Origin of the sequence: Enterobacter sp. K16B (assembly GCF_020216105.1) — a bacterium.
GTDB lineage: Bacteria > Pseudomonadota > Gammaproteobacteria > Enterobacterales > Enterobacteriaceae > Enterobacter > Enterobacter sichuanensis.
Genome location: NZ_JAIWJZ010000026.1, coordinates 1 through 51,150, shown reverse-complemented (window position 1 = coordinate 51,150; position 51,150 = coordinate 1). Strand labels below are relative to the sequence as shown.

Below are 51,150 nucleotides of genomic sequence, written 5' to 3'. Positions count from 1 at the left end.
TTAAAAAAAAAGGCGGCGCCTGGGCGCCGCTCGCGATCAGAAGACGCTTCAGGAAGCATCCGCCGTGGTGCCAGGCAATGATTCCGGCGGCTGCGGCGCAAAACCGCGCAGCCCGACAACGTGTACGTGCTCACTGTTCTGGAACACCTTACGCACCAGTTTATAGGTGGTCCCTTTTTCCGGGCTGATGTTTTCCGGTGCCGCAATGATGAGCTGCATATCGAGACGTTCGCAAAGCTCAAACAGCGTGGCGATGGATCGGGCATCGAGACGCGCTGCTTCATCCAGGAACAGCAGTCGGCATGGGGAGATGTCTTTCCCGCGCAGACGACGCGCTTCATCTTCCCAGCTCTGTACAACCATCACCAGAATCGACATCCCGGTACCGATCGCTTCACCGGTCGAGAGCGCCCCGGATTCCGCACGCAGCCAGCCGTCGGAGCCACGGTTTACCTCAACTTCCATCTCCAGGTAGTTACGGTAATCCAGTAGCTCTTCACCGATGGTTTGTGGCGTACGCTGCCCCATATCAATCTGCGGGTTCAGGCGCTGATACAGCTTCGCCAGCGCTTCAGAGAAGGTCAGACGGTTGCTGTTGAACAGGTCCTGATGCTGCTCATGCTGCTCAGACAGCACTTCCAGCAGCGTCGCGTGGGCTTCACGCACGTTGACGTTGAGGCGCACGCTGTTCACCTGACCAAACGACACGCTCTGCAGTCCCTGGTTCAACTGGCGAATACGGTTCTGCTCGCGCTGAATGGTTTTGCGGATGATATTTGCCACGCTGCGGGAGCTGATCGCCAGCTTCTGCTCACGGGAGGTCAGCTCTTCCGTCAGGCGTCCCAGTTCGATCTCCATCTGCTCGATGGCTTCAACCGGATCGTCGGTACGGATAATGTCCTGACGAATACGCTCGCGCAGGTGCTGGTAAACCGCCACGAAGAACTGAATTTTACGTTCCGGACGCTTCGGATCCTCTGACATCCGCAGAACATCGCGCAGATGCTCGTTATCCGCCACCGCCAGACGCAGCGCACCCAGCGCCTTATCCGACATGGAACGCAACTCATCGGCAGAGAGGTAAGCCAGTTCACGGCGGTGCAGACGACGCTCAACGTTATTGTCTTTCACCATCCTCATGACCGCGCACCAGCCCGCCTTCGCGCTCACGACCTGCTCACGCATTTCATGGTAGTCACGCTCAAGCTTGCGCAGGCGACGGGTCAGGTTATCCATTTCCGCTTCACAGAAGGTCAGCGCTTTTTCCAGCTGATTGCGACGCGCGCGGTTATTACTGAGCTGGGCATGCAATTCGTCACGACGAATGCGCGCCCGCTCTTCTGCCCCGCTGTCAGCACGCACGCCGATGTCCTGAAGCTCTTTGTGCAGATCGTTGAGCAGCTCTTTCTTGGTATCGAAGGAGCTTTTCAGTGAAGCCAGCACCTGGTTGTACTGGTTCAGCTGAGCGGAGTGGCTGCGCATCGCTTCACGGGCGCGGGTACGTTCCGCTTCAGCCTGCTCAAGGCGCTGACGCAATTTTTCGTTCAGATCGCTGTTACCGCTCAGCATTTCGGCCGAGTCGGAGTAGCCGAAGTGGGCACGACGCTGCACCACTTCCGTCAGGGCAAACGCCTGCTGGCGCGCTTCTCGCTGCACCTGCTGCGACCAGGCATAATCTTCTTTTAACTGCTCGAACTGTTCCGGGTCGCTCTGCAGCACAGACACGACGGGCTCCAGCTTCGCCAGCTGGTTACCGTGCTGCTGCACAAAGCGGGCGGCTTCCTGCGCTTCATCCAGACGTTCCTGGATCTCATCCACACGGTCAGCCAGCGTGTCATCGGCCAGCAGATTCAGGCGCGGCAGGATCCGGTTAAGGGCCGCAACGCCCTCTTTCGCCTGCTCGAACTGGACGCGGCTCTGCTGGTTATCACTTTCGTGCGCGGCAATCGCACGCTCCAGCTCACCACGGCGGGTGTTGAGCTTGCGAATTTCCGCTTCCGGGTCAGCTTCAAAGGCCACGGCCAGATGACTACCAATAAAGCGGCTGAACGCCTGGTGCAGGCGCTGGGTTTTCTGGACGTCAAACGACAGGGTCGCAAAACGTTCAGACAGCGTTTCACGTTCGGCGTGCAGGCTTTCAATGCGGCTTTCACGCGCGGCGCGGCCAAATAGCGGCAGTTCCGGGAAGCGGGAATAACGCCACTGGCGATCGGCGATTTTCACCACCACCGCTTTTTCCAGCTCATCAACGCTGAATACGCTGTCATCAAACGACTGCGGATCCCCTTCAATCAGGTAGAGATCTTCCGGGCAATCCTCCAGACCGGCAAGCTGTTCAGAAATCAGCGACAGATCCGGGACCACAATCGCGTTACGCGACGGGCCATACAGCGCCGAGAAGTACGGCGCATCATCCAGACCGACATCGTCATAAATTTCAGACAGCAGCACGCCGCCAAAACGCTCCGCCAGGGCATTGAGACGCGGGTCTTCCGCACCGCCCGGCTGGCTTAAGCGCTCAATTTCTTCGTCGACGTCACGCTTGCGCGCGCCCACTTCATCACGCTCAACAATCGCCTCGCGCTCGCGCTCCAGCAACTGCTGCAGGTATTCAGTGACTTCCTGGCTGGATTCGAACTGCTCGCCACACTGCTCACTCAGCTGGTTAAGGCTGCTCTGGGCCGCCAGCCAGACCGGCGCACGCTGCAGCAGCGCTTGCGAGCGGGACTGAAGCTGCTCCAGCTCCTGGCGCAGGGTCATGCGCTGTTCGCTGGCGCTGGATACAGAATCGGAGAGCGCGGCAATACGGGCTTCCAGCTCCTGATGCAGGGCCTCAAGCTCGTCGAAATCGTAATTTTTTCCCTGGCGCTTGCAGAACTCCGCCAGCAGACGCTCGGCTTCCTGCTGCTCGCGCAGGCGCTGCTCCAGCTCGTTCAGACGCATACGCAGCGGCTGAACCTGCTCGGCCAGATGGCGCTGGTTCACACCATCGCGCAGCAGCTCGCGGGCAACGTCCCACGCTTCGTTACGGGCCAGTGGGCCGTTAATCGCCACCACCAGCTGATAAGCCTGCTCAAACTGGCTGTGCGCCGTTTGCGCGACGCTCATTTTCTGTTCGAGGGAGAGCAGCTTTTCCGTTGCTTCCTGCTCCTTTGCCTGGAAGGTTTCCAGCCATTCGTCGGCGCTGTCCGGCGTTAAGTCGGGCAGATGGCACAGCTCTTTTGCGCGCTGTAACGCCTGCAGGGCCTGGGTGTACTGAATCGCACGCGTCTGCTGCACGTCCAGCGCCTGCTGGTAATCGGCAAGCTGGCTTTTCAGCTCATCCACCTCCAGCTCGGCGGCTTCGGCGCGGGCTTCGTTCTCTTCCTGCATCTCGGCGGCTTCGGCCACCACTTCATTTTGCTCTTCGAGACGAATTTGCAGTTCATCGAGATCCGCTTCATAGCGCTCGATTTTTTCCTGCTGACGCAGTGCGGTTTGCACCAGGTTCAGGTGATCGCTGGCAGCCTGATAATCGGCTTCCAGATCGCCCTCAGCACCGTTGTGTTCGCCCAGTTCACGCGCCATTTCAACGTGCTTATACTGCTCGGCCACCAGCTGTTTACGGGAGGTAAAGAGCTCACGACGATACTCTAATGCCTGATCGAGATGCACGCGGCGCTCGTTGGCGTGACGCATGTAGTCCGCCGCCACGTAGTTGGTGGCCTCGCTGATCAGGTGTTTAAACAGATCGCGGTCAGACTGGGTAACGCGAATGGCTTCCAGTGTCATGCGGTTTTCACGCAGCGCCGCTTCCATATCCTGGAACGCCTTCCGTACCCCACTGTTTTCCGGCAACAGGTAGTCGCGCAGGGAGCGGGTAATGGCGCTGGAGATCCCGCCGTACAGGGATGCTTCGATCAGACGGTAGTATTTGCTACGGTCAGATGCCGTGCGCAGACGACGCGCCACCACGCCCAGATCGAACATCAGGGAGTGGTAGTCGGTAATCGAGTTGAACTGCTTGAACTGCACGCCTTCGATAGTCTCAAGCTTATCTTTCAGCTCCTGCAGCGTCAGTACGCGCGCCTGGCGTTCGTTCAGGGTTTCCGTCAGCAGCGCCGTCGGCTGCATTGAGGTTGGCAGTCCCTGAATGGCGAACGGTTTAATATCGACTTTACGGTCGCGCCCAGCCACCTGTTGCAGTCGCACGCCCACCACCACACGCTGATGACGGGAGTTAATGACGTCCAGCACCGAATAACAGACACCGGCCTTCAGCTTACCGTGGAGGCCTTTATCGCGGGAGCCGCTTGTCGCCCCCGCTTCGGTGGTGTTACGGAAGTGGAGCAGCGTCAGGTCAGGGATCAACGCCGTGACAAACGCCGCCATGGTGGTGGATTTCCCTGCGCCGTTACCGCCGGAGAGGGTGGTCACCAGCTCGTCCAGATCGAACGTTCGGGCAAAGAAGCCGTTCCAGTTAATCAGCGTCAGTGAGCGAAATTTACCGCGTTCAATCATTACTCTTCCTCCCCGCTATCCGGCAGATTCTCTTCATGCTCATCATTGAGCTGCAAATGGTTTTCCACCGGCATCGCTTCACCGTCGCGGATCATGCGAAGCTGCGCTTCACGCGCGTCGTCACCCGCACGCACGTCGGCGCCGAAGCGGAAGACAGATTCCGTAATGCGGAATTTGCTGCTGTCGTGGCCCATAAACCAGACCATCCCCAGACGGCGCAGACGGTTCAGGGAAGAGCGGACTTTTTCCTGTAATTTCTGACGATCGAGATCCGACCCCGTTGAACGGTTATTGACCAGCTTAAGCAGCTTGCTCTCATCTGCCAGCGTTAACAGCTCATCGTAAAGCTCCTGCTGGGTGAAGATACCTTCATTGGCCAGACGTTCAGGGCTGAGATACAGGTAGCACAGAATTTTGCCGACCATCATATCCAGCTCGGAGAGTACGGAACGCGGAATCAGCGTCGTGGAGCGTGGGCGCAGGTAGAAAAACCCTTCCGGCGCGCGGATGAGCTCCACGTTGTAGCGTGCGTAAAACTCTTCCAGGTACTCCTGGAAGTCCATCAAAAAGGCGTGATTATCCAGCTCGTCGAGGCCAATGTGACGACCGGCACGCAGCTGGCTGTCCAGCGCCGGAAATAACGGATTCGCCAGCGCCTGTGCCAGCTTAACTGGCATCACTTGTTCAATATTTGTCAATGACATGCGCCTGTACCTTGGCTCCGTAATCGTTAATTGGCTGCCACTTCGGCGGCAGTCCGGTGAAATCTGCCTGCGCGATGCCCAGGCGTACCGCCTGGTCTACCACAATGCGGGCAATGTCGAAGTGGCGCGCGCGAGGATATTGCGCCAGATAGTCGCGCACCACGAGGCCAAGATCCAGCGGCACTTGTCTGGTTTTGTAGACAGCGAGCTGTTCTTCGATCATGGCCGCAAGTTGCTCGCGAATTTCGTTAAATTCTTCATATTCCAGATCCGGTGGCAGTTCACCGGTCACCTCTTCATCGCGCAGCGCCATCTCTTCGTCGCGCATATCCAGCAGACGATCGGCGTTGGCGTAGGTCAGCGCCCATGGCGCATCGAAATAGGTCTGTACCGACTGGCGCAGACGCTGAGCAAAGACGCGGTTTTTATCCATATCGATCGCGGTACGGATAAATTTATGCACGTGGCGATCGTAGCCGATCCACAGGTCGATCGACTGCTGGCCCCAGCTGATAATGCGATCGAGCTTGCTCTGCAAATCAAAGACCAGACGGTCGATAAAATGCAGATCGTCATGCGCCAGAGTCGCATCCTGAATGCGCAGCAGGTTCGCCTGCAGCTTGTCCCCCGCCGCCTCCAGCGTATCCTGCAGTTCGCGCAGCGTGCCGGAGGTTTCTGAGAGCAGCAGTTCACAGCTGGAGATGGCCGCACGCCAGTCTTTATTCAGCAGTTGCGCGATATCATCTTTCACCTGCTGCTGCTGTTCGTCCATCAGACGCTGGGTCAGATCGATACTGTCGAAAATTTCCGCCACCGAGTATTTCAGCGGGGCGTAGACGTTACGGTGCCAGTGGAACTCGTCACCGTTTTCATCCGCAGCATCGGCGGCACGCTTAAGCTCACCCGCCACAATCGAGAGCTGCATCGAGAGACGCAGCGTGGAAAATTCGCGCTGGCGGATGTAGTAATCGGTAATGCCGATGCCCAGTGGCGTCAGGCGATAGATGGCGTTTCCTTCCGCCTGCTCGCTGGTAAAGCGGTTCAGCAGACGTTGACGCACCATATCGTTGATTGCGTTGTTGGCACGCACGCTAATGGTTTCGCTGGTTTGCTCAAACGCATCACTGACATGGCGGAACGCGTCCACCAGTTCACCCTCGCTCATTTCCCCGTCCAGCCGTTCGCCGTTCAGCGTGGCCACCGCCAGCAGGAAAGAGAGTCTGTCTACCGGCAGCGAGATGGAGAAATCGTTTTTCCTGGCCCAGGCAACCAGTTCGGGGACTGTCTGGGAAAATTCACTCATAGGTTATCCTTGCATCTGCGGCTTGTGCGCGGTGACGTGAATATAGCGGCCAAGGCTGACAAAAGGCTCCTGACGGCAATACCGCGTTTCTAATTCTGTTAAGGTGTCAAAACAGTCACGCTGTTTGTGTTTTTCACGCAGATAATCATGAAACACCCTGACGCCCGTCTTCCCGGTTATCTTCCAGCCGATCGCTTCCAGCCAGCCATAAACCTGCTGCGGATCGCGCGGATAGTCCGGGGAAAGCGTGCGCTTTTTCTTTTTAGGCATCCCGACCTGAACATAGTCGAAGTTACCCGCAACCATGTTGTGCATCAGGAAGCCGTTAGCATTGTAGAACATCAGCGACAGCGTGCCGCCCGGGCGCAACATCGACCACAGGGTTTGTAACACGCTTTGCGGATCGGCTACCCACTCCAGCACCGCATGAAACAATATCAGATCAACCTGGGTTTCCAAATGCTGTGCAATGTCCTGAGCGGCGCATTGTATAAAATGCATGTTGTCGCTCACACCTTTCTCTTCCGCTGCACGCGTCGCACGGGCGACCATTTCAGCAGAAAGATCGCAAAGCGTGACGTGATGACCGCGTTCCGCCATTTTTATGGCCGTCTGTCCTTCACCACCTCCGGCGTCCAGCACACGCAACGTTTGCCCCCCGAAGGTGGCCAGAATGGTGTCCAGATCCTGCCAGAGGATCGTCTGCCGAAGCTGCCCTTTAGTAGTGCCATAAATGTTGCGCGAAAACTTTTCCGCGATGTCATCAAAATTGCGATCCCGCATTGGGAGAGTTCCACTCGCTAACTGCAAAACCGCTATTTTGTCACACCCGCGCGGAGAATGAACCTCTCTGGTGTAATATCACGGGTATTCACCTGCTATATGGTTAAAAAAGGAACCAAAAAGGATGCTTTTTACCCTGAAGAAATATGTGGGAGGGATGATGCTTCCCCTTCCGCTCCTGCTGCTCATCATCGCGCTGGGGTTGGCGCTGGTGTGGTTCAGTCGCTTTCAGAAAAGTGGCAAAACGCTTATTACGTTCGGCTGGCTGGTCTTGCTGCTGCTGAGCCTGCAACCGGTCGCGGATGGCCTGTTACGTCCCATCGAAAACAGGTACCCAACATGGCAGGGTAATCAGAAAGTAGCCTATATCGTGGTGCTGGGCGGCGGCTATACCTGGGACCCGGACTGGGCCCCCAGCTCAAACCTGATCAACAACAGCCTGCCACGGCTCAACGAAGGCATTCGCCTGTGGCTGGCGAATCCGGGGTCAAAAATGATCTTCACCGGTGCAGCGGCCAAAACCAACCCGGTGAGTACGGCTGAAGCGGGGGCCAGGGTGGCGGAGTCGCTCGGCGTGCCGCGGTCATCGATCATTACCCTGGATCGCCCAAAAGATACCGAAGAAGAGGCCGCTGCGGTGAAGCAGGCGATTGGTGATGTCCCGTTCTTACTGGTGACCTCCGCCTCGCACCTGCCAAGAGCGATGATTTTCTTTGAAAAGCAGGGCCTGCACCCGCTTCCGGCACCGGCAAACCAGATGGCCATCGACGCGCCGCTCAACCCCTGGGAACGGGCGATCCCGTCCCCGGCCTGGCTGATGCACAGCGATCGCGTGGGTTATGAGACGCTTGGACGCCTCTGGCAGTGGCTGAAGGGGTCCTCAGGCAAGCCAGGGCAGGAGTGATTTTGTCGCCAGATCGAAGTTGGCGCGATTGAAACGACCGGTATTCACCAGTTGCGCCACCTCATCCCACAGCAGATAGAGCCAGCGCCGCCAGAGAAACGCTTCGGCAACGGGCGCACGTTGAAGGTAGTGCCAAAGCAGACCTTCCGCCGCCCCGCTGTCGCTGAGCCTGAATAACTCATATTCGCGCGGTGCCCAGAGCATGACTCCCGGCCCCAGCATGGCCAGAAGCTGATCGCTGCGGGAGTCCTTGAGCATGCTGCGCAGGGTGAAATTACCGTGGATCAGCACGCAGTTGTCGTTAAAACCTTCAAACAGCGCCGGTAAGCACTCGCGGGTGCGGAACAGAATACGTTTGTCCTGCATGGTTAAACCGGTGTTATTGAACTGGTTAAGCGTCCCCCACAGCACTTCGACCCGCTGGCGATACCACAGCGGCCACAGGTTTTCCTGGGTACTGTCGACCGGGCCAACGAGTCCACGGCTATCCTGACGATGCCAGGCCAGCAGCGCCTCGACAATCTGGTCCTTGAGCTGTTCCCAGCGCTCCGGCGTACGTGCCGGGGCTTCAACAGACACCCCGCGCAGCCGCTCAATCAGCAGCACATCCGGGCCAGGGTGCTCCTCATGCGTCATCACGCCGTAAACCGTCGGCATACGGACGGTTCCCTGCCGTGCGAGCATTGAAATTTTCCAGGCGAGCTGTCGGGCAACCCCCGGCGAGGTAAAGCTCCTGGCCATCAACGGCATTGGGTTTCCCTGACTGTCGTACAACGACCAGAGCGCGGTATCAGCCTTTTCACTCACACATTCAACCCGGCTTAATTTCTCGCCAAGCAGGTGACTCAGTTCGGCACGCAGCTGTTCCATATGAGATTACCCCCATTAAGACTACTGCTTTTATAATGAGCGCGTAGAAAGCAGATGTCACCCTGCAGAGATCAATTATGGAAAAGATAGGAAAAAATAAACCGGAGAGTGCATCCCTCCATGAGGGATGCAGGCAGGATTAACGCAGTTCGGCGCGAACGCGCTCAAGATCTTTAGGGGTGTCAACGCCCGTGCCAGGGACCTCCTCGGCAACAGCAACGTGGATTTTCTCGCCATACCAGAGCACACGCAGCTGCTCCAGCATTTCGATATGTTCCAGCGGGCTCGGCGCCCAGCTCACATAGCGACGAATAAAGCCAGCACGATAGCCGTAGATGCCAATGTGACGCAGGAAGGTATCACCAATAGTCTCTTTTGAAACCGCAAAGCGATCGCGATCCCACGGAATGGTGGCGCGGGAGAAATAGAGCGCATAGCCCTCCGCATCCATCACCACCTTCACCGCATTCGGATTGAACGCTTCTTCTGCATGATGAATGGGCACCGCCAGCGTGGCCATTCCGACCTGACGCTGCGCCAGGTTTTCAGCCACCTGACGAATAATGACCGCCGGGATCATCGGCTCGTCACCCTGCACGTTCACGATGACCGTATCATCGCTGAAACCGCATTTCTCAACCACTTCCGCCAGACGCTCGGTGCCAGACTGGTGATCGGCGCGGGTCATACACACTTCCCCACCCGCGGCCTCAACCGCACGCGCCACATCGGGATGGTCGGTCGCCACGATAATGCGCTCAGCACCCGACTCACGAGCACGTTCAAGAACGTGCACGATCATCGGTTTGCCATTGATATCCACCAGCGGTTTACCCGGCAGACGGGTTGAGGCGTAACGCGCAGGAATAATGACAACAAAACTCATGGTTTGCTCTCTTCTGCCACCAGGGAACGGGCTTCGTTTTCCAGCAATACCGGAATACCGTCACGCAGCGGGAAAGCCAGACTGTCCAGCTTGCAAATCAGCTCTTGTTTGTCCTGGCTGTAGTAGAGTTTGCCGTTGCATACCGGGCAGGCAATAATTTCAAGTAAACGGTGATCCATAGTTCCTCCGTATGGGTAATCGCTAAAGCTTAACACATTCCTTTTTCAGGGAGTGCCTGTTTCCCAGCCACTTCGACAGGATGTAAACAATCCATCAGGTACCCGACCCAGCGTCACGTCGTGAGCCCCCTGCCAGCGCGCGAATTCGCTTATGGCGAGCGTTAACCCTTTTTCCAGAGCCGCCGTCACCCTGACGCCCTCTTCCAGATAAAGCGCTATGATTTCAAGCGTACCGGTCTTGCGGTGCATTTTGGCATCCATACGCCCGACCAGTTGCCCCTTATGCAGCAGAGGTAAGACGAAGTAGCCATACTGGCGCTTGGGTGCCGGGGTGTAACACTCCAGCCGGTAGCTGAAACCGAACAGCTGCTCGGCGCGTTTTCTGTCCCAGACCACCGGATCGAAAGGCGACAGCACCGTGCTGTGGGTTGCCTGAAGTTTCCCTTCCAGCGCCTGAGGCAATAGCGGGACAAGCTCCTCATGCAGCCACATTTCGCCCAGTGTTTCTACCATGACGGGGATTATGCGCTGTTCTTGCTGCCACATTTCCAGCAGCGGTTTTAGCGCAGGCTGGCGCAGACGGTAATAATCTGCCAGCCACTGTGAACGGAAAATACCCAGACTGCGGGCGCTGTTTTCCAGCATGATGGCCTCAGCGGCCTCACGGGAAAGCTGGTCGCGCTCGTCGTCCCAGTGCGGCATCACGCGATGCGTGAGGTCGTAAACGCGCTGAAAATTACGCCGTTCAATCACCATGACTTTGCCTGAGGTAAACAGGCCTTCCAGATGACGTTTGTGTGGCTTCCACTCCCACCAGCCGCTCGTGCCTTTCCGGGGATGTTCAAAATCGGCGGAACGTACCGGACCGTTCTCCTGAATATGCGCGATAAGCTGCTCGATTTCAGCCGCATGTTCCAGCATCCACGCCTGGCGGTATTTCCAGCCCATCTTCTCCGGCGCAAGCATACGGTGACGAACCAGGGCAAAGTCGCTACGGGGCAGAAAGCAGGCTTCGTGCGCCCAATACTCCATCAACTCCCCCTTGCTGAGCGACTCATCCAGCCACTGCGAAGGATAACTTCCCAGCCGGCTAAACAGCACCAGGTAAGGGCTACGCGCCACGATGTTAATGGTGTCAATTTGAAGTAGCGACATGCGCTGGACGGTAGAGAGAATATCGGCAGGCTGCGCACGGCGACGGGGCTTTTTAAGCAGCCCCTGTGCGGCAAGGTGTAAATGACGTGCGGCTGAAAGCGAGAGTTGCGGTAAAGACATGCGTTTTCCTGTCAGTCAAAGCGCCACCAGAACCGCATAAGCGTTTATTTCACCAACGCCAGCAGTTCCTGGAGCAAGTGTTCCGGCTGCTCGCCGCTGAGTTCAGCGTCAACCGGCAGATACCACCAGTTATCTTTCGCAAAGAGACGGCATTTCACCGCATCTTTTTCAGTCATGATCAATGTCTGACCGGGCGTCGTCAGTGCGTCAACCTGTTCCACCGACAGCGCCTGATGATCGGCCAGCGGAACGCGTTTTTCAAGCCGGGCACCGCCCTGCTCCAGCGTCGAGAAGAAGCGGGGAGGATGACCAATACCCGCCATGGCGACGAGCGCAGGTAAATGAGAAACCGGACGACGTTCGCCCGTCACAAGATTGACGGCCATGCCAGGCTGGAGTTGCATAGGGATTTCGCCCGTTTTTGCCTCACCACCGTTCACGATCACCGCATCCACGGACTTCAGGCGTGAAGCCCGTTCTCGCATGGGGCCGGCGGGCAGCCACCAGCCGTTACCAAAAGGACGAACGCCATCAATGACCACAATCTCTTTATCACGCGCCAGCGCGTAGTGTTGCAGGCCATCATCCGTGATGATTATCTGTACTGCATGTTCGGCAAGCAGGGCCCGGACGGCATCGCTGCGCACTGGCGAGACCGCGACAGGGGCGCCAGTACGCTGGTAAATCAATACTGGTTCATCACCCGCCTCGGCGGTCGTGGTTTCCGCCGTCAGCAACAAAGGGTATTTCGCCGCTTTACCGCCATACCCTCGCGACACCACGCCGGGACGGATACCGCGCTGTTGCAGTTGCTCAACCAGCCAGATGACCACCGGGGTTTTACCGTTGCCACCTGCCGTAAGATTACCCACCACCACAACCGGTACCGGCGCGCGCCATGCCTGCTTCAGCCCCAGACGGTAAAGCAGACGAATAGCACCACTCACCAGGCCGTACAGCCAGGAGAGCGGCAGAAGCAGCAACCACAGCGGAGATTCACCGGACCAGATGCGTGCAATCATTCGCCGAACTGCATCTTATGAAGCTGAGCATAAACGCCGCGGTGTTCCAGCAGATCGGCATGGCTTCCGCGCTCAACAATGACCCCATCCTCAACCACGACGATTTCATCAGCCTGCTCGATAGTCGAAAGACGGTGCGCAATCACCAGCGAGGTACGGTTCTTTTGCAGCTCATCCAGCGCCGACTGAATCGCACGTTCTGATTCCGTATCCAGCGCAGAGGTCGCTTCGTCCAGGATCAGGATCGGGCTGTCACGCAGCAGCGCACGGGCAATGGCGATACGCTGACGCTGACCACCGGAGAGCAGTACGCCGTTCTCGCCAATGATGGTATCGAGACCGTTATCCATCTTGTTGATAAAGTCCATTGCATAGGCCATACGCGCGGCATTCTCAATCTGCTCACGGCTGTACTCTTCAGTGCGCGCATAAGCGATGTTGTTTGCCACCGTATCGTTGAACAGGTGCACGTTCTGGGAGACCAGCGCCACCTGGTTACGCAGCGACTGCAGGGTATACTCGCGCAGATCGTGGCCGTCTAACAGAATTTCACCTTCGTCAATGTCGTAGAAACGGGTGATCAGGCTGGCAATGGTCGATTTACCGGAGCCGGAACGGCCTACCAGCGCAACGGTTTTTCCTGCCGGAATGGTCAGGTTGATATTGCGCAGAGCCGGTGTTTCGCGGCCAGGATAGGTGAAGGTCACATTGCGGAACTCAACGTCACCGTTCGCGCGCTCAATGATGCGCTTACCTTCATCTTTTTCCTGTTCGGAATCGAGAATGCTGAACAGGGTCTGACAGGCCGCCATCCCGCGCTGGAACTGGGCGTTGACGTTTGTCAGGGACTTCAGCGGACGCATCAGGGCGATCATGGAGGAGAAGACCACGGTGATGGTACCTGCCGTCAGCGTCTCCATCACGCTTGGGAAGCTTGCCGCATACAGAACGAACGCCAGCGCCAGTGAGGCAATCAGCTGAATAATCGGGTCAGAGATGGAAGAGGCTGACACCATTTTCATTCCCTGCAGACGCATTTTGTTGCTGACTTTATCAAAGCGTTTTGTTTCGACGTCCTGACCACCAAAAATCAGAACTTCTTTATGCCCTTTCAGCATCTGCTCTGCGCTGGTGGTCACCTGTCCCATCGTATTCTGCATATTCTTGCTGATATTACGGAAGCGCTTCGACACGACGCGAATAGCCACGGACACGACCGGAGCCAGTACGATAAGGATCAGCGACAGCTGCCAGCTGTAGTAGAACATCATCACGAACAGGCCGATAATCGACGCACCCTCGCGCACAACGGTAATCAGCGCGCTGGAAGAGGAAGAGGCAACCTGCTCGGAGTCGTAGGTAATACGCGACAGCAACGTTCCGGTCGACTGTTTATCGAAGAACGCAACCGGCATGCCCATCATATGACTGAACAGTCGACGGCGCATGGTCATCACCACTTTTCCTGAAACCCAGGAAATACAGTAGCTGGAGATATAGCTGGTGATACCGCGTAAGATCATCAGTCCGATCACCACCAGAGGCATCCATAGCAGCACTGAGCGATCCGTTTTACCAAAACCGTCGTCCAGTAACGGTTTAAGAAGCGATAGCATAAAAGTATCGCTGGCTGCGTTGAGGATTAACGCTACACCCGCCACGATCAAGCCTGCTTTAAAAGGAGCAATCATCGGCCAGAGTCGGCGGAACGTTTGCCACGTGGAGAGATCTTTGTCGTTATGCATTCAAAAAACCAGCATTGTTGAAATAGCCGCATATTCTACCCGTTATCTCCGGGCGCGCCAAACCACTGATGATACCAGCGGGGTAAAATTTGTTCTCGCAAGCGTCGGATTTGCCAGTGATGTTGCGAGAATGTCACCGATATTTGTCCAGAATGAGGCGTATCATGCCAGAGATACCCCTCTTTTCGATAACGCCGCACGACTTTAGCCGACGGGAAATGCCACGCGTTGTAGCGGGCCGCCGAATCCAGTGCAATCTGCCCTTCCGCCCGCTGTACCAGTGGCAACGATGAAGACGTATTGCTGCCATGATGGGGAACTTGTATGAGCGTGGTCCTCAGATGACGCCAGTAATGGCTAAGCATAGCCTGTTCCGCAGGCGCTTCAATGTCCCCCGTCAGCAGAACACTCTGCTCACCGTCATCAACTTTTACCACACAGGAAGCGTTATTCCCCTGGGAGGGATAATTCTCTGGTGGCCAGTGAACGGTGATGGTAAGTCCCTGCCATTGCCAGCGTTGTCCCCGTAAACAAGGGCGATGACCTGCCTGACGTAAGGGGCTTCTTATCCACATTTCAGGCCAGGCTTTTTTCAGCGATACCAGGCCCCCTGCATGGTCGAGATGCTCATGACTGAGAATGACGCCTTCCGGCCGCAGGTGATGCCAGCGAAGCCACGGAATAATTAACCGCTGCGCGCTGTCTCCGCCCGGCCAGGCGAGCCCGGTATCATACAGAAGGGCTTTTCCCTGCCGTTCAATGACCATAGCCAGCCCCTGCCCTACATCCAGCATATGTAGCGTCCAGCTATCGCTTTTTGTTGTTCGCCACAGGGGATATGTCAACAGGACGCTGCCTGCCAGACAAACGGCAGGAACGATTTTCCAGGCACGAAAACGCCAGCCCGCGATGGCAAGCCAGGGCAGCAATGACAGGTACTGCCAGCGTTGATCCACATTTTGCCAGCCATCAGGCAGGCGCATCAGTAGCCAGAAGAGTCCCGCAAGCGACTTATCGGCCGCAAACCAGACGGCACTTTCTACCGCCGCCAGCGGCAGCAGATGGAGCAGCATACCGAGCAGGATCAGCGGCACGGAAACAAACGTCACCAGGGGAACGGCAAAGAGATTGGCAATAAGGGACGAGAGGCTGAAACCATGGAAAATCAGCACCTGCAACGGCATAAGCAGCAGCAACATTCCGACCTGTAGATATACGAGGTTCAGGAGTGGTCGTATCCGACGAACCCGGTGCCAGTGGGGAAGCGGTAACCACTGAAACCAAAAAATCAACGCAGCGACGGCAAATGCTGACAGGGCCAGACTTTGCGACAGTACGGCTAACGGATCGCTTAGCAGGATCGCCGCGATACAGCAAAACCATACCTGCCAGGGAGACCATTGACGAGCCGTAATACGCAACGTCGCGAGTACAGCAAGGGCGATAACCGTTCGCATTGCCGGTGGTTGTAAACCGGTAAGCCAGGCGTAAAAAGCGGCAAACGCCAACCCGGCCAGGAGAGGCATTTGCCAGCGGATCTGATGGGCGGGTAATAACAACTGGAAACCGCGAGCCAGTAACCAGACGATGGATGCTGCCAGTGCGATATGCAAACCTGAAATCGCCATGAGATGCAGCGTGCCGGTTTCTCGCATCAGATCTTTTATTTCCCGCGGGACATCCAGACGCTCCCCCATCCCCAACCCGAGGATAACCGCTCCCCATTGATAAGCAGAAAGCCGGTTTTGCAGTGACATCAGGTATTGCGCGCGCAGGCTGCAGCGTCCATCGACGCGTTCCGCATGGGTGAACCGCCCGCTCAGCGTTTGATGTTGAGCAAGAGCGCTTCGCTGGGCATCATAGCCTCCGTCGTTCAGTTCGCCGTGAACTGGCCTGAGTCTGAGCGTCATGGCCCAGCGCTGACCGGCACATACGTTCTGTGGCAGATCGTTGCCATACAGGGTTACGCCTGTGGACGCCCACCAGCGTTGACCATCCACGCTGAGAATGTTTCCCTGAAGCAGGGTTTTGCCATCGGTCGCGGTGATCTCGACCTCAGCCCGCACCGCGCCCGCGGTTAAATGCGCCATAGGCCAGACGCTCTCCTGCGCGGCAAGGATCCCCCATACACAAAATAACACCCCCATCCCCACATACTTCAGTTGCACGTTTCGCCGTGCAGCCAGCACGACACCACCCACAATCATTATCCAGACGAGATAACGTGATGGCAGCTCAGGTAACCAGAGCAAAGGGGTTATTGCCAGAATGGCGCAGATGCTCAGCGCGGGTATGCCCATTGCTACCTCCCTGTTTCAGGATGGCAGTATGTAAGCAGGCAGAGCGTGTTGTCAGGTGGGAAGACCAGGTTTTACAGCACGTGCCGTACTGTTTTTATCCGTTTGCAGAAACGGAAATGAAAAATGCGGGAGCTATTCAGAATGAAAACGTTAAGCACAAAAAAAGCACCCGCAGGTGCTTTCTTTCGAACCCAGTTTACCCCAAGGGATAAACTCAGTTGCCATAAATATTGGCGCGATCGCGCAGTTCTTTACCTGGCTTAAAGTGCGGAACGTACTTACCTTCCAGTTCGACTTTATCGCCCGTTTTCGGGTTACGCCCGGTACGTGGAGCACGATAGTGCAGAGAAAAACTACCGAAACCGCGGATTTCAATGCGCTCGCCCTGGGCAAGAGTGGAGGCCATATGCTCCAGCATCTCTTTTACGGCATCTTCCACTGCCTTGGCAGGGATATGCGGTTGCTGACTGGCAAGTCTTTCAATCAATTCTGACTTGGTCATGATTCCTCCGGTTCCTTTCAAACCAATTAGCTGAACAGCTCATTAAACAAGGGCGGCCGTAGCCGCCCTTTGTTATTGATTACAGGACGGATCCTGCAATCTGTCAAGTTTGCTCCTCATCCTTCGCGCTGTAAATGCGTTACAGCTCAAATGATGCTGAGAACCTGATATTACTCGCCTTTAGCTGCTTTGAAAGCTTCAGCCATTGCGTTGTTAGAGAAGTTTGCATCTTCCTGTTTGTTAACAGTTGCGATTGCATCTTTCTCATCAGCTTCGTCTTTAGCACGAACAGACAGGCTGATTGCACGGTTCTTACGGTCAACACCGGTGAACTTAGCTTCAACGTCGTCGCCTACGTTCAGAACCAGAGTGGCATCTTCAACGCGGTCACGGGAAGCTTCAGAAGCGCGCAGGTAACCTTCAACGCCGTCAGCCAGTTCTACGGTTGCGCCTTTAGCGTCAACTGCAGTCACTTTACCGTTTACGATTGCGCCTTTCTTGTTCAGTGCAACCCAGTTGTTGAACGGATCTTCCGCGAGCTGTTTAACGCCCAGGGAGATACGCTCACGCTCTGCGTCAACCTGCAGAACAACTGCAGCGATTTCGTCGCCTTTTTTGTATTCACGAACTGCTTCTTCGCCTGCAACGTTCCAGGAGATGTCAGACAGGTGAACCAGGCCATCGATGCCGCCGTCCAGGCCGATGAAGATACCGAAGTCAGTGATAGACTTGATTTTACCTTCAACACGGTCGCCCTTGTTGTGGGTTTCCGCGAACTGCTGCCATGGGTTGTTTTTGCACTGCTTCAGGCCCAGGGAGATACGACGACGTTCTTCGTCGATATCCAGAACCATCACTTCCACTACATCGCCAACGTTAACAACTTTGGATGGGTGGATGTTTTTGTTGGTCCAGTCCATTTCGGAAACGTGTACCAGACCTTCAACGCCTTCTTCGATTTCAACGAAGCAGCCGTAGTCAGTCAGGTTGGTCACGCGACCAGTCAGTTTGGTACCTTCTGGGTAACGCTTAGCGATAGCTACCCATGGATCTTCGCCCAGCTGTTTCAGGCCGAGGGATACACGAGTACGCTCGCGGTCGAACTTCAGCACTTTAACAGTGATTTCGTCGCCCACGTTCACGATTTCGCTTGGGTGCTTAACGCGTTTCCACGCCATGTCGGTGATGTGCAGCAGGCCATCAACGCCGCCCAGGTCAACGAATGCGCCGTAGTCAGTGAGGTTCTTAACGATACCTTTGACTTCCATGCCTTCCTGCAGGTTTTCCAGCAGCTGATCGCGTTCTGCGCTGTTTTCGGATTCGATAACGGCACGACGGGAAACAACAACGTTGTTACGCTTCTGGTCCAGCTTGATTACTTTGAACTCAAGCTCTTTGCCTTCGAGGTGCAGGGTGTCACGGACTGGACGAACGTCTACCAGAGAACCTGGCAGGAACGCACGAATACCATTCAGCTCAACAGTGAAGCCACCTTTAACTTTGCCGTTGATAACACCGACCACAGTTTCAGCTTCTTCGTAAGCTTTCTCCAGCGTGATCCATGCTTCGTGACGTTTAGCTTTCTCACGAGACAGCAGGGTTTCGCCGAAGCCGTCTTCTACTGCGTCCAGAGCAACGTCAACTTCGTCACCCACCTGGATTTCCAGCTCGCCCTGGGCGTTTTTGAACTGCTCTGCCGGAATGGCGGACTCAGATTTCAGACCGGCGTCAACCAGTACTACGTCTTTGTCGATAGCAACAACAACACCGCGAACGATGGAACCCGGACGGGTTTCGATTTCTTTTAAGGATTCTTCAAACAGTTGAGCAAAAGATTCAGTCATGTTTAATCTTCAGGTTAATATTAACGTCCACCTGGCTCCGTGCCGGATGGGGTTGTTTCACATACCCGCCGTCAATCCATTGCAGCGGGGGTACTGCTAAATCGGTCGCGATTACGCGAGTGCCAGTTTTTGGCGCGCATATTGTAGCGCTTTTTCAATCACTTGCTCAATAGTTAAACTGGTGGAATCCAGAACTAATGCATCTTCTGCAGGAACAAGTGGGGCGACGGCGCGGTTACGATCGCGGTCATCGCGCTCTTTTATCTCGGATAAAAGGCGATCAAAGTTAACACTAAACCCCTTCTCCTGCAACTGAAGCATGCGGCGTTGCGCACGTTCTTCCGAAGAGGCGTCAAGGAAAATTTTCACCGGCGCATCAGGGAATACCACGGTTCCCATATCACGCCCGTCCGCAATCAGACCCGGGGCTTCACGGAACGCGCGCTGACGGCGTAACAGCGCCTCACGAACGCGCGGGAAGGCCGCCACCTGGGAGGCGGCATTCGCCACTTCCTGCGTACGAATTTCGCCGCTCACGTCTTCCCCTTCCAGGATGACTTCGAGGTTGCCATCGGTCGACACGAAACGCACATCCAGATGCGCCGCCAACGGAACCAGCGCCTCTTCAGAGGCTACATCCACATGATGATGCAGTGCAGCCAGCGCCAGCACGCGATAGATTGCTCCCGAATCTAAAAGATGCCATTGCAATGCTTCTGCCATCGCTTTGCACAGCGTACCTTTCCCTGCGCCACTAGGCCCATCAATGGTGATTACCGGGGCAACTGCCGTCATCTTTTTCTCCTTAAATAAGGCATACCGTTTACATAAACGCCGCGCATTATACGCGCCAACGTGCGCAACTGTTACCTTTGCGTGCAAATTAGGGAATTAATGAAGCAGAGTGTAGAAGAAATGGGCGTGAATGAACGTCAGGAAGCGTAAGCAAATGCCGCATCGGGCGATGCGGCACGCTGTTATCAGGCCAGCGTACTGATGCGGGCCAGCTGCTCGAAGTAGTCCGGGAAGGTTTTCGCCGTACATTTTGGATCGAGGATGGTCACCGCGGTATCGGACAGCGCCACCAGCGAGAAGCACATCGCCATACGGTGATCGTTGTAGGTCCCAATTTCCGCGAACTGCAGTTTTGCCGGAGGTGTAACGCGAATGTAGTCTTCGCCCTCTTCCACTTCAGCTCCCACCTTACGCAACTCGGTGGCCATTGCGAACAGACGATCGGTCTCTTTCACGCGCCAGTTGTAGATGTTACGCAGCGTGGTGGTGCCTTTTGCAAACAGCGCCGCCGTGGCGATGGTCATCGCCGCATCCGGGATATGGTTCATGTCCATATCAATGGCCTTCAATTCACCGTGTGTACAGGAGATGAAATCATCGCCCCAGGTGACAATGGCGCCCATTTTCTCCAGCACGTCAGCAAAACGAATATCGCCCTGCACGCTGTTACGGCCAATGCCGGTCACTTTCACCGTGCCACCTTTAATCGCCCCGGCAGCCAGGAAATACGAAGCGGAAGAGGCATCCCCTTCCACCAGGTAATGGCCCGGAGACTGATATTGCTGGGCGCCGCGAACGACAAAACGCTGATAAGCCTGGTTTTCAACCTCTACACCGAAGGTCTTCATCAGATGCAGCGTAATATCAATGTACGGTTTGGAAACCAGATCGCCCTTAATAGTGATAACGGTATCCTGCGGTGCCAGCGGTGCGGTCATCAGCAGCGCCGTCAGAAACTGGCTGGATACGCTACCGTCAACCTCGACGTTACCGCCGGTAAAGCCCCCGCGCAGACGCAGGGGTGGATAATTCTCTTGCTCCAGATACTCAATCTGCGCGCCGCCCTGACGAAGGGCATCCACCAGATGGCCGATCGGGCGCTCTTTCATGCGCGGCTCGCCTGTCAGGACAATGTTGTTACTGCCCAGACACAGCGCTGCCGCCAGCGGACGCATTGCGGTCCCCGCGTTACCCAGAAACAGTTCAAGCTCATCAGCCGAGCGTAGCGCGCCACCGTTCCCCGTCACCTCGCAGCGGGTACGGTCGTCAGACAGCGTGTAATGAACTCCCAACGCTTTCAGCGCATTGAGCATATGGCGCACGTCATCGCTGTCCAGCAGGTTCGTGAGGACGGTGGTGCCGTTTGCCAGAGCTGCCAGCAGCAGAGCGCGGTTCGAGACACTTTTTGAACCAGGCAGATTGATGGTGCCATCTACCCGCGCGATAGGTTGTAACGTCAGGGATTCCATGAAACTTATCTCAACTCAACATAATAAAAACCCCGCAGCAGGGCTACGGGGGTGAAAACAGCGCAATTAACCGTGGCGACGTTCGAAGTCAATCATGAAATCGGTCAGCGCTTTAACGCCTTCCAGCGGCATGGCGTTATAGATGGAGGCACGCATGCCGCCCACCACTCGGTGGCCTTTCAGCGCGTGCAGACCTGCCGCGAAGGACTCTTCCAGGAAGACTTTATCCAGGTTGCTGTCCGCCAGCTGGAACGGCACGTTCATGCGCGAACGGTTGGCTTTCGCCACATCGTTACGATAGAAATCGCTCTTATCAATCACGCCGTACAGCAGCTCGGCTTTCTGCTGATTAACCTTGTCCATCTGCGCCACACCGCCGTTTTGCTTCAGCCATTTGAAGACCAGGCCGGACAGGTACCAGGCAAACGTCGGCGGGGTGTTGAACATGGAGTCGTTATCGTTCAGCACGGTGTAATCGAGAATCGACGGGCAGGATTTATGCGCTTTACCCAGCAGGTCTTCGCGCACGATGACGATAGTCAGGCCAGCAGGGCCGATATTTTTCTGCGCGCCCGCATAAATTACACCGTAGCGACTGACGTCAATTGGCGCAGAAAGAATGGTGGAGGAGAAATCTGCGGCAACCACTACGTCTTTGCCGAAGTTCGGGGTCTCGTCGATGGCGATACCGTCGATGGTTTCGTTCGGGCAGTAGTGAAGATACGCAGCGTTGTCAGAGAGTTGCCACTCGCTCATGGGCTTCACGGCGCGCAGACCGTCAACGGTCACTTTGGCGTCGATAACATTCGGCGTGCAGTACTTGTGCGCTTCTTTCACCGCACTGGCCGCCCAGTAGCCCGCATCAACGTAGTCCGCCGTCGTTTTATCACCAAGGATGTTCAGCGGCACGCCAGCAAACTGGCCGCGTCCGCCGCCATGGCAGAACAATACTTTGTAGTTCGAGGGAATATTCAGCAGATCGCGAAAATCCTTTTCTGCCTCTTCCGCCACCTGAATAAACTCTTTACCCCGGTGGCTGATTTCCATCACCGACGTCCCCAGACCGTTCCAGTCACAAAGTTCCTGTTGAGCCTGTTTAAGCACGTCTGCCGGTAACATTGCCGGACCTGAACTGAAATTAAAGACTTGAGCCATTTCCCCTCACCACGCTAAAAGCCATAAGTTATAACTGTGGATATCGGTTTTATCATTCAGTGACACGCGCCGCAATGTCTAAAACTTATGACCGGTGAAATGTGCCCCGCGTCACACAAAACAATCTGCCGCCTCGCTATCGCAAAACCGACAAAATGGCTGTCAGGTGATCCGTTTAGCCCGGCTAACCTTCGTCCATTCCGGATTTGCACAACGAGGGCATAATTGACGATCGCCAGGCTTCATGGCCACAACATGGCTACATCTTACGCAAGCGTAATCCCCTGCTTCGGGGACCGTCCTGAAACGCTCGATCAGCATATCCGGCAAAATACAGAGACCAGGCTTTACGTCCTCATCCGCGTAGTAATAGACGCTGATCTGCCCGTTAGTTTCCATTATCGCCAGACGCACCTGCCCGAGCTGTTCCACGCTGTTCAGGCGCAGCTCCATAAAGAACTCAAACTCGGTCATATTGGCACTCTGGACATTTTCCCAGGCCAGCTGACCGTCCTCGACGATCACGACCGGCTTTCCTTCAAGCAGATCTTCCAGCTTTTCGCTTTTCGACATCAGCCACATCACCAGGCGATAGAGGAGCGCCAGTGAGACAAAAACGATAAACACCGGCACCATCGGCACATCATCATAAAAAGCGACATCCCCCGCCGCTGAACCCAGCGTCAGGATGATCAATACTTCAAAAAGCGACATCTGCCGCACGCCGCGACGACCGGTGATTTTAAGAAACAGGAAGACCAGAACGAAGGTATACAGACTACGCAGCGCCACTTCGCCTAAAAATTCGGGAGGGACTTTATCAAACGCCATCCGCTGGAGATCGAATGCTTTCATTTTTCTATGCCTTAACAGTGAGTTACTGACAGTAAGCATAGCCCAGTCTTTTATTTTCGCCGGAGATAGCACCTGTCACGCAAAACCCGTATCATTGCGCGCTTTACGTACGATAAAAGTGAACGCCATGACTCAAACGTTTATCCCCGGCAAAGACGCCGCCCTGGAAGATTCCATCGCTCGCTTCCAGCAGAAACTGACCGACCTGGGTTTTAACATCGAAGAAGCCTCCTGGCTCAATCCGGTGCCGCATGTCTGGTCCGTACATATTCGCGATAAAGACTGTGCCCTGTGCTTTACCAACGGTAAAGGCGCGACAAAAAAAGCGGCACTGGCCTCTGCGCTGGGTGAGTATTTTGAGCGTCTGTCCACCAACTACTTCTTCGCCGATTTCTGGCTGGGTGAAACCATCGCTAACGGCCCGTTCGTTCACTACCCGAATGAAAAATGGTTCCCGCTGACCGAAGATGACGAACTGCCGGAAGGTATCCTGGATACGCGTCTGCGTGCGTTTTACGATCCTGAAAACGAACTGACCGCCAGCATGCTGATCGATCTGCAGTCCGGTAACGAAGATCGCGGTATTTGCGCCCTGCCATTCACCCGTCAGTCGGATGAGCAGACCGTCTATATCCCGATGAACATCGTCGGCAACCTGTACGTGTCTAACGGCATGTCCGCCGGTAATACCCGCAATGAAGCGCGCGTGCAGGGTCTGTCTGAAGTCTTCGAACGCCACATTAAAAACCGCATTATTGCCGAATCCATCAGCCTGCCTGAAATTCCGGCAGACGTGCTGGCGCGTTATCCGGGCGTGGTGGAATCCATCGCCAAACTGGAAGCCGAAGGTTTCCCAATCTTTGCGTATGACGGCTCGCTGGGCGGTAAATACCCGGTTATCTGCGTTGTGCTGTTTAACCCGACAAATGGCACCTGCTTCGCCTCCTTCGGCGCACATCCGGACTTCGGCGTAGCGCTGGAACGTACCGTGACCGAACTGCTGCAGGGCCGTAGCCTGAAAGACCTCGACGTGTTTACGCCGCCAACGTTCGACGATGAAGAAGTGGCTGAGCATACCAATCTGGAAACCCACTTCATCGACTCCAGCGGTTTGATCTCATGGGATCTGTTCAAACAGGACGCAGACTATCCTTTCGTGGACTGGAGCTTTGCCGGTACCACGGAAGAAGAGTTCGCCACGCTGATGGCCATCTTCAAATCCGAAGATAAAGAAGTCTACATTGCCGACTACGAGCACCTGGGCGTCTATGCGTGCCGTATTATTGTTCCTGGCATGTCCGACATCTACCCTGCTGAAGATCTGTGGCTGGCGAATAACAGCATGGGCGCGCATCTGCGTGAAACGCTGCTGGCACTGCCGGGCAGCGAATGGGAAAAAGAGGATTATCTGAACCTGATCGCCCAGCTGGACGAGGAAGGCCACGATGACTTCACACGCGTACGCGAGCTGCTCGGTCTGGCCACCGGCAAAGATAACGGCTGGTATACCCTGCGCATCGGCGAGCTGAAAGCGATGCTGGCGCTGGCGGGCGGCGATCTGGATCAGGCCCTGGCCTGGACCGAGTGGACCATGGAGTTTAACCAGTCGGTCTTCTCTGCCGAGCGCACCAACTATTACCGCTGCCTGCAAACCCTCCTACTTCTCGCGCAGGAAGAGGATCGTGAGCCGCTGCAGTATCTGAATGCTTTTGTGCGCATGTACGGTGCCGAGGCGGTAGAAGCGGCCAGCGCGGCGCTGAGCGGTGAAGAGCCGTTCTACGGTCTGCAGGCTGTTGACAGCGATCTAAAAGCCTTCCCGGCGCATCAGTCGCTGCTGAAGGCCTATGAGAAGCTGCAGAAAGCGAAAGCCGCTTACTGGTCAAAATAAGCGCACATAACATTACCAGCAGTAGGCGTATTCAATCAGCTGGGCTATATTACGGGGCAATTTCATTGCCCCTTTTTTTATTTTCTTCGGCAATGACTGTTGATTGTAATAATAAAGTTAATCATGGGTAAATATAATAATATCTATCCGGACTTTACTGTTACTTTTTATGGCTAATACTCCATATTAATTAACTGTTTCAGAGGTGGCCGAACGAAAAAATTCAACTCTTTTCACAACTTTTAAAATTTATTTTTATACGGATAATCAAACACTTACTCCGCATTTGGTGTAAAACCATACACACTGCGGGCCTATAAGCCAGGCGAGATATGATCTATATCAATTTCTCTTCTATAATGCTTTGTTAGTATCTCGTCGCCGACTTAATAAAGAGAGAGTTAGTGTGAAAGCTGACAACCCTTTTGATCTTTTACTCCCCGCTGCGATGGCAAAAGTCGCCGAAGAAGCGGGTGTCTATAAAGCAACGAAACACCCGATGAAGACGTTCTATCTGGCGATCACGGCTGGTGTGTTCATCTCTATCGCTTTCGTCTTCTACATCACCGCCACCACCGGTACTGCCGGAATGCCTTTTGGCATGGCCAAACTGATTGGCGGCATTTGCTTCTCACTGGGTCTGATTCTTTGCGTCATTTGCGGTGCCGATCTCTTCACCTCAACGGTGCTGATTGTCGTGGCAAAGGCCAGCGGAAGAATTACCTGGGGTCAGCTGGCACGTAACTGGCTTAACGTCTACGTGGGTAACCTGGTTGGCTGTCTGCTCTTTGTTTTGTTGATGTGGCTTTCTGGCGAGTACATGACCGCCAACGGCGGCTGGGGACTGAACGTCCTGCAAACCGCCGACCACAAAATGCACCACACATTTATTGAAGCCGTTGCTCTCGGCATCCTCGCGAACCTGATGGTCTGCCTGGCTGTATGGATGAGCTACTCCGGTCGTAGCCTGATGGACAAAGCCTTAATCATGGTTCTGCCGGTTGCGATGTTTGTTGCCAGCGGCTTTGAGCACAGTATCGCGAATATGTTCATGATTCCAATGGGCATTGTCATCCGCGACTTTGCAAGCCCGGAGTTCTGGACCGCAGTTGGTTCATCCCCGGAAAGTTTCTCTCACCTGACTATTATGAATTTCATTACTGATAACCTGATCCCTGTCACTATCGGGAACATTATCGGTGGGGGTCTGTTAGTTGGGTTGACATACTGGGTCATTTACCTGCGTGGCGACGATCATCATTGATGGTTTTCTCAGGCAGTAAATAAAAAATCCACTTAAGAAGGTAGGTGTTACATGTCCGAGCTTAATGAAAAGTTAGCCACAGCCTGGGAAGGTTTTGCGAAAGGTGACTGGCAGAATGAAGTCAACGTACGTGACTTCATTCAGAAAAACTATACCCCGTATGAAGGTGACGAATCCTTCCTGGCTGGCGCAACTGAAGCGACCACCAAGCTGTGGGACAGCGTGATGGAAGGCGTTAAACTGGAAAACCGCACTCACGCGCCAGTTGATTTTGACACCTCCGTGGCTTCCACCATCACTTCTCACGACGCTGGCTATATCAACAAAGCCCTTGAGAAAATCGTTGGTCTGCAGACTGAAGCACCACTGAAACGCGCAATCATCCCGTTCGGTGGTATTAAAATGGTTGAAGGTTCCTGCAAAGCGTATAACCGCGAGCTGGACCCAATGCTGAAAAAAATCTTCACCGAATACCGCAAAACCCATAACCAGGGCGTATTCGATGTTTACACCAAAGACATTCTGAACTGCCGTAAATCTGGCGTTCTGACTGGTCTGCCAGATGCCTATGGCCGTGGCCGTATCATCGGTGACTACCGTCGCGTTGCGCTGTACGGTATCGACTTCCTGATGAAAGACAAGTACGCGCAGTTTGTTTCCCTGCAGTCCGATCTGGAAAACGGCGTAAACCTGGAAGCGACTATCCGTCTGCGTGAAGAGATTGCTGAACAGCACCGCGCGCTGGGTCAGATCAAAGAAATGGCAGCGAAATACGGCTGCGATATCTCTGGTCCTGCAACCAACGCTCAGGAAGCTATCCAGTGGACCTACTTCGGCTACCTGGCCGCAGTTAAGTCTCAGAACGGTGCCGCAATGTCCTTCGGTCGCGTATCCACCTTCCTGGATGCCTACATCGAACGTGACCTGAAAGCTGGCAAAATTACCGAGCAAGACGCACAGGAAATGATTGACCACCTGGTCATGAAACTGCGTATGGTTCGCTTCCTGCGTACCCCTGAGTACGATGAGCTGTTCTCCGGTGACCCAATCTGGGCAACTGAATCTATCGGTGGTATGGGCGTTGATGGTCGTACTCTGGTAACTAAAAACAGCTTCCGCTTCCTGAACACCCTGTACACCATGGGTCCTTCTCCGGAGCCGAACATCACCGTTCTCTGGTCTGAAAAACTGCCTCTGAACTTCAAGAAATTCGCTGCTAAAGTGTCCATCGACACCTCTTCTCTGCAGTACGAGAACGATGACCTGATGCGTCCGGACTTCAACAACGACGATTACGCTATCGCTTGCTGCGTAAGCCCAATGGTTGTTGGTAAACAAATGCAGTTCTTCGGTGCGCGTGCAAACCTGGCGAAAACCATGCTGTACGCTATCAACGGCGGCGTTGATGAAAAACTGAAAATGCAGGTGGGGCCTAAGTCTGAGCCGATCAAAGGCGATGTTCTGAACTTCGACGAAGTCATGGACCGCATGGATCACTTCATGGACTGGCTGGCTAAACAGTATGTCACTGCGCTGAACGTTATCCACTACATGCACGACAAGTACAGCTACGAAGCCTCTCTGATGGCGCTGCACGACCGTGACGTTATCCGCACCATGGCGTGTGGTATCGCAGGTCTGTCCGTTGCTGCTGACTCCCTGTCTGCAATCAAATATGCGAAAGTTAAACCAATTCGTGACGAAGATGGTCTGGCTATCGACTTCGAAATCGAAGGCGAATACCCGCAGTTTGGTAACAACGACGCTCGCGTGGATGACATGGCGGTTGACCTGGTAGAACGTTTCATGAAGAAAATTCAGAAACTCACTACCTACCGTAACGCTATCCCGACTCAGTCTGTTCTGACCATCACCTCTAACGTTGTGTATGGTAAGAAAACCGGTAACACCCCAGACGGTCGTCGTGCTGGCGCGCCATTCGGCCCAGGTGCTAACCCAATGCACGGTCGTGACCAGAAAGGTGCTGTTGCCTCTCTGACATCCGTTGCGAAACTGCCGTTTGCTTACGCGAAAGATGGTATCTCCTATACCTTCTCTATCGTGCCAAACGCGCTGGGTAAAGACGACGAAGTGCGTAAAACAAACCTCGCGGGTCTGATGGATGGTTACTTCCACCACGAAGCGTCCATCGAAGGTGGTCAGCACCTGAACGTGAACGTAATGAACCGTGAAATGCTGCTCGACGCGATGGAACACCCTGAGAAATATCCTCAGCTGACCATCCGCGTATCTGGCTACGCAGTACGTTTTAACTCCCTGACCAAAGAACAGCAGCAGGACGTTATCACCCGTACTTTCACTCAGTCCATGTAAGTGGAAATGACTGAAATCACGCGTTAAAAAGCGTACAATAAAGGCTCCACGTCAGTGGGGCCTTTTTAGCACCCTCTCCACCTCAGTCTCTTTTGTCCGCTATCTATACTTTATGGATATCAGCCAAAACAGACTTCAACACAGCCGGTTTTGAGCTGTGCATACACAGGCCCCGGACGGGCCGATGCTGGAGATATCACCGCAATGTCAACTATTGGTCGCATTCACTCCTTTGAATCCTGTGGCACCGTCGATGGCCCGGGTATCCGCTTTATTACCTTTTTCCAGGGCTGCCTGATGCGCTGCCTGTACTGCCATAACCGCGACACCTGGGACACGCACGGCGGGAAAGAAGTGACCGTCGACGATCTGATGAAAGAGGTGGTGACCTACCGCCACTTTATGAACGCGTCCGGCGGCGGTGTGACGGCGTCCGGTGGCGAGGCCATTCTTCAGGCCGAGTTTGTCCGCGACTGGTTCCGCGCCTGCCACAAAGAAGGTATTCATACCTGCCTCGACACGAACGGTTTTGTGCGCCGCTACGATCCCGTTATTGATGAATTGCTCGAAGTGACCGATCTGGTGATGCTCGATCTCAAACAGATGAACGACGAGATCCACCAGAATCTGGTTGGCGTGTCCAACCACCGTACGCTGGAGTTTGCTAAATATATCTCAGCGAAAGGCATTAAAACCTGGATCCGCTACGTGGTGGTCCCAGGCTGGTCAGATGACGACGATTCCGCGCACCGCCTGGGCGAATTTACCCGCGACATGGGCAACCTCGAGAAAATTGAGCTTCTGCCCTACCATGAACTGGGAAAACATAAATGGGTGGCAATGGGCGAAGAATATAAGCTTGATGGCGTGAAGCCGCCGAAGAAAGAGACAATGGAGCGCGTGAAAGGTATTCTTGAACAGTACGGTCACAAAGTAATGTATTAGTATTAAAGAAAAGGCCCGGTAAAAACCGGGCCTTATTTATTCTATTTGAACACACCGTTAATAATGGTCGTCACCACAGCCGTGCTGAGTGCAATTAAGACCAGATCGTCACCGACCACGCGCCATTCATAGCCAGGATAGGAAGGCAGCTGGTCCAGCATAGAAGCCGGCACGGTTTTCTTCGCAATCCCCGGAGGCAGTGGTTTACCGCGTGCAAGGTTTTTCGCAATGCCCGGAGGCAGTGACTCATAGCCGGTTAAACCATAGTTCACCGCCAGATGACGGGCATGATCGAAGCTTACACGAGCATCGACATCATCGCTGACGCTTTTATTTGATTTACCCGGGTTGTCTGTATTGTGTTTACTACCATGGGTACTGGAATTTCCGTTACCGTGATTTCCGGAATTGCCGTGATTACCACCATTACCTTGTCCGCCACTGTTACCGTGACCACCACCGCCATTCCCGTTTCCAGGATTAGCCATGACCGGTGCTGTAGCAAACGTTAAAGACAACACTACTGCCAGTGCGGTAGTGGTTAAACGACGTGTAGCCATGATTGCTGCCTTTTAGTGATAGAACTCACCTGAATTATCGCCTGGCGCGGTAAACAAACAATGCGTAAAAGTCTTAGATGTGATGGGGACAATAAAGCCAGTCGATGACTGGCTTTTATTTAATCAGGCATGGGCCACTGGCGTTGGATGTTCGCCCGCTTTGCGCAGCAGCATCAGGAGATAAATAAACGACACGCTGGCGATCATGATGAACAGCAAATTGTCTGAATAATTCTGCATTAGCATCGCGGTAAACGTCGGCCCTAATAAACTGCCGATGGTATAGCTCAGTAAAAGCGCCTGGTTCATGGCCACCAGCTGATGATGTTCCACTTTCTCACAGGCCCAGGCCATCGCGACCGGATAGAGCGTGAAACCGGCAGCCCCAAGAATAAACAGCGCCGGTGCCATCGCGGCGTTGCTGAGCATGGCGAGGCATCCCATGATCACCACGAAGACCTGAACGCGCAGCACCAGCAGGCGGCCAAAACGGTCCGCCAGACGGCCAATAGGCCACTGGCCGAGAATGCCCGCACTCACCATCACCGCCATCCAGAAGCCGATCCCGGAATCGCTGACGCCCTGATGGTTCAGATAGAGCGGCATCAGGCCATAGAGCGAGCCCAGTACAATCCCGGAAATAATGCAGCCGTTTACCCCCAGACGTGCCTGCCGGAGTCTCAGCATTGGCCAGACGTGGGTGGCTTCCTGATGTTCGCTGTTCTGGTTCACAATACGCGTGAAGAGCAGCGGCAGGATCGCGGCCAGCACCATACCCGTCACCCACGGCAGAACGCTCATCAGGTCGGTTGGCAGCTTGCTGACCATCAGCTGTCCCAGCACGGTCCCCACGTAGTACACCATCATATAGGCTGCCAGCAGGCGCCCGCGGTTGCGCGACGTGCCGCTGCACATTAACGCACTTTCAACGACCACCCAAATCATCGCGCAGCCTACGCCGGCGATAAAACGCCACACCATCCAGCTCCAGAAGCCGACCATCAGGCCCAGCCCCGCACACCCGGCAGCGAAAATCAGCGAGGCCAGGTAATAGCTGCGGTTAAAGCCTAAGCGCTTAATAAGGCTCCCGGTCACCAGCGTCCCCAGCAGGTTTCCGGTAAAAAAGGACGAGCTGACCATACCCACCTGCCAGGTCGGTAAGTTTTCATGGGCGAGCCACAGCGGAACGAGCGTATTTAACACTGCGATCGCCAGGGTCAACAGCAGCAGGCCACAGAGCAACAGCAGCACTGGCCGGGTATAGGTGGTCATGGATTAAAAGCCGTGAGGAAGTTCAGATTTCGTGCGCATCATGCCACTGGCAAAAACAAAGTCAATCCACTGACTTAGCTGCCAGGCACAATATGTTCCCTGTCGATTTAAAAAACTTATCCTGCTAATGCCACGCCTGCTATAGATATTAATTATGTCTCTGTTTTTGTTTATTAATGGCCTAAATTAAAACAAAACGACAGTCGAAAAATTTCATGATCGAAAAAAAGAAAAGCCGGGCGCTCTGACCCGGCTTTACAGAAGGGATGACCGTATTAACTGGCGACAGCCATACCCACGGTCATATGCAATCCGTAGAATACCCCACGGCCAATCAGTTCGCCCGCCAGGACGAGTACAAAGGCCAGTGACAGCAGCGGCAGCGCGGGCTGATAACCTTTGAGCTGCGGGGCAATCCAGAATACCAATGCCGCGACCAGCAGAACGACACGCCAGGCCATTAGCGAACCGTAATCCGGCACCAGGGCAGACGCCTGCTGAATCGAACTGTGAATGGTTGCCAGTTCAGCGCCCTGCATCAGGGCAACCATAGCACTCACGACCAGCGCCAGCAGCGAAACGGCAGGCAGCAAGCGCATAGCCCAACCGTCTACCCCCGCCACGCGCAGCAACAGATAGCCCAGCAGCGGTCCGCCGATAAACATGGTCAGGAAGAAGCTCATTGGCGTCCAGACGGTGTACCAGGTGGGAACCGTGTCGATGGTGTTATAGACGCGCACCATCATCCACACGAACACCACACCCAGCACCATGGTCACGATCAGCCACAGGCTGCGTAGAGCCGCAGGCAGCTTCTTCATTGCGGCCAGCAGCCAGCCCAGCCCGCCAACGGCAAAGAAAATCGCCCCGCTGGCAATCTCATTACTCAGGGACGAGGCGCCCACACGATTCAGAGAATTAAATGCGCGCATCGGCGATCCCAGGTGCAGCGTAGAAGCAATGAACCCAATCCCCATGAGCACCCACAGGCCAAACATGCTCAACACTAAACGCTGCTGCTGTTCGCCGCTGAGATTGCCCTTCAGCAGCGCCAGCGCGAGCACAATGAAGCCACCAGCCACGCACTGACCAAAGACCGTGAAGATCATCAGCGGCCATTCATGCCATCCACTTCCCATCTCACACCTCCTTCGGATTTGCCAGGTAGCCGGTGGTATCACCTGTAGGACGGCTGTTGGCGTTAGGTTTAATCACAATACTCGGCTTCGTGAAGTGCGCAGACGGCAGGGGAGCCACTGCGGCAAGCTGACCGTGTTTTTGACGCAGCTCTTCAACAGGGCCGAAGTCCAGCGCGCGCAGCGGGCAGGATTCGACGCAAATCGGCTTTTTGCCCTCTGCGACGCGGGTGTGGCAGCCATCGCATTTGGTCATATGCCCTTTCGCGGCGTTGTACTGCGGTGCGCCGTAGGGGCAGGCCATATGGCAATAGCGACAGCCGATGCAAACATCTTCATCCACCACCACAAAACCGTCTTCGCGCTTATGCATCGCGCCGCTCGGGCAGACCTTGGTACAGGCGGGATCTTCACAGTGGTTACAGGCAATCGACAGGTAATAAGCGAACACGTTCTGATGCCAGACGCCGTTATCTTCCTGCCAGTCGCCCCCGGCGTATTCGTAGATACGACGGAAGCTCACGTCCGGAGTCAGGTCTTTGTAATCTTTACAGGCCAGCTCGCAGGTTTTGCACCCGGTGCAACGGCTGGAATCAATAAAAAATCCATACTGAGTTGTCATCGGTTACTCCTTAAACCTTTTCAACCTGGACAAGGTTTGTGTGGGATGGGTTGCCTTTCGCCAGCGGAGACGGGCGCTGCGTGGTCAGTACGTTAATACTGCCAGCCTGATCGATGCCCTTTGCATCCGGCCTGTACCAGGCGCCTTCCCCCAGCGCCACCACGCCGGGCATCATGCGCGGGGTCACTTTGGCTTCAATACGGACCTCACCGCGGCCGTTAAAGATCCGCACGCGATCGCCATTGCTGATACCGCGCGCTTTGGCATCCATCGGGTTGATCCACATCTCCTGTCGACAGGCCGCTTTCAGGACATCGACGTTACCGTAGGTGGAGTGAACACGCGCTTTGTAGTGGAAACCGGTCAGTTGCAGCGGGAATTTCGCCGTCAGTGGATCGTTATAGTTTTCAAAACCCGGCGTGTAGATCGGCAGCGGATCGATAACGTCCCCTTCCGGCAGCTCCCAGGTAGAGGCGATTTTTGCCAGCTCTTCGGAGTAGATTTCGATTTTGCCCGACGGCGTGGTTAGCGGGTTCGCCTGCGGATCTTCACGGAACGCTTTGTACGCCACGTGATGCCCTTCCGGGTCACGCTGTTTGTACATACCCTGCTTGCGGAAGGTATCGAAGTCCGGCAGATCGGGGATCGCTTTACGGGAGAGCGCGTGAAGATGGCGCATCCACCCTTCCTGAGTACGCCCCTCGGTAAACTGCTGCTCTACACCAAGCCGTTTCGCCAGTTCGGAGGTCATTTCATAGATGGTTTTGCACTCAAAACGCGGCTTGATGGCCTGGTCGGTGAAGATCACATAGGACATGTTGCCGCAGGAGGCATCCAGCGCGAAATCCATCTGCTCAGAGGCGGTGCAGTCCGGCAGCAGAATATCGGCATATTTTGCCGAGGAGGTCATGTGGCAGTCGATCACCACAATCATCTCGCACTTCTTGTCGTCCTGCAGGATTTCATGGGTACGGTTGATTTCGGAGTGCTGGTTGATAAGACAGTTGCCGGCATAGTTCCAGATCATCTTGATCGGCACATCCAGCTTGTCCTTGCCGCGCACACCGTCGCGCAGGGCGGTCATTTCCGGGCCACGTTCAATCGCATCGGTCCACATAAACATGGAGATGCTGGTCTTCACGGGGTTGTCCAGGGTCGGCATCCGTTCAAACGGCAGCGAGTACGAACCTTCACGCGCGCCGGTATTACCGCCGTGAATACCGACGTTGCCGGTCAGAATAGAGAGCATAGAGATAGCGCGGGTGGCAATTTCGCCGTTCGCATGGCGCTGCGGGCCCCAGCCCTGGCTGATGTAGGCAGGTTTGGCTGAGCCAATTTCACGTGCCAGCTGCACAATACGTTCCGCCGGAATACCGGTGATGGTAGATGCCCACGCCGGCGTTTTCGCTACGCCGTCGCTGCCCTGGCCGAGAATATACGCTTTGTAATGCCCGTTTGCTGGCGCGCTGGCCGGCAGGGTTTTCTCGTCATAGCCGACGCAGTATTTATCCAGGAAAGGCTGATCGACGAGGTTTTCGGTGATCATCACCCAGGCCAGTGCGGAGACCAGCGCCGCATCGGTCCCCGGACGAATGGGGATCCATTCATCTTCGCGCCCTGCACCGGTGTCGGTATAGCGCGGATCGATGATGATCATGCGGGCATTGGATTTGGCGCGGGCCTGTTCCAGATAGTAGGTCACCCCGCCGCCGCTCATACGCGTTTCACCCGGGTTGTTACCGAACAGCACGACCAGCTTACTGTTTTCGATATCCGACGGGCTGTTGCCGTCCGCCCAGCCACCATAGGTGTAGTTCAGGCCAGCGGCGATCTGCGCCGAGGAGTAATCACCGTAGTGATTGAGGTAACCGCCGCAGCAATTCATCAGGCGCGCTACCAGCGTTTTACCCGGTGGCCAGGAGCGGGTCAGCGTGCCGCCGAGTGTCCCGGTGCCATAGTTCAGGTAGATGGATTCGTTGCCGTACTCTTTGATCAAACGCTGCATATTGCTGGCGATGATATCGTAGGCTTCATCCCAGCTAATCCGCTCGAACTTCCCTTCTCCACGCTTACCGACGCGTTTCATCGGGTATTTCAGACGGTCCGGGTTATACACGCGACGACGCATGGAACGGCCACGCAGACAAGCCCGAACCTGATGTAATCCTTCGTAGCTATCGTCGCCGGTATTATCGGTTTCGACATACTTAATTTCGCCGTCCACCACGTGCATACGCAGGGGACAACGGCTACCACAGTTGACGGTACAGGCACTCCACACCACTTTTTCCGGCGTGGTGGCTGGGGAGAGTGCCTCTGCCGCCGATGCCAGTCGGGTAAAAGGGAGCGTGAAGGCGCTGCTGGCTACAGCCAGACCGCCTATTGCCGTGGTTTTCATCAACCCACGGCGAGTGACCTCGGCAGCCATGAGTGCTTCAGGCGCGTTGATTTTCATAGAAACTCACTTTGGTTGCTCACAAAGAAAAGAGAGGCGGCGCGAACCGCAACATAGCTTTATAGATATCGAATTTCCGGGTATTCAGCTTTTTATGCTGACTTTCATTCGCAACAGTATTACTACTTTGGAGGGAGGGGGTATTGCGTCGTATCAATTCACAGACATAAAAAAAGCGCCCGCAGGCGCTTTTTTGTTTTGAGGCAAATCATTAGCCGATGTACTGCAGGCCTTTCATGTATGGACGCAGCACTTCAGGGATCTCGATGCGACCATCTGCCTGCTGGTAGTTTTCCATCACAGCAACCAGCGTACGGCCAACCGCCAGACCAGAACCATTCAGGGTGTGCACCAGACGGGTTTTCTTGTCAGATTTGCTGCGGCAGCGTGCCTGCATACGGCGCGCCTGGAAATCCCAGACGTTAGAGCAGGAGGAGATTTCACGGTAGGTGTTCTGCGCAGGCACCCACACTTCAAGGTCGAAGGTTTTGCGGGCGCCAAAGCCCATATCACCGGTGCACAGGGCCATACGACGGTACGGCAGACCCAGCAGCTCCAGCACTTTCTCGGCGTGACCGGTCATCTCTTCCAGCGCATCCATGGAATCTTCAGGACGGACGATCTGCACCATCTCAACTTTATCAAACTGGTGCATACGGATCAGACCGCGCGTGTCGCGACCGTAGGAGCCTGCTTCAGAACGGAAGCACGGAGAGTGCGCCGTCAGTTTGATCGGCAGATCGTCTTCATCGATGATCTCATCACGCACGAGGTTGGTCAGCGGCACTTCCGCCGTTGGGATCAGCGCGTAGTTGCTGCTGTCCGCTTCCTCGTCCAGCGGACGGGTGTGGAACAGATCGCCGGCAAATTTCGGCAACTGACCGGTACCGTACAGGGTATCGTGGTTAACCAGATACGGAACATAAGTTTCACTGTAGCCGTGCTGCTCGGTGTGCAGATCCAGCATGAACTGCGCCAGAGCGCGGTGCAGATGAGCAATCTGGCCTTTCATCACCACAAAGCGAGAACCGGTCAGCTTAACTGCTGCTGCAAAGTCCAGGCCTGTGTGCATTTCGCCCAGCGTCACGTGATCGCGCACCTCGAAGTCAAACTCACGAGGCGTACCCCAGCGTTTCACTTCAACGTTGTCGTTTTCATCTTTACCGACAGGGACGCTGTCGTCAGGAATATTCGGGATAGCCAGGGCAATATCACGAATTTCGGCCTGAAGAACATCCAGTTCGGCTTTCGCCTGATCCAGTTCTTCACCCAGTTTGTTCACTTCCAGGCGTAATGGCTCAATATCTTCCCCGCGCGCTTTCGCCTGGCCAATGGATTTCGATCGAGAATTACGCTCTGCCTGCAGATTTTCAGTTTGTACCTGCAGAACTTTACGACGCTCTTCAAGAGCGCGCAGCTTATCTACATCCAGCTTAAAGCCCCGGCGTGCCAGTTTTTCAGCGACTGCGTCTGGCTCATTACGCAGCAGATTGGGATCGAGCATGCTTATCCTGTGCTTATCGAATTAAAATAGGAAAAAGTGACCACAGCCTGCGATCACAGGGATACAACGCCAACATTACCGCAACGACTGCACTAACGGTAGCGTTTTATAGGGCTATTTTGATCCTGTCCGGCGAGCCAGGCGAGCTTTTCGCCAATCTTGCCTTCAAGACCTCTGTTTGTGGGGTGATAATAGCGGGTTTGTGCCATCTCCTGCGGGAAATATTCCTCACCGGCCGCGTAGGCATTGGGTTCATCATGGGCGTAACGGTACTCCTGCCCATACCCCATCTCTTTCATCAGTTTGGTTGGCGCATTACGCAGGTGAACCGGCACATCGTAGTCCGGGCGTTCACGCGCATCAGACATCGCCGCTTTAAACGCGGTATAAACGGCATTGCTTTTCGGCGCACAGGCCAGATAGACAATCGCCTGGGCAATTGCACGTTCACCTTCCGCCGGACCCACGCGGGTGAAACAGTCCCACGCCGACAGCGCGACCTGCATGGCACGAGGATCGGCATTGCCGACATCTTCTGAGGCGATCGCCAGGCAGCGGCGCGCAACGTACAGCGGATCGCCACCGGCAGTAATGATGCGCGCGTACCAGTACAGTGCCGCATCTGGCGCGCTGCCGCGCACGGATTTATGCAGGGCAGAGATGAGATCGTAAAATCGATCGCCTTTATTATCGAAACGCGCGCTGCGCTCCCCGGCTATTTCGGTGAGCAGTTCCGGCTTCAGCACTCGTTTGCCAGCATCGTCGACTTCGGCCATGTCGGCCATCATCTCCAGCGTATTCAGCGCCCGACGCGCATCACCGTTCACCAGCTCCGCAATCGCACGACGCGTGTCGTCAGGCAGAACGATATCCTGCCCGCCGTAGCCGCGCGTTTTATCATCCATCGCCTGGGTGAGAACCTTTTCGATATCCTCGACGGTCAGCGATTTGAGCAAGTAAACGCGCGCACGAGACAACAGCGCCGAGTTCAGTTCAAACGAGGGATTTTCGGTGGTCGCACCGATGAAGAAGATCGTGCCGTCTTCAATGTGCGGCAGAAAGGCATCCTGCTGGCTTTTGTTGAAGCGGTGAACTTCGTCCACGAAGAGGATAGTCCTGCGCCCGGCATTGCGGTTCTGCCGCGCGCGCTCGATAGCTTCGCGGATCTCTTTCACGCCGGACGTAACTGCAGAGATGCGTTCAACGTCCGCGTTCGCATAGCGGGCGATCACTTCGGCAAGCGTGGTTTTGCCCGTGCCGGGTGGCCCCCAGAGGATCATCGAGTGAAGATGCCCGGCCTCAATGGCGCGCGGCAATGGCTTACCGGCAGCCAGCAGGTGTTGCTGGCCGATATACTGCGCTAAATTTTCTGGCCGCATACGAGCGGCCAGAGGTTGAAACGCGTTGTCTGAAAAATCGAGCGACAGATTGCTCACTCACGCCTCTTACTTACGTTGGTCATCCACCGTTACGCCCTGCGGCGGGGTAAAGGTGAATTTCGATGCATCTACAGCGCCATTCTGCTGAGACTTAAGCTGATAGCTGCTGCGCTGATCGTCCTGCTCAACGGCGCCAAACTGATTAATGGTACCGTTGGGGCTTACGTTAATGGTGAACTGCTTCAGGTTGCCGTTACTGCCTTTTGGCGTCAGGACAAACTCGTCCCCCGTCTGCTTAATATTGTACTGCTGCCAGTCGCTGGCCTGGTTGCGGGCAATCAGCATAAATGGCGTATTGCTGGTGGCATCTTTCAGCCAGGTCGCCGTTGCCTGCTCAACGAACGGGTTGAAGAACCATAGCGTTTTACCGTCAGACACCAGGATGCTTTCATCCGGCTGGGTCATGTGCCAGTTAAACAGATTCGGGCGTTTTACCCACAAATCTCCCTGACCTTCCTGCACCGCGTTGCCGCTGCCGTCAGTCACTTTTTGCGTGAAGCTGGCGTGGAAGCTGCTTACTTTATCCAGTCGGCTTTTAAGGTCGCTGGCTGCATCAGCCCAGACGCTGCTGGCAACAAAACTGGTGAGTAATGCACAGGCGATGGCGATTTTTTTCATTGTTATTCCTTAAAATACGTCTTCCCGATATGGGGTTTCCGTCTTCTATTCTGGACCTGCCCGCAGGCAGGCGACAGAAGAAAATGCTTAATTTTGGTTGATTTACCCTTCTTTGCAATTGCCGAAGGTTAATCAAACGGCGGTGGTGCCAGCACCTCGCGGTTACCGTTGTGCCCCTGCTCGCTGACAATACCCTGCGCTTCCATCTGTTCGATGATACGCGCCGCGCGGTTATAGCCGATGCGGAACTGACGCTGTACGCCAGAGATGGAGGCCTTGCGTTTTTCGGTCACGAAGTTCACCGCCTGATCGAATAACGGATCCAGCTCTTCGCCGCCGTCGAAGCCACCGCCGCCGCCTTCGCTTTCCGTGTCGCTAGTGATGCCATCAACATATTGCGGACGACCACGTGCTTTCCAGTCCTGCACTACCGCGTGCACTTCCTGGTCGCGAACGAATGCCCCGTGAACACGCACCGGAGAGGTGGAATTCGGGCCGGAATAGAGCATGTCTCCCATCCCCAGCAGCGACTCTGCACCGCCCTGATCAAGGATGGTACGTGAGTCAATTTTACTGGATACGGTAAAGGCGATACGCGTCGGGATGTTCGCTTTAATCAGACCGGTGATAACGTCCACGGATGGACGCTGGGTCGCGAGCACAAGGTGAATACCGGCAGCACGCGCTTTCTGCGCCAGGCGGGCAATCAGCTCTTCCACTTTCTTACCGACGGTCATCATCAGGTCGGCGAATTCATCCACCAGCACCACGATATAAGGCAGTTTTTCCAGCACCGGATGCTGGGCATCCATGCTGTCTCCCGGTTTCCAGTACGGATCCGGGATCGGACGGCCCATACGCGCCGCCTCGGCGATTTTCTCGTTATAACCAGCCAGGTTACGCACGCCCAGTGCCGACATCAGCTTGTAGCGACGCTCCATCTCATTCACGCTCCAGCGCAGAGCGTTGGCCGCGTCTTTCATGTCGGTGACCACTTCCGTCAGCAGGTGCGGGATGCCTTCATAGACGGACAGTTCGAGCATTTTCGGGTCGATCATGATGAAACGCACATCTTCCGGCTGCGCTTTATAGAGCATGCTAAGGATCATGGCGTTTACACCGACGGACTTACCGGAACCGGTCGTACCGGCCACCAGCAGGTGAGGCATCTTCGCGAGGTCTGCCACCACCGGATCGCCAGCAATATCTTTACCCAACACCACCGTTAGCGGGGAAGGGTTATCGCGGAACTTGGTGTTATCCAGCACTTCACGCAGGTAGACGGTCTGACGTTTCTTGTTCGGCAGTTCAAGGCCAACGTACGGTTTGCCCGGTATGACCTCCACCACACGCACCGCCACGGTCGACAGAGAACGCGCCAGGTCACGGGAGAGGTTAGAAATACGCGCGGCTTTTACACCTGGCGCCAGGTTCAGTTCGAAACGGGTGATGACCGGCCCCGGGGAGTAGTTCACCACGTCCGCTTTAATGCGGAAGTCAGCCAGACGCGCTTCGACCAGACGCGCCATCTGCTCCAGCGCAAAGGTATCAACCGGTTCAACTTCCGCTGGCGGCGGCGTTAACAGATCCAGCGACGGCAGTGGCGTGCTTGGACGCTGCAGCGGACGGCTGTCACCGTTACGCATCAGCAGCGGGTGAATCAGACTCTCCTGCGGCTGTGGCGCAGGCTGCTGGAACTGCGGCGGTTGTTGTGGCTGCTGCGGTTGCGCGTAAGCCTGCGGCGCCGGCTGCTGCGGTTGCGGTGCGTATGACGGCTGTGCGGGTTGCTGGCGCACAGGCTCCGCTTCCGGCATCACGCTCGGGGTAAATAAAGGCTCGCTCGGGCCATCATCCACCAGATCTTTCATCGGCGAGAATTCAAAATCCGACAGGGAGAATGGATTTGCACCAGCCGGTTGTTCGCCGGAATAGCGCTGCTGCTGGGTAGCGGCAAACTGGCGCGCCAGTTCGGCTTCCGCCGCGTCATCGTCGTCCAGCGCAGGCTCATCGTGCTGATATTCCTCACCGTAGCGTTGATTCTGCTGCGCGGCGAACTGGCGAGCCAGCTCAGCCTGCTGCATGTCATCGCCATCATCCTCGTACTCAGACTCGCGGGCTTTTTCTTCGGCCATCCGCTGGGAAGGCAGTTTGATACCATAAGAGGCAAGCTCACGACGGGTTGGCACGCGGACACGGTTAGGACGAGGCAATTGAGGACCAATCCCCTCTTTTACCTGAGGACGTGGCGCCCCCCCTGTTGCCAGGCTAAAGACAGGTGCAGCCACGGCCGCCGCTGCGGTGGCCTGCTTCACGCTTTCCGCTACAGGGGCAACCGAAGGTGTTGGATCAACCTGAGGAGCCGAAACAGCAGCTGCTTTCGTAACAGGTTCCTGCACCGGTTCAGGCACTGGCTGATACCAGGCCGCCAGCTGTTCGCGTTCACGCGCACGGCGCTCTTCGACTTCTTCAAAATAGTACAGCGGCGGACGTGCTGGCTTCACCTCTTCCACGATTTCGGGCTCAGGTTCCGGCTCAGGTTGCGGTGCGACATAAGGCTGCACGGGTTCAACCGGTTCAGGCACATACTCCTGATACGGTTGAGTTACAGGCTGTTCATAGTGTGGGTTGTGTTGTGGTTCATACGCAGGCTGCGGCGGCTGATAAGGCTGCTGCCACTGCTCCTGCTGAACGGGAATATAGCTTTCTGGTTCAGGCGCAATAACCGGTTCTGGGGTATGAACACCCGGCGCAGTCTGCCAGTCTACCTGAGGCTGCTGAATAACGGATTCCGGCGGTGAAACCGGCGCAGAAGGCATCACGGCGTCAACGGGGGCGGCATAGGCCTGAGCAGCGGTCGTCGCGGCGGCTGCGGCGGCAACCGGCTCGGTGACCGAATGACCGTTTAACAGCGGATCGTATTCGTCAAAATCGCCTGGGGTGGCACGGTTGCCGGAGAAGAGCACATCGTCAGGATCGACCTGATTTCCCGCAGCGCGATAGACCACCTGCTCGTCTTCATCCATGCGTTTACCAGAGAAGAGCGCCGCATCAGTTTTACGGCCCAGCGGGTTGGCAAATTTCTCTGCAACACGTTGGCGACGCGCCAGCGCGCCACGCAGAATTCGAGCACGACGAGACTCGCGACGCTGCACAGGCGCGTCATCTTCCTCTTCATCTTCATCTTCGTACTCATCTTCATCAACCCACGTATCGTCACGACGGGTACGGTTGCTGGCGAAGGTCAGAATAGTGAGGATAAAACTGCCAATTTTCTCGGCAATGCTCACCCAGGACCAGCCGGTGAATAACGTCAGCCCCGCCGCCCAGATGCACAGCAACGCCAGCGTGCCGCCGCTGCTATGAAGCATCGGCTGCAGCGCAGAACTCAACAGGCTGCCAATCACACCACCCGAAGCGAAGTACCAGATATCATCCGCATTAATGGCCGCCAGCCCGCATGAGGTGAGGATCAGTGCCAGTGCGCCAATCAGACGCAGCGAAACGGCGAAATAGTCGATGTAATCATCGTTTTGACGATGTCGCCACGCAAACCAGCACCCGCCAATAATAATGACGGGAAGGGTGTAGGCCATCACACCGAAAATGAAAAAGAGCGTGTCCGCAAGCCAGGCACCGGGTACGCCGCCTAAATTATGAATAGGCTCATGCCATGCAGTTTGTGACCAGCTGGGATCTGAGGGATTGAAACTGAGTAAGGCTGCCATCAGCCAGACGGCAAAAAGGGCAATAACAATCAGCAAAGCCTCAAGGAGACGACGTCCGCTGCTTAGCTTCGATAGTGTGACTTCTTTGTCTTCAGTGTATTCCTGGCTCAAGAAAGGCTCTCCAGGTATCAGGCATATCCTGCCTGTTTGCTAAAACGGACAACAGCGCCGGGACTCCCCGGCACTGTTGCTGTATGGATTAACAGGAGTGTAATCAAACTACGCTGATTTTGCACCTGTTCCGTGTTAGCGCGTCTTAATAACCAGACGATTGCTCTGTTTGACCTCTTCCATCACCACATAGGTACGGGTGTCGTTCACGCCTGGCAGACGCAGCAGGGTTTCCCCCAGCAGCTTACGGTAGGCGGACATATCAGGCACACGGGTTTTCAACAGGTAGTCGAAATCACCGGACACCAGGTGACACTCTTGAATTTCTTCAAGTTTTTGTACAGCGGCGTTAAATTGCTCAAACACATCCGGCGCACCACGATTCAGAGTAATCTCAACAAATACCAGAAGTGAGGCATCCAGATAATGCGGGTTCAGCAGAGCTGTATAGCCCTGAATAAAACCCTGTCTTTCCAGTCGGCGCACACGCTCAAGGCACGGCGTCGGGGAAAGTCCCACACGTTTTGAAAGCTCGACGTTGGAAATACGCCCATCCTTTTGCAATTCATTAAGAATGTTACGATCGATACGGTCGAGATCTTTGCCAGGGCGCTTCTTGCTATCTACCATTATTATTGTCTCTCTGTATTCCTTCCCTACTCCTGCCTGGACCCTGTGCACATCACTGTTCAGAGCCTGTACCCGTTAGTCATCACATCGCCTGATTTTGTATTAGACGCGATGCGGATTCGGGTTCTGTTGGTAAGAAGACCGTTGCCCGAAGGCTGTCACCGACATCACGTATGGCGTCTGTCCACGCCATGCGTAGATTTCACTGACCCGGTAAAAATGGCATTTACGTGCATGCCTATGCGGCATACGGTTAACGCGGTTTTTTTTCTTCCTTGAATGTTTTCGCAAAAGCGCAGGGGATTGTCAAAGCAAAACATCGTTTTTTAGTACAACATGCCGGATATTCATTACGGCAGGGTATTAATCCTCATTTTATTGCCTTATAAACAACCGGTTTTCAGGAGAAAGCTTGATGTTATAGCGCGCCATTCATCGTCCGTGGCTATTACACAGATTGATATCAAAATTGCTGCGCTCTTTTTTTACGACAACAAATTCCCTACAATCCAGCCAAATGTCTGCCAACAACAATGGGGATCTCATGGGCACGGCCAAACACAGTAAGCTGCTAATCCTTGGTTCTGGACCTGCGGGATATACCGCGGCGGTCTATGCTGCACGCGCTAACCTGCAACCGGTATTAATCACCGGCATGGAAAAAGGCGGTCAGCTGACCACCACCACCGAAGTGGAAAACTGGCCAGGCGATCCGAACGACCTGACCGGGCCGCTACTGATGGAACGTATGCACGAGCATGCTGCCAAATTCGAAACCGAAATTCTGTTCGACCATATTAACAAGGTCGATCTGCAGAACCGTCCGTTCCGCCTGACGGGTGACAGCGGCGAATACACCTGTGACGCGCTGATCATCGCCACCGGTGCTTCTGCCCGTTACCTGGGCCTGCCATCAGAAGAAGCGTTTAAAGGCCGCGGCGTCTCTGCCTGCGCAACCTGTGACGGTTTCTTCTACCGCAATCAGAAAGTTGCAGTCATCGGCGGCGGCAACACTGCCGTGGAAGAAGCGCTGTATCTGGCGAACATTGCCTCAGAAGTGCACCTGATCCACCGCCGCGATACATTCCGCGCGGAGAAGATCCTGATCAAACGTCTGATGGATAAAGTAGCAAGCGGCAACATCGTGCTGCACACCAACCGCACGCTGGAAGAGGTCACGGGCGATCAGATGGGCGTTGCTGGTCTGCGTATTCGTGATACCCAGAACAGCGATAACGTCGAAACGCTGGACGTGGCGGGCCTGTTTGTTGCTATCGGTCACAGCCCGAACACGGCAATCTTCGAAGGGCAGCTGGAGCTGGAAAACGGCTACATTAAAGTGCAGTCAGGCATTCACGGTAACGCGACCCAGACCAGCATCCCGGGCGTGTTTGCGGCGGGCGATGTGATGGACCACATTTACCGTCAGGCAATTACCTCTGCGGGTACCGGGTGTATGGCCGCGCTGGATGCTGAACGCTACCTCGATGGACTGGCGGAACAAGGTAAATAATCTTTACAAGTCAGTAACAAACGTAAATAAAGGCGGCGATAAGTCGCCTTTATTGTCTCCCCGTTGTAACATTGCGCTGCCCAATTTCTAATAACGTCACCTGCAAAGTACGCAATGGAAAAAACCCGTCAACAAGAGTTAACACGCTGGCTGAAACAGCAAAGCGTTATTTCCCGCCGCTGGCTTACCATTTCCCGTCTGCTGGGATTTGTTAGCGGTCTGTTGATTGTTGCCCAGGCATGGCTGCTGGCCCGCATTCTCAATCACATGATCATGGAGAACATTCCCCGCGAGGCGCTCCTGCTGCCCTTTATTGTCCTGATCCTGGTTTTTATCCTGCGCGCCTGGGTGGTCTGGCTGCGTGAACGCGTCGGTTTTCATGCCGGACAGCATATCCGCTACGAGATCCGCCGTCAGGTGCTCGACAGGCTTCAGGAAGCCGGCCCGGCGTGGATTCAGGGAAAACCGGCCGGAAGCTGGGCGACGCTGATCCTCGAGCAGATTGACGATATGCATGACTATTACGCGCGCTATTTGCCGCAAATGGCGCTTGCCGTCTTCGTTCCGCTGCTGATTGTGATCGCCATCTTCCCGGTTAACTGGATGGCTGCACTGATTCTGCTGGGCACCGCCCCGCTGATCCCCCTGTTTATGGCGCTGGTTGGGATGGGAGCGGCGGATGCCAACCGCCGTAACTTCCTGGCATTGGGTCGCTTAAGCGGCCATTTCCTTGACCGCCTGCGCGGCATGGAGACATTACGCATTTTTGGCCGCGGTGAAGCGGAAACCGACAACATTCGTCTGGCATCGCAGGATTTCCGCCAGCGCACCATGGAAGTGTTACGCCTCGCCTTCTTATCCTCAGGCGTGCTGGAATTCTTTACTTCGCTGTCGATCGCCCTTGTGGCCGTCTACTTCGGCTTCTCCTATCTCGGTGCGCTGGATTTCGGCCATTACGGCACGGCAGTGACCCTTTCTGCCGGTTTCCTGGCGCTGATCCTGGCCCCGGAATTTTTCCAGCCTCTTCGCGATTTGGGGACCTTCTATCACGCTAAAGCACAGGCGGTTGGCGCGGCCGACAGCCTGAAAACGTTCCTGGAAACACCGCTGGCGCATCCGGAGCGGGGTGACGTGATGCTAAATGCCAAAGAACCCGTGACCGTCGAGGCCCAGGATTTTTGCATCCTCTCGCCGGAAGGTAAGGTGCTGGCAGGCCCGCTGAACTTTACCCTGCCGGCCGGACAGCGCGTGGTGCTCGTCGGCACCAGCGGTTCCGGGAAAAGTTCGTTACTGAATGCGCTATCCGGTTTTATGGCCTACACCGGTTCGCTGCAAATAAACAAAACCGAGTTGCGTAAACTCGACCCTGACGCCTGGCGTAAACAGCTCAGTTGGGTAGGACAAAACCCGCAGCTTCCGGCCTCCACGCTACGTGAAAATGTGCTTCTGGCGCGTCCGGATGCGCGTGAAGATGAACTGCAATCGGTGCTCGACCGCGCCTGGGTCAGCGAGTTTCTGCCGCTGCTCCCGCAAGGGGTGGACACCGTCGTCGGTGACCAGTCCGCCGGGCTGTCTGTTGGCCAGGCGCAGCGTGTAGCCGTTGCCCGCGCGCTGCTTAACCCATGTCAGCTGATGCTGCTGGATGAGCCTGCAGCCAGCCTGGATGCCCACAGTGAGCAGCGCGTGATGGAAGCGCTTAACGCCGCCTCACGCCAGCAAACGACCCTGATGGTCACCCACCAGCTGGAAGGTCTTGCCGACTGGGACCAGATCTGGGTCATGGAAAATGGCCGTCTTGTTGAGCAAGGCGATTACGCCTCTCTTGTTGCCGCGCAGGGGCCGTTTGCCGCCCTGCTGGCGAACCGTCAGGAGGACATCTGATGCGTGCTCTGCTGCCTTATCTTGCCCTCTATAAACGCCACAAATGGATGCTGACGCTGGGGATCGTGCTGGCGATTGTGACTCTGCTCGCCAGCATTGGTCTGCTCACGCTTTCCGGCTGGTTCCTGTCAGCCTCTGCCGTCGCGGGCGTTGCCGGGTTGTACAGCTTTAACTATATGCTCCCGGCGGCCGGCGTTCGCGGTACCGCCATCACCCGTACTGCCGGACGCTATTTTGAGCGGCTGGTCAGCCACGACGCCACTTTCCGCGTGCTGCAGCACCTGCGCATCTACACCTTCAGTAAACTGCTGCCCCTCTCCCCTGCCGGGCTGGCGCGTTTTCGTCAGGGTGAACTACTTAACCGTGTCGTTGCCGATGTCGACACGCTGGATCACCTTTACCTGCGCGTGATCTCCCCGATTGTAGGCGCGTTTGTGGTGATTGTGGTGGTGACGCTGGGATTGTCTTTTCTGGATGTTCCCGTTGCGCTCACGCTGGGCGGGATCATGCTGTTGACGCTTATAATTCTGCCGCCGCTCTTTTACCGCGCCGGGAAATCCACCGGGGAAAACCTGACGCGTCTGCGCGGAGATTACCGCCAGCAGTTGACCTCCTGGCTTCAGGGGCAGGCAGAACTGACCATTTTCGGTGCAAGCAAGCGCTATCGCGCGCGTATGGAAAGTACGGAGTTGAACTGGCATGAAGCTCAGCGCCGACAGTCGGAACTGACTGCGTTTTCCCAGGCACTGATGACACTCATTGGCGGCATCGCGGTGATTGCCATGCTGTGGCTGGCGTCCGGGAGTGTCGGGGGAAATACACAGCCAGGTCCCCTGATCGCCCTCTTCGTTTTTTGTGCGCTGGCCGCGTTTGAAGCGCTGGCACCCGTGACGGGCGCCTTCCAGCATCTGGGGCAGGTCATCGCCTCAGCCCTGCGCATCACCCAGATCGCCGAACAGGAACCTGAAGTAACATTCAGTGCAGGGCAGACAGCGGTACCCGCGCAGGTTGCGCTGGCGCTGGAAGATGTCACCTTCGCCTACGACAAACAGGCGCAAAACGCGCTGGAAAGCATCAACCTGTCTGTTAACGCCGGAGAGAGAATTGCGATCCTCGGCCGTACCGGTTGCGGTAAATCGACACTGCTGCAGCTGCTGACCCGCGCCTGGGATCCGCAGCGCGGCCAGATCCGTTTTAACAATACGTTGCTGACAGATTTCAGCGAGCAGGCCCTGCGTCAAACCGTCAGCGTCGTTCCACAGCGCGTACACCTGTTTAGCGCCACCCTGCGTGATAACCTGCTGCTGGCCGCACCGCACGCGTCTGATGACGCTCTTCGCGCCATGCTGGAGCAGGTCGGTCTGCACAAGCTGCTTGAGGACGAGGGATTAAACAGCTGGCTGGGTGAAGGCGGCCGTCAACTCTCCGGCGGTGAGCTGCGCAGACTGGCGATTGCGCGCGCGCTGCTGCACGATGCCCCGCTGATGTTGCTCGACGAACCCACCGAAGGGCTGGACGCGACAACTGAGAGCCAAATCCTTGATCTGCTTGCGAATGTGATGCGCGGGAAAACCGTGCTGATGGTCACGCACCGCCTGCGCGGTCTGGCGAGTTTTGATCGGATAATTGTGATGGACAACGGACAGATTATTGAGCAAGGTAGTCACGCAGAGCTGTTGACGAAACAGGGTCGCTACTACCAGTTTAAACAGCGTCTGTAGACTATATTTGTAGCGTCCTCACTCGCGTACTGGAGTTTTGCTGTCATGCGCCTGGTCCAGCTTTCTCGTCATAATATCGCGTTCCCTTCGCCGGAGGGTGCGCTACGCGAGCCCAATGGTCTGCTGGCCCTTGGCGGTGACCTTAGCCCTGCTCGGCTATTAATGGCGTACCAGCGCGGCATTTTCCCGTGGTTCTCCCCCGGCGACCCGATTTTATGGTGGTCTCCCGATCCCCGCGCCGTGCTGTGGCCAGAGCAGTTTCACCTGAGCCGCAGCATGAAGCGTTTCCATGCAAAATCACCGTACCGTGTCACCCTGAATCACGCCTTTGGTCAGGTTATAGAAGGCTGTGCCGAAGACCGCTATGAAGGGACATGGATAACCCGCGATATCATTACCGCCTATCACCAGTTGCATGAGCTGGGCTACGCCCACTCTATCGAGGTCTGGCAAGATGGGACGCTCGTCGGCGGCATGTACGGCGTGGCGCAGGGGACGCTGTTTTGTGGCGAGTCGATGTTCTCTCGTTCGGTCAACACCTCGAAAACCGCGCTGCTGGTTTTCTGCCAGGCCTTTGCCCAATGCGGCGGACGCCTGATCGATTGTCAGGTGCTCAACGAACACACGGCCTCACTGGGTGCGGTTGAAATCCCGCGACGCCAGTATATCGGGCATCTGGATGCCAGCCGTCAGGAGAAGCTCCCCCGCGACTTCTGGGTCCCGAGAACGCTCTTTATGCCCTATGCCTAAATGTTTTCCGCATATTTTTTGTGAGGGTGTTATAATTATGCCGCAGAGTAGCTTCTGCCTGTTGCCCCGCCGCCGTTTGGGACCCTCGCTTCAGATAACGTCCTGACGTTTATCCTGTTGTCTCCCCTTTACGAATGCGCTTCCTGTTCGGTTGTACCGTGACGCTTGGGCAATGCGCCGAAACTGTTTTGCTGCGTTTTAATCGCGCAATTCTTTACTTAATAGATGAATTTCGGCATTATCTTGCCGGTTCAAAACTTGGTAGTGATACCCCAGAGGATTAGATGGCCAAAGAAGACAATATTGAAATGCAGGGTACCGTACTTGATACGTTGCCTAATACCATGTTTCGCGTAGAGCTGGAAAACGGTCACGTGGTAACTGCGCACATCTCCGGTAAAATGCGCAAAAACTACATCCGCATTTTGACGGGCGACAAAGTGACTGTTGAACTGACCCCGTACGACCTGAGCAAAGGCCGCATTGTCTTCCGTAGTCGCTAATTGTTTTCGCCTGTAATGGCAGATGAATATTAAATAAGGTCGGGTTAGTCCCGGCCTTAAATTTATGAAAAACCCTTCCCTCTGTTATACAGCCGCTTTTGCTTTTCTTGCCGGGTGGCGCTGCGCTTACCCAGCCTACACGCCACATTGATATCAATAAATTGCACAACGCATTGTAGACCTGCGCAAGCGTAGCGCCGCCAGGCGACGTGGTAGTAGGCTGGTAATATGTGAATGCTGTTTATTTCATTTTTGTGCTGCCTGTACGGCAGTGTACGTTTACGCCCTTGCGGCGAAGATTCTCAAACGTTTCTAAGCTGCCTGTACGGCAGTGAACGAGAGGAAACATCGCCATCTTATTGTTCGAAAAGAAAATAATCAATATTTTCACCATAAACCCTTTTTCCAGACCACAATTAGCCGCTCATTAAATCAATGAGTTATAAACACCGTCAAAAAAAGGGTCTGACGATTAAGCGTCGGGGTTACTCCCCGACGCAGTCCACCGCACTCATCAAATAATATGGATAACGGTTTCGCCACCACGAGGCGCAACCACATCTGTCGCCATCGAATGCGTAATCTCGTGCAGTAACCCCGTGAGGTGCGGCAACATATCACGATCAAAATGGGACACCAGCAACACGTGGTTTAATGCCCGGCAGTAATTGCATTTCGTTTCGGTGTCTTCCAGGAGCCACGCTTTTTGTCGCGGTTGTTCCGCTTCTTCCTCAAATTCCACCACCTGAAAATCACGCATGGATACTGTCAGTCCAGTTTTGACTTCTTCGAGATATGCACCAAGACAACGACAAACGGGTTGGGTTTGCGGGAGTGATTTGCAGTCGAGCAGGATTTCGGTAAGCAGGTTGCAGCGCTCGGCGAGAGTGGGGAGATCGGGGTTGAGGGAGAGTTCGCTGTAGAAATGGGCGAAATTGTTTTCTGTATTCATTGGGTAATTCCTTCACACACTTTGAATTTACCACCGCAGCAACGCCAATTTGCTGGCGGCGGACGAAAAGGAATTGGCGTACCAGTGTGTGTGCTACTGGCGCTTCAAAAGAAGCTTCCGATTCGCCCGCCAGATGCAGAATTATACCCTTTTCTTTAGGGCGAACGAAGCCTGCCGCATTGCTGCTGCTCACACACTTTCAGGACGCCAATCCCGGCACCTGATTTTGCAGGTGC

At 55.3% G+C, this 51,150-nt stretch carries 38 protein-coding genes; 10 read left to right on the top strand and 28 right to left on the bottom strand.

Annotated features, from left to right (window positions below; translation table 11 throughout):
- Window positions 1-48 precede the first annotated feature (48 nt).
- From mukB to cmoM, 4 genes are read right to left on the bottom strand one after another with little or no spacing between them, the layout of a single operon-like run.
- Window positions 49-4,500: a chromosome partition protein MukB gene (gene mukB / locus LDK53_RS06825; protein ID WP_045284480.1), complete on the bottom strand. Its 4,452-nt coding sequence runs from the start codon at window positions 4,498-4,500 to the stop codon at window positions 49-51.
- A complete protein-coding gene (gene mukE, locus LDK53_RS06820; RefSeq protein ID WP_008499954.1) occupies window positions 4,500-5,204 on the bottom strand; it encodes a chromosome partition protein MukE in 705 nt (234 codons plus the stop codon). Before mukE ends, mukB begins: the two co-directional genes overlap by 1 nt.
- Complete coding sequence (gene mukF, locus LDK53_RS06815; protein WP_025756001.1) at window positions 5,185-6,507, bottom strand: chromosome partition protein MukF; 1,323 nt, start codon at window positions 6,505-6,507, stop codon at window positions 5,185-5,187. Before mukF ends, mukE begins: the two co-directional genes overlap by 20 nt.
- Window positions 6,508-6,510: 3 nt before the next feature.
- Window positions 6,511-7,290: a tRNA uridine 5-oxyacetic acid(34) methyltransferase CmoM gene (gene cmoM, locus LDK53_RS06810; protein ID WP_025756002.1), complete on the bottom strand. Its 780-nt coding sequence runs from the start codon at window positions 7,288-7,290 to the stop codon at window positions 6,511-6,513.
- Between the two features lie 124 nt (window positions 7,291-7,414).
- Here cmoM and elyC point away from each other — a divergent pair, with 124 nt between their 5' ends.
- Window positions 7,415-8,194, top strand: coding sequence for an envelope biogenesis factor ElyC (elyC, locus tag LDK53_RS06805; protein ID WP_025756003.1), 780 nt, complete (start codon window positions 7,415-7,417; stop codon window positions 8,192-8,194).
- On the opposite strand, the gene LDK53_RS06800 is transcribed toward elyC, so the two are convergent.
- The 13 genes from LDK53_RS06800 to LDK53_RS06740 form a co-directional block, all read right to left on the bottom strand.
- Window positions 8,171-9,064: a YcbJ family phosphotransferase gene (locus LDK53_RS06800; RefSeq protein ID WP_025756004.1), complete on the bottom strand. Its 894-nt coding sequence runs from the start codon at window positions 9,062-9,064 to the stop codon at window positions 8,171-8,173. The genes elyC and LDK53_RS06800 overlap by 24 nt on opposite strands.
- 139 nt (window positions 9,065-9,203) lie before the next feature.
- Complete coding sequence (gene kdsB, locus LDK53_RS06795) at window positions 9,204-9,950, bottom strand: 3-deoxy-manno-octulosonate cytidylyltransferase (RefSeq protein WP_225285094.1); 747 nt, start codon at window positions 9,948-9,950, stop codon at window positions 9,204-9,206.
- Window positions 9,947-10,129, bottom strand: coding sequence for a protein YcaR (ycaR, locus tag LDK53_RS06790; protein ID WP_006174474.1), 183 nt, complete (start codon window positions 10,127-10,129; stop codon window positions 9,947-9,949). Before ycaR ends, kdsB begins: the two co-directional genes overlap by 4 nt.
- A gap of 45 nt (window positions 10,130-10,174) precedes the next feature.
- Window positions 10,175-11,404 (bottom strand): winged helix-turn-helix domain-containing protein, encoded by a 1,230-nt coding sequence (locus LDK53_RS06785; RefSeq protein ID WP_225285093.1) that lies wholly within the window; start codon window positions 11,402-11,404, stop codon window positions 10,175-10,177.
- Window positions 11,405-11,448: 44 nt separating this feature from the next.
- Window positions 11,449-12,426 (bottom strand): tetraacyldisaccharide 4'-kinase, encoded by a 978-nt coding sequence (gene lpxK, locus LDK53_RS06780; protein WP_225285091.1) that lies wholly within the window; start codon window positions 12,424-12,426, stop codon window positions 11,449-11,451.
- Window positions 12,423-14,171, bottom strand: coding sequence for a lipid A ABC transporter ATP-binding protein/permease MsbA (gene msbA / locus LDK53_RS06775; protein WP_045284485.1), 1,749 nt, complete (start codon window positions 14,169-14,171; stop codon window positions 12,423-12,425). The genes lpxK and msbA overlap by 4 nt, the downstream gene beginning before the upstream one ends.
- Window positions 14,172-14,206: 35 nt before the next feature.
- Window positions 14,207-16,471: a ComEC family protein gene (locus LDK53_RS06770; RefSeq protein ID WP_225285089.1), complete on the bottom strand. Its 2,265-nt coding sequence runs from the start codon at window positions 16,469-16,471 to the stop codon at window positions 14,207-14,209.
- A 214-nt stretch (window positions 16,472-16,685) separates the two neighbouring features.
- Window positions 16,686-16,973, bottom strand: coding sequence for an integration host factor subunit beta (gene ihfB, locus LDK53_RS06765; protein ID WP_008499965.1), 288 nt, complete (start codon window positions 16,971-16,973; stop codon window positions 16,686-16,688).
- A 170-nt stretch (window positions 16,974-17,143) separates the two neighbouring features.
- Window positions 17,144-18,817, bottom strand: coding sequence for a 30S ribosomal protein S1 (gene rpsA, locus LDK53_RS06760; protein WP_008499966.1), 1,674 nt, complete (start codon window positions 18,815-18,817; stop codon window positions 17,144-17,146).
- A 111-nt stretch (window positions 18,818-18,928) separates the two neighbouring features.
- On the bottom strand, window positions 18,929-19,612 hold the full coding sequence (gene cmk, locus LDK53_RS06755; protein WP_013097305.1) for a (d)CMP kinase: 684 nt from the start codon (window positions 19,610-19,612) through the stop codon (window positions 18,929-18,931).
- 185 nt (window positions 19,613-19,797) lie between these two features.
- Complete coding sequence (gene aroA / locus LDK53_RS06750) at window positions 19,798-21,081, bottom strand: 3-phosphoshikimate 1-carboxyvinyltransferase (protein ID WP_045284487.1); 1,284 nt, start codon at window positions 21,079-21,081, stop codon at window positions 19,798-19,800.
- A gap of 66 nt (window positions 21,082-21,147) precedes the next feature.
- A complete protein-coding gene (gene serC / locus LDK53_RS06745) occupies window positions 21,148-22,236 on the bottom strand; it encodes a 3-phosphoserine/phosphohydroxythreonine transaminase (protein ID WP_045284488.1) in 1,089 nt (362 codons plus the stop codon).
- Window positions 22,237-22,398: 162 nt separating this feature from the next.
- Entirely contained in the window at window positions 22,399-23,091 is a 693-nt protein-coding gene (locus tag LDK53_RS06740) for a DUF421 domain-containing protein (protein ID WP_025756012.1), read from the bottom strand.
- A gap of 127 nt (window positions 23,092-23,218) precedes the next feature.
- Between LDK53_RS06740 and ycaO the strand changes: the two genes are divergently transcribed.
- From ycaO to pflA, 4 genes are all read left to right on the top strand, one after another.
- Window positions 23,219-24,979 carry a 30S ribosomal protein S12 methylthiotransferase accessory factor YcaO gene (gene ycaO, locus LDK53_RS06735; protein ID WP_162185033.1) on the top strand — a complete coding sequence of 587 codons (1,761 nt, stop codon included), beginning with the start codon at window positions 23,219-23,221 and terminating at the stop codon, window positions 24,977-24,979.
- Between the two features lie 406 nt (window positions 24,980-25,385).
- The gene (focA, locus tag LDK53_RS06730) at window positions 25,386-26,243 is read left to right on the top strand and encodes a formate transporter FocA (protein ID WP_008499974.1); all 858 of its coding nucleotides are present in this window, start codon (window positions 25,386-25,388) and stop codon (window positions 26,241-26,243) included.
- Window positions 26,244-26,294: 51 nt separating this feature from the next.
- Window positions 26,295-28,577: a formate C-acetyltransferase gene (gene pflB / locus LDK53_RS06725; protein ID WP_045284490.1), complete on the top strand. Its 2,283-nt coding sequence runs from the start codon at window positions 26,295-26,297 to the stop codon at window positions 28,575-28,577.
- A 204-nt stretch (window positions 28,578-28,781) separates the two neighbouring features.
- On the top strand, window positions 28,782-29,522 hold the full coding sequence (gene pflA / locus LDK53_RS06720; protein ID WP_225285086.1) for a pyruvate formate lyase 1-activating protein: 741 nt from the start codon (window positions 28,782-28,784) through the stop codon (window positions 29,520-29,522).
- Between the two features lie 41 nt (window positions 29,523-29,563).
- Here pflA and LDK53_RS06715 read toward each other — a convergent pair whose 3' ends face one another.
- The 10 genes from LDK53_RS06715 to lrp form a co-directional block, all read right to left on the bottom strand.
- Window positions 29,564-30,082, bottom strand: coding sequence for an anti-virulence regulator CigR family protein (locus tag LDK53_RS06715; RefSeq protein ID WP_225285079.1), 519 nt, complete (start codon window positions 30,080-30,082; stop codon window positions 29,564-29,566).
- 123 nt (window positions 30,083-30,205) lie between these two features.
- Window positions 30,206-31,354 (bottom strand): MFS transporter, encoded by a 1,149-nt coding sequence (locus tag LDK53_RS06710; protein WP_025756017.1) that lies wholly within the window; start codon window positions 31,352-31,354, stop codon window positions 30,206-30,208.
- A gap of 275 nt (window positions 31,355-31,629) precedes the next feature.
- Window positions 31,630-32,493, bottom strand: a complete 864-nt coding sequence (locus LDK53_RS06705) for a dimethyl sulfoxide reductase anchor subunit family protein (protein ID WP_225285077.1) — start codon at window positions 32,491-32,493, stop codon at window positions 31,630-31,632.
- Between the two features lies 1 nt (window position 32,494).
- The gene (locus LDK53_RS06700) at window positions 32,495-33,112 is read right to left on the bottom strand and encodes a DMSO/selenate family reductase complex B subunit (RefSeq protein ID WP_025756019.1); all 618 of its coding nucleotides are present in this window, start codon (window positions 33,110-33,112) and stop codon (window positions 32,495-32,497) included.
- A gap of 10 nt (window positions 33,113-33,122) precedes the next feature.
- Complete coding sequence (dmsA, locus tag LDK53_RS06695; protein ID WP_225285075.1) at window positions 33,123-35,567, bottom strand: dimethylsulfoxide reductase subunit A; 2,445 nt, start codon at window positions 35,565-35,567, stop codon at window positions 33,123-33,125.
- Between the two features lie 211 nt (window positions 35,568-35,778).
- Complete coding sequence (gene serS / locus LDK53_RS06690; protein WP_025756021.1) at window positions 35,779-37,071, bottom strand: serine--tRNA ligase; 1,293 nt, start codon at window positions 37,069-37,071, stop codon at window positions 35,779-35,781.
- Between the two features lie 92 nt (window positions 37,072-37,163).
- On the bottom strand, window positions 37,164-38,507 hold the full coding sequence (gene rarA, locus LDK53_RS06685; RefSeq protein WP_225285072.1) for a replication-associated recombination protein RarA: 1,344 nt from the start codon (window positions 38,505-38,507) through the stop codon (window positions 37,164-37,166).
- Window positions 38,508-38,516: 9 nt separating this feature from the next.
- Complete coding sequence (lolA, locus tag LDK53_RS06680; protein WP_059386168.1) at window positions 38,517-39,128, bottom strand: outer membrane lipoprotein chaperone LolA; 612 nt, start codon at window positions 39,126-39,128, stop codon at window positions 38,517-38,519.
- A gap of 128 nt (window positions 39,129-39,256) precedes the next feature.
- The gene (locus tag LDK53_RS06675) at window positions 39,257-42,964 is read right to left on the bottom strand and encodes a DNA translocase FtsK 4TM domain-containing protein (RefSeq protein ID WP_225285070.1); all 3,708 of its coding nucleotides are present in this window, start codon (window positions 42,962-42,964) and stop codon (window positions 39,257-39,259) included.
- A gap of 135 nt (window positions 42,965-43,099) precedes the next feature.
- Window positions 43,100-43,594 (bottom strand): leucine-responsive transcriptional regulator Lrp, encoded by a 495-nt coding sequence (gene lrp, locus LDK53_RS06670; RefSeq protein ID WP_000228469.1) that lies wholly within the window; start codon window positions 43,592-43,594, stop codon window positions 43,100-43,102.
- Window positions 43,595-44,138: 544 nt separating this feature from the next.
- Here lrp and trxB point away from each other — a divergent pair.
- From trxB to infA, 5 genes are all read left to right on the top strand, one after another.
- Window positions 44,139-45,107: a thioredoxin-disulfide reductase gene (gene trxB, locus LDK53_RS06665; RefSeq protein WP_025756025.1), complete on the top strand. Its 969-nt coding sequence runs from the start codon at window positions 44,139-44,141 to the stop codon at window positions 45,105-45,107.
- A gap of 114 nt (window positions 45,108-45,221) precedes the next feature.
- Window positions 45,222-46,988 (top strand): heme ABC transporter permease/ATP-binding protein CydD, encoded by a 1,767-nt coding sequence (gene cydD / locus LDK53_RS06660; protein ID WP_094918135.1) that lies wholly within the window; start codon window positions 45,222-45,224, stop codon window positions 46,986-46,988.
- Window positions 46,988-48,709 (top strand): heme ABC transporter ATP-binding protein/permease CydC, encoded by a 1,722-nt coding sequence (cydC, locus tag LDK53_RS06655; protein WP_225285067.1) that lies wholly within the window; start codon window positions 46,988-46,990, stop codon window positions 48,707-48,709. The genes cydD and cydC overlap by 1 nt, the downstream gene beginning before the upstream one ends.
- Window positions 48,710-48,754: 45 nt before the next feature.
- Window positions 48,755-49,459 (top strand): leucyl/phenylalanyl-tRNA--protein transferase, encoded by a 705-nt coding sequence (aat, locus tag LDK53_RS06650; protein ID WP_225285059.1) that lies wholly within the window; start codon window positions 48,755-48,757, stop codon window positions 49,457-49,459.
- Window positions 49,460-49,743: 284 nt separating this feature from the next.
- Window positions 49,744-49,962 carry a translation initiation factor IF-1 gene (gene infA / locus LDK53_RS06645; protein ID WP_002211347.1) on the top strand — a complete coding sequence of 73 codons (219 nt, stop codon included), beginning with the start codon at window positions 49,744-49,746 and terminating at the stop codon, window positions 49,960-49,962.
- Between the two features lie 514 nt (window positions 49,963-50,476).
- Here infA and LDK53_RS06640 read toward each other — a convergent pair.
- Window positions 50,477-50,914: a hypothetical protein gene (locus tag LDK53_RS06640; protein WP_225285057.1), complete on the bottom strand. Its 438-nt coding sequence runs from the start codon at window positions 50,912-50,914 to the stop codon at window positions 50,477-50,479.
- Between the last annotated feature and the right edge of the window lie 236 nt (window positions 50,915-51,150).

Coding starts and splice junctions, on each gene's coding strand:
- mukB (WP_045284480.1), bottom strand. CDS start 4,500: ATGATTGAACGCGGTAAATTTCGCTCACTGACGCTGATTAACTGGAAC.
- mukE (WP_008499954.1), bottom strand. CDS start 5,204: ATGTCATTGACAAATATTGAACAAGTGATGCCAGTTAAGCTGGCACAG.
- mukF (WP_025756001.1), bottom strand. CDS start 6,507: ATGAGTGAATTTTCCCAGACAGTCCCCGAACTGGTTGCCTGGGCCAGG.
- cmoM (WP_025756002.1), bottom strand. CDS start 7,290: ATGCGGGATCGCAATTTTGATGACATCGCGGAAAAGTTTTCGCGCAAC.
- elyC (WP_025756003.1), top strand. CDS start 7,415: ATGCTTTTTACCCTGAAGAAATATGTGGGAGGGATGATGCTTCCCCTT.
- LDK53_RS06800 (WP_025756004.1), bottom strand. CDS start 9,064: ATGGAACAGCTGCGTGCCGAACTGAGTCACCTGCTTGGCGAGAAATTA.
- kdsB (WP_225285094.1), bottom strand. CDS start 9,950: ATGAGTTTTGTTGTCATTATTCCTGCGCGTTACGCCTCAACCCGTCTG.
- ycaR (WP_006174474.1), bottom strand. CDS start 10,129: ATGGATCACCGTTTACTTGAAATTATTGCCTGCCCGGTATGCAACGGC.
- LDK53_RS06785 (WP_225285093.1), bottom strand. CDS start 11,404: ATGTCTTTACCGCAACTCTCGCTTTCAGCCGCACGTCATTTACACCTT.
- lpxK (WP_225285091.1), bottom strand. CDS start 12,426: ATGATTGCACGCATCTGGTCCGGTGAATCTCCGCTGTGGTTGCTGCTT.
- msbA (WP_045284485.1), bottom strand. CDS start 14,171: ATGCATAACGACAAAGATCTCTCCACGTGGCAAACGTTCCGCCGACTC.
- LDK53_RS06770 (WP_225285089.1), bottom strand. CDS start 16,471: ATGGGCATACCCGCGCTGAGCATCTGCGCCATTCTGGCAATAACCCCT.
- ihfB (WP_008499965.1), bottom strand. CDS start 16,973: ATGACCAAGTCAGAATTGATTGAAAGACTTGCCAGTCAGCAACCGCAT.
- rpsA (WP_008499966.1), bottom strand. CDS start 18,817: ATGACTGAATCTTTTGCTCAACTGTTTGAAGAATCCTTAAAAGAAATC.
- cmk (WP_013097305.1), bottom strand. CDS start 19,612: ATGACGGCAGTTGCCCCGGTAATCACCATTGATGGGCCTAGTGGCGCA.
- aroA (WP_045284487.1), bottom strand. CDS start 21,081: ATGGAATCCCTGACGTTACAACCTATCGCGCGGGTAGATGGCACCATC.
- serC (WP_045284488.1), bottom strand. CDS start 22,236: ATGGCTCAAGTCTTTAATTTCAGTTCAGGTCCGGCAATGTTACCGGCA.
- LDK53_RS06740 (WP_025756012.1), bottom strand. CDS start 23,091: ATGAAAGCATTCGATCTCCAGCGGATGGCGTTTGATAAAGTCCCTCCC.
- ycaO (WP_162185033.1), top strand. CDS start 23,219: ATGACTCAAACGTTTATCCCCGGCAAAGACGCCGCCCTGGAAGATTCC.
- pflB (WP_045284490.1), top strand. CDS start 26,295: ATGTCCGAGCTTAATGAAAAGTTAGCCACAGCCTGGGAAGGTTTTGCG.
- pflA (WP_225285086.1), top strand. CDS start 28,782: ATGTCAACTATTGGTCGCATTCACTCCTTTGAATCCTGTGGCACCGTC.
- LDK53_RS06715 (WP_225285079.1), bottom strand. CDS start 30,082: ATGGCTACACGTCGTTTAACCACTACCGCACTGGCAGTAGTGTTGTCT.
- LDK53_RS06710 (WP_025756017.1), bottom strand. CDS start 31,354: ATGACCACCTATACCCGGCCAGTGCTGCTGTTGCTCTGTGGCCTGCTG.
- LDK53_RS06705 (WP_225285077.1), bottom strand. CDS start 32,493: ATGGGAAGTGGATGGCATGAATGGCCGCTGATGATCTTCACGGTCTTT.
- LDK53_RS06700 (WP_025756019.1), bottom strand. CDS start 33,112: ATGACAACTCAGTATGGATTTTTTATTGATTCCAGCCGTTGCACCGGG.
- dmsA (WP_225285075.1), bottom strand. CDS start 35,567: ATGAAAATCAACGCGCCTGAAGCACTCATGGCTGCCGAGGTCACTCGC.
- serS (WP_025756021.1), bottom strand. CDS start 37,071: ATGCTCGATCCCAATCTGCTGCGTAATGAGCCAGACGCAGTCGCTGAA.
- lolA (WP_059386168.1), bottom strand. CDS start 39,128: ATGAAAAAAATCGCCATCGCCTGTGCATTACTCACCAGTTTTGTTGCC.
- lrp (WP_000228469.1), bottom strand. CDS start 43,594: ATGGTAGATAGCAAGAAGCGCCCTGGCAAAGATCTCGACCGTATCGAT.
- trxB (WP_025756025.1), top strand. CDS start 44,139: ATGGGCACGGCCAAACACAGTAAGCTGCTAATCCTTGGTTCTGGACCT.
- cydD (WP_094918135.1), top strand. CDS start 45,222: ATGGAAAAAACCCGTCAACAAGAGTTAACACGCTGGCTGAAACAGCAA.
- cydC (WP_225285067.1), top strand. CDS start 46,988: ATGCGTGCTCTGCTGCCTTATCTTGCCCTCTATAAACGCCACAAATGG.
- aat (WP_225285059.1), top strand. CDS start 48,755: ATGCGCCTGGTCCAGCTTTCTCGTCATAATATCGCGTTCCCTTCGCCG.
- infA (WP_002211347.1), top strand. CDS start 49,744: ATGGCCAAAGAAGACAATATTGAAATGCAGGGTACCGTACTTGATACG.
- LDK53_RS06640 (WP_225285057.1), bottom strand. CDS start 50,914: ATGAATACAGAAAACAATTTCGCCCATTTCTACAGCGAACTCTCCCTC.